This window comes from Streptomyces sp. PT12, assembly GCF_003311645.1.
In the GTDB taxonomy this organism is placed as follows: Bacteria; Actinomycetota; Actinomycetes; order Streptomycetales; family Streptomycetaceae; genus Streptomyces.
Window position 1 is genome coordinate 1 of sequence record NZ_QEST01000272.1, and the last position, 55,983, is coordinate 55,983.

At 73.1% G+C, this 55,983-nt stretch carries 56 protein-coding genes, 4 tRNA genes and 3 pseudogenes (1 of these 63 only partly in view); 51 read left to right on the top strand and 12 right to left on the bottom strand.

Features of this window, described 5'->3' with window-relative positions; translation table 11 throughout:
- From DEH69_RS28345 to DEH69_RS28375, 7 genes and pseudogenes are all read left to right on the top strand, one after another.
- Positions 1-150, top strand: a pseudogene (locus DEH69_RS28345) (ATP-binding protein); the annotation flags it as partial.
- 107 nt (positions 151-257) lie between these two features.
- Complete coding sequence (locus tag DEH69_RS28350; protein ID WP_113689965.1) at positions 258-1,040, top strand: fumarylacetoacetate hydrolase family protein; 783 nt, start codon at positions 258-260, stop codon at positions 1,038-1,040.
- Positions 1,033-2,517 carry a glutamate--tRNA ligase gene (gene gltX, locus DEH69_RS28355; protein WP_113689848.1) on the top strand — a complete coding sequence of 495 codons (1,485 nt, stop codon included), beginning with the start codon at positions 1,033-1,035 and terminating at the stop codon, positions 2,515-2,517. The genes DEH69_RS28350 and gltX overlap by 8 nt, the downstream gene beginning before the upstream one ends.
- A gap of 151 nt (positions 2,518-2,668) precedes the next feature.
- Positions 2,669-2,740: transfer RNA gene (locus tag DEH69_RS28360), tRNA-Gln, on the top strand.
- A 21-nt stretch (positions 2,741-2,761) separates the two neighbouring features.
- Positions 2,762-2,834 (top strand) — tRNA-Glu (locus tag DEH69_RS28365).
- 25 nt (positions 2,835-2,859) lie between these two features.
- Positions 2,860-2,932 (top strand) — tRNA-Glu (locus tag DEH69_RS28370).
- A 25-nt stretch (positions 2,933-2,957) separates the two neighbouring features.
- A tRNA-Glu gene (locus DEH69_RS28375) sits at positions 2,958-3,030 on the top strand.
- A gap of 121 nt (positions 3,031-3,151) precedes the next feature.
- On the opposite strand, the gene DEH69_RS28380 is transcribed toward DEH69_RS28375, so the two are convergent.
- Entirely contained in the window at positions 3,152-3,796 is a 645-nt protein-coding gene (locus DEH69_RS28380; protein WP_113689849.1) for a MerR family transcriptional regulator, read from the bottom strand.
- A gap of 104 nt (positions 3,797-3,900) precedes the next feature.
- On the opposite strand from DEH69_RS28380, the gene DEH69_RS28385 reads away from it, so the two are divergent.
- Positions 3,901-4,404 (top strand): DUF4188 domain-containing protein, encoded by a 504-nt coding sequence (locus DEH69_RS28385; RefSeq protein WP_181727647.1) that lies wholly within the window; start codon positions 3,901-3,903, stop codon positions 4,402-4,404.
- On the opposite strand, the gene DEH69_RS28390 is transcribed toward DEH69_RS28385, so the two are convergent.
- Positions 4,388-5,116, bottom strand: coding sequence for an IclR family transcriptional regulator (locus DEH69_RS28390; RefSeq protein WP_113689850.1), 729 nt, complete (start codon positions 5,114-5,116; stop codon positions 4,388-4,390). The two genes, DEH69_RS28385 and DEH69_RS28390, sit on opposite strands and share 17 nt — an antisense overlap.
- Positions 5,117-5,273: 157 nt before the next feature.
- Between DEH69_RS28390 and leuC the strand changes: the two genes are divergently transcribed.
- The 5 genes from leuC to DEH69_RS28415 all read left to right on the top strand — a co-directional run bounded on the left by leuC (position 5,274) and on the right by DEH69_RS28415 (position 8,686).
- Positions 5,274-6,698, top strand: coding sequence for a 3-isopropylmalate dehydratase large subunit (leuC, locus tag DEH69_RS28395; protein WP_113689851.1), 1,425 nt, complete (start codon positions 5,274-5,276; stop codon positions 6,696-6,698).
- Positions 6,699-6,701: 3 nt separating this feature from the next.
- Positions 6,702-7,298: a 3-isopropylmalate dehydratase small subunit gene (gene leuD, locus DEH69_RS28400; protein ID WP_113689852.1), complete on the top strand. Its 597-nt coding sequence runs from the start codon at positions 6,702-6,704 to the stop codon at positions 7,296-7,298.
- Positions 7,299-7,422: 124 nt separating this feature from the next.
- Positions 7,423-7,677 (top strand): hypothetical protein, encoded by a 255-nt coding sequence (locus tag DEH69_RS28405; RefSeq protein ID WP_113689853.1) that lies wholly within the window; start codon positions 7,423-7,425, stop codon positions 7,675-7,677.
- Positions 7,678-7,802: 125 nt separating this feature from the next.
- A complete protein-coding gene (locus DEH69_RS28410) occupies positions 7,803-8,384 on the top strand; it encodes an HU family DNA-binding protein (protein WP_113689854.1) in 582 nt (193 codons plus the stop codon).
- A gap of 98 nt (positions 8,385-8,482) precedes the next feature.
- Positions 8,483-8,686 carry a hypothetical protein gene (locus DEH69_RS28415; RefSeq protein WP_113689855.1) on the top strand — a complete coding sequence of 68 codons (204 nt, stop codon included), beginning with the start codon at positions 8,483-8,485 and terminating at the stop codon, positions 8,684-8,686.
- On the opposite strand, the gene cofC is transcribed toward DEH69_RS28415, so the two are convergent.
- Positions 8,658-9,314: a 2-phospho-L-lactate guanylyltransferase gene (gene cofC, locus DEH69_RS28420; protein ID WP_113689856.1), complete on the bottom strand. Its 657-nt coding sequence runs from the start codon at positions 9,312-9,314 to the stop codon at positions 8,658-8,660. The genes DEH69_RS28415 and cofC overlap by 29 nt on opposite strands.
- A 226-nt stretch (positions 9,315-9,540) precedes the next feature.
- Between cofC and DEH69_RS28425 the strand changes: the two genes are divergently transcribed.
- From DEH69_RS28425 to DEH69_RS28435, 3 genes are read left to right on the top strand one after another with little or no spacing between them, the layout of a single operon-like run.
- Entirely contained in the window at positions 9,541-10,305 is a 765-nt protein-coding gene (locus DEH69_RS28425) for a 1-acyl-sn-glycerol-3-phosphate acyltransferase (protein ID WP_113689857.1), read from the top strand.
- A complete protein-coding gene (locus tag DEH69_RS28430; RefSeq protein WP_113689858.1) occupies positions 10,302-11,303 on the top strand; it encodes an NAD(P)H-dependent glycerol-3-phosphate dehydrogenase in 1,002 nt (333 codons plus the stop codon). The genes DEH69_RS28425 and DEH69_RS28430 overlap by 4 nt, the downstream gene beginning before the upstream one ends.
- A gap of 34 nt (positions 11,304-11,337) precedes the next feature.
- Positions 11,338-12,480, top strand: coding sequence for a D-alanine--D-alanine ligase family protein (locus DEH69_RS28435; protein ID WP_113689859.1), 1,143 nt, complete (start codon positions 11,338-11,340; stop codon positions 12,478-12,480).
- Positions 12,481-12,492: 12 nt separating this feature from the next.
- Here the strand turns inward: DEH69_RS28435 and DEH69_RS28440 are convergent, their stop codons facing one another.
- The gene (locus tag DEH69_RS28440; protein WP_113689860.1) at positions 12,493-13,077 is read right to left on the bottom strand and encodes a DUF3515 domain-containing protein; all 585 of its coding nucleotides are present in this window, start codon (positions 13,075-13,077) and stop codon (positions 12,493-12,495) included.
- Positions 13,078-13,096: 19 nt separating this feature from the next.
- Positions 13,097-13,330 carry an Lrp/AsnC ligand binding domain-containing protein gene (locus tag DEH69_RS28445; protein WP_113689861.1) on the bottom strand — a complete coding sequence of 78 codons (234 nt, stop codon included), beginning with the start codon at positions 13,328-13,330 and terminating at the stop codon, positions 13,097-13,099.
- A gap of 134 nt (positions 13,331-13,464) precedes the next feature.
- Between DEH69_RS28445 and DEH69_RS28450 the strand changes: the two genes are divergently transcribed.
- Positions 13,465-14,439: a thiamine-phosphate kinase gene (locus DEH69_RS28450; RefSeq protein WP_113689862.1), complete on the top strand. Its 975-nt coding sequence runs from the start codon at positions 13,465-13,467 to the stop codon at positions 14,437-14,439.
- 61 nt (positions 14,440-14,500) lie between these two features.
- Positions 14,501-15,295, top strand: a complete 795-nt coding sequence (thiD, locus tag DEH69_RS28455) for a bifunctional hydroxymethylpyrimidine kinase/phosphomethylpyrimidine kinase (protein ID WP_113689863.1) — start codon at positions 14,501-14,503, stop codon at positions 15,293-15,295.
- A 134-nt stretch (positions 15,296-15,429) separates the two neighbouring features.
- Here the strand turns inward: thiD and rpmB are convergent, their stop codons facing one another.
- The gene (rpmB, locus tag DEH69_RS28460; RefSeq protein WP_113689864.1) at positions 15,430-15,615 is read right to left on the bottom strand and encodes a 50S ribosomal protein L28; all 186 of its coding nucleotides are present in this window, start codon (positions 15,613-15,615) and stop codon (positions 15,430-15,432) included.
- A gap of 255 nt (positions 15,616-15,870) precedes the next feature.
- Between rpmB and DEH69_RS28465 the strand changes: the two genes are divergently transcribed.
- The 10 genes from DEH69_RS28465 (at position 15,871) to mutM (ending at position 25,350) form a co-directional block, all read left to right on the top strand.
- Complete coding sequence (locus DEH69_RS28465; RefSeq protein ID WP_113689865.1) at positions 15,871-17,490, top strand: DAK2 domain-containing protein; 1,620 nt, start codon at positions 15,871-15,873, stop codon at positions 17,488-17,490.
- Positions 17,491-17,544: 54 nt separating this feature from the next.
- Positions 17,545-19,758 carry an ATP-dependent DNA helicase RecG gene (recG, locus tag DEH69_RS28470; protein ID WP_113689866.1) on the top strand — a complete coding sequence of 738 codons (2,214 nt, stop codon included), beginning with the start codon at positions 17,545-17,547 and terminating at the stop codon, positions 19,756-19,758.
- Between the two features lie 108 nt (positions 19,759-19,866).
- Positions 19,867-20,385 (top strand): hypothetical protein, encoded by a 519-nt coding sequence (locus DEH69_RS28475; protein ID WP_113689867.1) that lies wholly within the window; start codon positions 19,867-19,869, stop codon positions 20,383-20,385.
- 146 nt (positions 20,386-20,531) lie between these two features.
- Positions 20,532-21,119 (top strand): 16S rRNA (guanine(966)-N(2))-methyltransferase RsmD, encoded by a 588-nt coding sequence (gene rsmD / locus DEH69_RS28480; RefSeq protein WP_113689868.1) that lies wholly within the window; start codon positions 20,532-20,534, stop codon positions 21,117-21,119.
- Positions 21,120-21,145: 26 nt separating this feature from the next.
- Positions 21,146-21,625 carry a pantetheine-phosphate adenylyltransferase gene (gene coaD, locus DEH69_RS28485; RefSeq protein ID WP_220131356.1) on the top strand — a complete coding sequence of 160 codons (480 nt, stop codon included), beginning with the start codon at positions 21,146-21,148 and terminating at the stop codon, positions 21,623-21,625.
- A gap of 116 nt (positions 21,626-21,741) precedes the next feature.
- On the top strand, positions 21,742-22,785 hold the full coding sequence (locus DEH69_RS28490) for an ATP synthase F0 subunit B (protein ID WP_113689870.1): 1,044 nt from the start codon (positions 21,742-21,744) through the stop codon (positions 22,783-22,785).
- Positions 22,786-22,943: 158 nt separating this feature from the next.
- Positions 22,944-23,555, top strand: a complete 612-nt coding sequence (locus tag DEH69_RS28495; RefSeq protein WP_113689967.1) for a DUF177 domain-containing protein — start codon at positions 22,944-22,946, stop codon at positions 23,553-23,555.
- A gap of 2 nt (positions 23,556-23,557) precedes the next feature.
- The gene (rpmF, locus tag DEH69_RS28500; protein WP_049568059.1) at positions 23,558-23,731 is read left to right on the top strand and encodes a 50S ribosomal protein L32; all 174 of its coding nucleotides are present in this window, start codon (positions 23,558-23,560) and stop codon (positions 23,729-23,731) included.
- A gap of 19 nt (positions 23,732-23,750) precedes the next feature.
- Complete coding sequence (rnc, locus tag DEH69_RS28505) at positions 23,751-24,509, top strand: ribonuclease III (RefSeq protein ID WP_113689871.1); 759 nt, start codon at positions 23,751-23,753, stop codon at positions 24,507-24,509.
- Positions 24,502-25,350: a bifunctional DNA-formamidopyrimidine glycosylase/DNA-(apurinic or apyrimidinic site) lyase gene (mutM, locus tag DEH69_RS28510; protein ID WP_113689872.1), complete on the top strand. Its 849-nt coding sequence runs from the start codon at positions 24,502-24,504 to the stop codon at positions 25,348-25,350. The genes rnc and mutM overlap by 8 nt, the downstream gene beginning before the upstream one ends.
- 24 nt (positions 25,351-25,374) lie before the next feature.
- On the opposite strand, the gene DEH69_RS28515 is transcribed toward mutM, so the two are convergent.
- A complete protein-coding gene (locus DEH69_RS28515; protein ID WP_113689968.1) occupies positions 25,375-26,184 on the bottom strand; it encodes a CAP domain-containing protein in 810 nt (269 codons plus the stop codon).
- Positions 26,185-26,315: 131 nt separating this feature from the next.
- Here DEH69_RS28515 and DEH69_RS28520 point away from each other — a divergent pair, with 131 nt between their 5' ends.
- The 5 genes and pseudogenes from DEH69_RS28520 (at position 26,316) to ftsY (ending at position 33,557) form a co-directional block, all read left to right on the top strand.
- Positions 26,316-26,627, top strand: a complete 312-nt coding sequence (locus tag DEH69_RS28520) for an acylphosphatase (RefSeq protein ID WP_113689873.1) — start codon at positions 26,316-26,318, stop codon at positions 26,625-26,627.
- Positions 26,628-26,949: 322 nt separating this feature from the next.
- Positions 26,950-27,156 carry a hypothetical protein gene (locus tag DEH69_RS28525; protein WP_113689874.1) on the top strand — a complete coding sequence of 69 codons (207 nt, stop codon included), beginning with the start codon at positions 26,950-26,952 and terminating at the stop codon, positions 27,154-27,156.
- Between the two features lie 195 nt (positions 27,157-27,351).
- On the top strand, positions 27,352-30,921 hold the full coding sequence (smc, locus tag DEH69_RS28530; protein ID WP_113689875.1) for a chromosome segregation protein SMC: 3,570 nt from the start codon (positions 27,352-27,354) through the stop codon (positions 30,919-30,921).
- Between the two features lie 98 nt (positions 30,922-31,019).
- A pseudogene (locus DEH69_RS28535) lies at positions 31,020-32,267 on the top strand (MFS transporter).
- A 105-nt stretch (positions 32,268-32,372) separates the two neighbouring features.
- Positions 32,373-33,557 carry a signal recognition particle-docking protein FtsY gene (ftsY, locus tag DEH69_RS28540; RefSeq protein ID WP_113689876.1) on the top strand — a complete coding sequence of 395 codons (1,185 nt, stop codon included), beginning with the start codon at positions 32,373-32,375 and terminating at the stop codon, positions 33,555-33,557.
- Here ftsY and DEH69_RS28545 read toward each other — a convergent pair.
- Entirely contained in the window at positions 33,550-34,218 is a 669-nt protein-coding gene (locus tag DEH69_RS28545) for a bifunctional DNA primase/polymerase (RefSeq protein ID WP_113689877.1), read from the bottom strand. The genes ftsY and DEH69_RS28545 overlap by 8 nt on opposite strands.
- A gap of 301 nt (positions 34,219-34,519) precedes the next feature.
- Between DEH69_RS28545 and DEH69_RS28550 the strand changes: the two genes are divergently transcribed.
- The 18 genes and pseudogenes from DEH69_RS28550 to DEH69_RS28635 all read left to right on the top strand — a co-directional run.
- Positions 34,520-36,025: a hypothetical protein gene (locus DEH69_RS28550; RefSeq protein WP_113689969.1), complete on the top strand. Its 1,506-nt coding sequence runs from the start codon at positions 34,520-34,522 to the stop codon at positions 36,023-36,025.
- A 331-nt stretch (positions 36,026-36,356) separates the two neighbouring features.
- Positions 36,357-37,625, top strand: coding sequence for an ammonium transporter (locus DEH69_RS28555; protein ID WP_113689878.1), 1,269 nt, complete (start codon positions 36,357-36,359; stop codon positions 37,623-37,625).
- Positions 37,622-37,960: a P-II family nitrogen regulator gene (locus DEH69_RS28560; RefSeq protein WP_113689879.1), complete on the top strand. Its 339-nt coding sequence runs from the start codon at positions 37,622-37,624 to the stop codon at positions 37,958-37,960. The genes DEH69_RS28555 and DEH69_RS28560 overlap by 4 nt, the downstream gene beginning before the upstream one ends.
- A 61-nt stretch (positions 37,961-38,021) precedes the next feature.
- Positions 38,022-40,556: a [protein-PII] uridylyltransferase gene (locus DEH69_RS28565; RefSeq protein WP_113689880.1), complete on the top strand. Its 2,535-nt coding sequence runs from the start codon at positions 38,022-38,024 to the stop codon at positions 40,554-40,556.
- 75 nt (positions 40,557-40,631) lie between these two features.
- Complete coding sequence (ffh, locus tag DEH69_RS28570; protein WP_113689881.1) at positions 40,632-42,173, top strand: signal recognition particle protein; 1,542 nt, start codon at positions 40,632-40,634, stop codon at positions 42,171-42,173.
- A gap of 78 nt (positions 42,174-42,251) precedes the next feature.
- The gene (gene proS, locus DEH69_RS28575; protein WP_113689882.1) at positions 42,252-43,667 is read left to right on the top strand and encodes a proline--tRNA ligase; all 1,416 of its coding nucleotides are present in this window, start codon (positions 42,252-42,254) and stop codon (positions 43,665-43,667) included.
- A gap of 154 nt (positions 43,668-43,821) precedes the next feature.
- Positions 43,822-44,427, top strand: a complete 606-nt coding sequence (locus DEH69_RS28580; RefSeq protein WP_113689883.1) for a hypothetical protein — start codon at positions 43,822-43,824, stop codon at positions 44,425-44,427.
- A 150-nt stretch (positions 44,428-44,577) separates the two neighbouring features.
- Positions 44,578-45,006 carry a 30S ribosomal protein S16 gene (gene rpsP / locus DEH69_RS28585; RefSeq protein ID WP_113689884.1) on the top strand — a complete coding sequence of 143 codons (429 nt, stop codon included), beginning with the start codon at positions 44,578-44,580 and terminating at the stop codon, positions 45,004-45,006.
- A gap of 2 nt (positions 45,007-45,008) precedes the next feature.
- Entirely contained in the window at positions 45,009-45,248 is a 240-nt protein-coding gene (locus DEH69_RS28590; protein ID WP_113689885.1) for an RNA-binding protein, read from the top strand.
- Between the two features lie 131 nt (positions 45,249-45,379).
- Positions 45,380-45,898, top strand: coding sequence for a ribosome maturation factor RimM (gene rimM, locus DEH69_RS28595; protein WP_113689886.1), 519 nt, complete (start codon positions 45,380-45,382; stop codon positions 45,896-45,898).
- Complete coding sequence (trmD, locus tag DEH69_RS28600) at positions 45,895-46,707, top strand: tRNA (guanosine(37)-N1)-methyltransferase TrmD (protein WP_113689887.1); 813 nt, start codon at positions 45,895-45,897, stop codon at positions 46,705-46,707. The genes rimM and trmD overlap by 4 nt, the downstream gene beginning before the upstream one ends.
- 141 nt (positions 46,708-46,848) lie before the next feature.
- Positions 46,849-47,196 carry a 50S ribosomal protein L19 gene (rplS, locus tag DEH69_RS28605; protein ID WP_113689888.1) on the top strand — a complete coding sequence of 116 codons (348 nt, stop codon included), beginning with the start codon at positions 46,849-46,851 and terminating at the stop codon, positions 47,194-47,196.
- Positions 47,197-47,226: 30 nt separating this feature from the next.
- Entirely contained in the window at positions 47,227-47,928 is a 702-nt protein-coding gene (gene lepB / locus DEH69_RS28610) for a signal peptidase I (protein WP_113689889.1), read from the top strand.
- On the top strand, positions 47,921-49,093 hold the full coding sequence (gene lepB / locus DEH69_RS28615) for a signal peptidase I (protein WP_258535029.1): 1,173 nt from the start codon (positions 47,921-47,923) through the stop codon (positions 49,091-49,093). The genes lepB (DEH69_RS28610) and lepB (DEH69_RS28615) overlap by 8 nt, the downstream gene beginning before the upstream one ends.
- Positions 49,094-49,220: 127 nt before the next feature.
- Positions 49,221-50,141: a signal peptidase I gene (gene lepB / locus DEH69_RS28620; protein ID WP_258535036.1), complete on the top strand. Its 921-nt coding sequence runs from the start codon at positions 49,221-49,223 to the stop codon at positions 50,139-50,141.
- A gap of 57 nt (positions 50,142-50,198) precedes the next feature.
- Positions 50,199-50,948, top strand: a complete 750-nt coding sequence (gene lepB, locus DEH69_RS28625; protein WP_113689891.1) for a signal peptidase I — start codon at positions 50,199-50,201, stop codon at positions 50,946-50,948.
- Positions 50,949-50,976: 28 nt separating this feature from the next.
- Positions 50,977-51,312, top strand: coding sequence for a DUF2469 domain-containing protein (locus tag DEH69_RS28630; RefSeq protein WP_113689892.1), 336 nt, complete (start codon positions 50,977-50,979; stop codon positions 51,310-51,312).
- A 108-nt stretch (positions 51,313-51,420) separates the two neighbouring features.
- A pseudogene (locus tag DEH69_RS28635) lies at positions 51,421-51,852 on the top strand (peptidoglycan DD-metalloendopeptidase family protein); the annotation flags it as partial.
- A 36-nt stretch (positions 51,853-51,888) separates the two neighbouring features.
- Here DEH69_RS28635 and DEH69_RS28640 read toward each other — a convergent pair.
- The 4 genes from DEH69_RS28640 to DEH69_RS28655 form a co-directional block, all read right to left on the bottom strand.
- Positions 51,889-52,524, bottom strand: coding sequence for a TetR/AcrR family transcriptional regulator (locus tag DEH69_RS28640; RefSeq protein WP_258535030.1), 636 nt, complete (start codon positions 52,522-52,524; stop codon positions 51,889-51,891).
- 115 nt (positions 52,525-52,639) lie between these two features.
- Positions 52,640-53,482 (bottom strand): RNA polymerase sigma factor WhiG, encoded by an 843-nt coding sequence (gene whiG, locus DEH69_RS28645; RefSeq protein WP_113689893.1) that lies wholly within the window; start codon positions 53,480-53,482, stop codon positions 52,640-52,642.
- Positions 53,483-53,632: 150 nt separating this feature from the next.
- Positions 53,633-54,811, bottom strand: a complete 1,179-nt coding sequence (gene dprA / locus DEH69_RS28650; RefSeq protein WP_113689894.1) for a DNA-processing protein DprA — start codon at positions 54,809-54,811, stop codon at positions 53,633-53,635.
- Positions 54,808-55,983: the 3' portion of a YifB family Mg chelatase-like AAA ATPase gene (locus DEH69_RS28655; RefSeq protein ID WP_113689895.1), read on the bottom strand. The gene runs 435 nt beyond the window's last position; 1,176 of the gene's 1,611 nt are visible here — the last part of the coding sequence; the start codon falls outside the window, past its right edge; it ends in the stop codon at positions 54,808-54,810. Before DEH69_RS28655 ends, dprA begins: the two co-directional genes overlap by 4 nt.

A 55,983-nucleotide genomic window follows, 5' to 3' on the forward strand; every position in this document is an offset into this window, starting at 1 on the left:
CACCAGCCGTACTCTCCCGAGGAGGTGCGCGAGGCGTTGCAGATCGGGCCCGACGCCCCGATCATCACGACCGACGCGCGCCAGCGGCAGGAGGCCAAGAGCACCCTGATCACCCTGGTCGAGCACGCCCTGATGGCCCGCCTGCGCTGAGCCCTCCGCGCCCCCTCGCCCTCTTGCGCGCCCCTCGCGTTTCGGCCTTCCGGACCCGGCACCGCCCGGATTCCGGGAGGCCGCGCTCATGCGCCTAGGCTGTGGCCGTGCGCATCGCCAGATTCTCCATCGACGGGACCGTCGGCTTCGGCGTGCTCGAAGCCGCGCCGTCCGAGGGCGAGGAGCCCGTCCTCGACATCATCAGGGGCCACCCCTTCGCCGAGTTCGAGCGCTCGGGCCGCCGCGTCCCGCTGAGCAAGGTGCGGCTGCTGCCGCCCGTGCTGCCGAGCAAGGTCGTGGCCATCGGCCGGAACTACACCGAGCACGCAAGGGAGCTGGGCAACGAAGTCCCCGACGTCCCCGTGACGTTCTTCAAGCCGTCCACCTCCGTGATCGGTCCGGGCGACGACATCGTCTACCCCCGGATCTCGTCCGACGTCCACCACGAGGCCGAGCTGGCCGTCGTCATCGGCCGCCTGTGCCGCGACGTGCCACGCGAGCGGGCGCGCGAGGTCATCCTCGGCTACACGTGCGCCAACGACGTCACCGCGCGCGACGTCCAGCGCCGCGAGGGCCAGTGGGCGCGCGCCAAGGGGTTCGACACCTCCTGCCCGCTCGGCCCCTGGATCGAGACCGACATCGACCCATCGGACCTCGCCATCATGTGCACGGTCAACGGCGAGCAGCGGCAGCTCGGCCGCACCGGCGAGATGGTGCGCTCCGTGGAGGACCTGATCGTGCACATCACCGAGTCGATGACGCTGCTGCCCCAGGACGTCATCCTCACGGGCACCCCGGCGGGCGTCGGCCCGCTGCACGTCGGCGACCGGGTCGCCGTCACCATCGAAGGCATCGGCACTCTCACCAACAAGGTAGTCAAGCGTGACTAGCCCCTCTCCCGTCCGCGTCCGTTTCTGCCCATCGCCGACCGGCAACCCCCATGTCGGCCTGGTGCGCACCGCCCTGTTCAACTGGGCGTACGCCCGCCACCACGGCGGCACCATGGTCTTCCGCATCGAGGACACCGATGCGGCCCGCGACTCCGAGGAGTCGTACCAGGCGCTGCTCGACTCCATGCGCTGGCTCGGCCTGAGCTGGGACGAGGGCCCCGAGGTCGGGGGGCCGTTCGAGCCGTACCGGCAGTCGCAACGGACGGACATCTACGCCGATGTCGCCGCGAAGCTGCTCGCGGCGGGCCACGCCTACCGGTGCTACTGCACCCAGGAGGAGCTCGAGGCCGCCAGGGAGGCCGCCAGGCGGTCAGGGCGCCCCTCGGGGTACGCGGGCACCTGCCGCACGCTGTCGGAGGCGCAGATCGCCGCGCACGAGGCGGAGGGGCGGACGTTCGTCGTCCGCTTCCGGATGCCGGACGAGCCGATCACGTTCACCGATCTGGTGCGCGGCGAGCTGACGTTCGCGCCGGAGAACGTCCCCGACTACGGCATCGTCCGCTCCACGGGGGCGCCGCTCTACACCCTGGTGAACCCGGTCGATGACGCGCTGATGGGCATCACGCACGTGCTGCGCGGCGAGGACCTGCTGTCGTCGACGCCCCGCCAGATCGCCCTCTACCGCGCGCTGGCCGACATCGGGGTCGGCGACGGCGCGGTGCCCGCGTTCGGTCATCTGCCCTATGTGCTGGGCGAGGGCACCAAGAAGCTCTCCAAGCGCGACCCCGAGTCCTCGCTCAACCTCTACCGCGAGCGCGGCTTCCTGCCCCAGGGCCTGCTCAACTACCTGGCGCTGCTCGGCTGGTCGATCGCCGAGGACCGGGACGTCTTCTCGCTCGACGAGATGGTCGAGGCGTTCGACATCGCCGCGGTCAACGCCAACCCCGCGCGCTTCGACCTCAAGAAGGCCGAGGCGATCAACGCCACCCACATCAGGGAGCGGCTGTCCGTCGACGCGTTCGTCGAGGCGTGCCAGCCCTGGCTGCGCGCCCCGCACGCGCCCTGGAAGCCGGAGGCGTACGACCCGGCGGCCTTCGCGGCGCTCGCGCCGCTGGCCCAGACGCGGGTCACGGTGCTCTCGGACATCACCGACAACGTCGACTTCCTCTTCCTCGACGAGCCTGCCGTCGACGAGGCGTCCTGGAACAAGGCGATGAAGCCGGGCGCCGATGCGCTGCTCGCCACCGCGCGGGCCGGGCTCGCGGATGTGGCGGAGTGGGCCGCGGAGCCGCTGAAGGCCGCGGTGCTCGCGGCGGGCGAGGCCCACGGCCTGAAGCTCGGCAAGGCCCAGGCCCCCGTCCGGGTCGCCGTGACGGGCCGCACGGTCGGCCTGCCGCTCTTCGAGTCCCTGGAAGTCCTGGGCCGGGAGCGCACCTTGTCCCGCGTCGACGCGGCGCTTGCGCGGCTGAGGGCCTGAGGGCGGCTCGGCGGCCCGGAGCGGATCTCGTTTTGGGGGACCGTTCTCGATCGGGTATTGTTTGGCCCGTCGCCGAGGCGGAGCACCGGAAAGCCACTCCGAGCCGCCGAGTGATCACCTGAGCGATACCCCTCCTGGGGTTGCGTTTTGGTGGGGTATGGTGTAATTGGCAGCACGACTGATTCTGGTTCAGTTAGTCTAGGTTCGAGTCCTGGTACCCCAGCACGGTCTTTCAGTAGATCGAGCCCCCGTTGTGTAGCGGCCTAGCACGCTGCCCTCTCAAGGCAGTAGCGCCGGTTCGAATCCGGTCGGGGGTACGGATCCACAAGTGGATCTTGGTGAGCCCCCGTTGTGTAGCGGCCTAGCACGCTGCCCTCTCAAGGCAGTAGCGCCGGTTCGAATCCGGTCGGGGGTACGGATCCACAAGTGGATCTTGGTGAGCCCCCGTTGTGTAGCGGCCTAGCACGCTGCCCTCTCAAGGCAGTAGCGCCGGTTCGAATCCGGTCGGGGGTACACGATCGGACACAGGGGCGTCGGCAGGACGTCCTCCAGGGCCCCCGCATCGGCGAGGGCCCTTCGCCATGAGGGCGCCGGGCGCCTCCGCCCTCAGCCCCCACCTCAGTCCCCGTCATCCTCAGTCCCCGTCCTCCGCCTCGATCTTGAAGACGCGGACCGCCTCGTCGGCCTGGGCCAGCCGCCTGAGGTTCAGCAGGACCGGCTCGTACAGCACGGTGAGCGCCACGGCCGCCTCCAGCTGCGTCGTGGACGCCTCGAACCGGTCGATCACCGTGAGCTCGTGCCCGGCGATGTCCGCCGCGACCCGGCCGTAGGGCATTACGTCGTCCACCGAGGCCGGGTAGCCGAGCCGCGCGAGCGCCGCGAGCGCGGCCACCAGCGCCTGGTGCGCGGGATTCTCCGGAACGACCCGCCACCCCAGGCGGCGCTGCACCGCGGCGGCCGTCTCCCGCGCCCGGGCGGTGGCGCGGTCGTCGTCGGGCGCGGCGCCGTGCGGCAGCGCGGTGATCACCTCGGCGAGCCGGTCGAACTGGTCGGCCGACTCGGCGTCGACGGCCGCGAGCACGCGCCGCGCCGTGGCCACGGGGACGCGGCCGACCTGCACCAGCGCCCGCACCAGGCGCAGTCTCCTCAGGTGCTCCTCGTCGTACTCGGCCTGGGTGGCGCTCACGCGCGCGCCCGCGGGCAGCAGCCCTTCTCGCAGGTAGTACTTGATCGTCGCGGGCGAGACGCCGCTTCGCCTGCTCAGCTCCGCCAGCCGCATGGTCGGCCGACCCCCTTGCGCTTATCGTTGGAGAGTGCCACTATCCAACCATGGATAGTGGCGCTATCCAAGGTGAAGTGCCCATGGACGCGGGGAGGTCGGCGATGGCGGCGAAGGTCATCGAGGGGCGGATGACGGCGGCGGAGGGTGAGGTGACCGTCTTCCACATCGGCATGCGGATCAACGGCTTCCTGAGGGTCGGGCAGTGGTGGCCCGCCTTCGTGGCGATGCCGCGGATGCTGCGCGAGCTGTCGCGGGACAAGGGCGGCGGCCTGCTGGGGTATCGGCTGCTGTGGGGCGGCCCGCGGCTGATCTACCTCGTGCAGTACTGGTCGTCCCCCGAGGCGTTGCAGGCGTACGCGTCGGCGTCGGGCCGGGAGCACAGACCCGCGTGGGCCGACTTCAACCGCCGGGTGCGGGAGGGCGGCACGGCGGTGGGGATCTGGCACGAGACATATGTGGTCCCCGCGGGGGCGCACGAGGAGGTCTATGTGAACATGCCGGTGTTCGGCCTGGCCGCGGCCACCGAGGCGGTGCCCGTGGGGCGCAGGGGCGAGCGCGCCGCCGACCGGCTCGGCGAGCGCCCCGGGGTCAGCCGTTCCGCCTGAGGGCCTCGGTGAGGCGCGCCGCGGCGTCGAGCAGCGCCTGGGCGTGCGTCCGGCCCGGGTGGCGCGTGAGCCGCTCGATCGGGCCCGAGACGGAGACGGCGGCCACCACGCGGTTGGAAGGGCCGCGCACGGGGGCCGAGACGGAGGCCACGCCCGGCTCGCGCTCGCCGATCGACTGGGCCCAGCCGCGCCGCCTGACGCCCGAGAGCGCGGTGGCGGTGAAGCGGGCGCCCTGGAGGCCGTGGTGCAGCCGCTCGGGCTCCTCCCAGGCCAGCAGGATCTGGGCGGCCGACCCGGCCTTCATCGGCAGCGTCGAGCCCACCGGCACGGTGTCCCGCAGCCCCGACAGCCGCTCGGCGGCGGCCACGCAGATCCTCATGTCCCCCTGGCGTCGGTAGAGCTGGGCGCTCTCGCCCGTCACGTCGCGTAGCTGGGTGAGCACGGGCCCCGCCGCGGCCAGCAGGCGGTCCTCGCCCGCCGCGGCGGCCAGCTCGGCCAGGCGCGGCCCCAGCACGAACCTCCCCTGCATGTCACGGGCCAGCAGCCGGTGGTATTCGAGCGCCACCGCCATGCGGTGCGCCGTGGGCCGCGCCAGCCCTGTCGCCCCGACCAGCCCGGCCAGCGTGGCCGGTCCTGACTCCAGGGCCCCCAGTACCAGGGCCGCCTTGTCGAGTACCCCCACGCCACTGGAGTCGCCGCTAGAGTTGTCCATGCAACGATATTCGCGTCTCACACTGTGAAACGCAAGTTCAATGTGGCGGGGAAGCCGTCAGGCTGGGTCACGGGTCCGCGCGAGGCCCGGCCACCGTCCGGTGCGAGGGGAGCGGATGGCGGTCACATCACCAGCGGCGAAGCCGGAAGGAAGTGCGATGGGACGGACACTGGCGGAGAAAGTCTGGGACGATCATGTCGTCAGGCGGGCCGAGGGCGAGCCCGATCTGCTGTACATCGATCTCCACCTGGTGCACGAGGTGACGAGTCCGCAGGCGTTCGACGGGCTGCGCAAGAGCGGGCGCACCGTGCGCCGCACGGACCTCACCATCGCCACCGAGGACCACAACACCCCGACGCTCGACATCGACAAGCCGATCGCCGACCCGGTCTCGCGCACGCAGTTGGAGACCCTCAGGAAGAACTGCGCGGAGTTCGGCGTCCGGCTGCACTCCCTCGGCGACGACGAGCAGGGCGTGGTGCACGTGGTGGGCCCGCAGCTCGGCCTGACCCAGCCGGGCACCACCGTGGTCTGCGGGGACAGCCACACCTCGACCCACGGGGCGTTCGGGGCGCTGGCGTTCGGCATTGGCACCAGCCAGGTCGAGCACGTGCTCGCCACCCAGACGCTGCCCATGGCGCCGTTCCGCACGATGGCGGTCACGGTGCTCGGCGAGCTGCCCGACGGCGTCACGGCCAAGGACCTGATCCTGGCGATCATCGCGCGGATCGGCACGGGCGGCGGCCAGGGCTATGTGATCGAATACCGCGGCGAGGCCGTCGAGAAGCTCTCGATGGAGGCCCGGATGACCATGTGCAACATGTCGATCGAGGCCGGTGCCCGCGCCGGGATGGTAGCCCCCGACGAGACGACGTTCGCGTATCTGAAGGGCCGCCCGCACGCCCCTGAGGGCGCGGAGTGGGACGAGGCCGTGGCGTACTGGAAGACGCTGCGCACCGACGACGACGCCGTCTTCGACCACGAGGTGGTCATCGACGCCGCCGAGCTCGCGCCGTTCGTCACCTGGGGCACCAACCCAGGCCAGGGCGCGCCGCTGTCCGCCTCGGTGCCCGACCCGGCGTCGTTCACCGACCCGAGCGAGCGGCTGTCCGCCGAGAAGGCCCTGGAGTACATGGGCCTGGAGCCGGGCCGCAGGCTGCGCGACATCGCGATCGACACCGTCTTCGTCGGCTCGTGCACCAACGGCCGGATCGAGGACCTGCGCTCGGCCGCCGCCGTGCTCGACGGCCGCCGCGTCGCCGACGGCGTGCGGATGCTGGTGGTGCCGGGCTCGGTCCGGGTCGCGCTCCAGGCGGTGGCGGAGGGCCTGGACAAGGTGTTCACCGCCGCGGGCGCCGAGTGGCGCCACGCGGGCTGCTCGATGTGTCTGGGGATGAACCCCGACCAGCTCTCCCCCGGCGAGCGCTGCGCTTCCACGTCCAACCGCAACTTCGAGGGCAGGCAGGGCAAGGGCGGTCGCACGCACCTGGTCTCGCCGCAGGTCGCCGCCGCGAGCGCGGTCACCGGCCGCCTCGCGTCCCCGGCCGACCTGGCCGCCGTCCCGACCCCCGCGGAGGTCTGAGTCATGGAAGCCTTCACCACGCACACGGGGCGGGCCGTTCCGCTGCGCCGCTCCAACGTCGACACCGACCAGATCATCCCGGCCCACTGGCTCAAGAAGGTCACCAGGGACGGCTTCGAGGACGGCCTGTTCGAGGCGTGGCGCAAGGACCCGGAGTTCGCGCTCAACCGCCCCGAGCACCGCGGTGCCACCGTGCTGATCGCGGGCCCCGACTTCGGCACGGGCTCATCGCGCGAGCACGCCGTGTGGGCCCTCCAGAACTACGGCTTCAAGGCCGTCATCTCCTCGCGCTTCGCCGACATCTTCCGGGGCAACTCCCTGAAGAACGGCCTCCTGACCGTCATGCTCCCCCAAGAGACGGTCGATGAGCTGTTCACGCGCGTCGAGGCCGACCCCGACGCCGAGATCACGGTCGACCTCGTCGCGCGCGAAGTCCGCGCCGAGGGCGTCACGGCGTCCTTCGAGCTCGACGAGAACGCCCGCTGGCGACTGCTCGAAGGACTCGACGACATCAGCATCACCCTCAAGAACGAGGACGCGATCGCGGAGTTCGAGACGCGCCGCCCGTCCCACAAACCCCTTACAACACAAGGCAGCTGACCCTTTGTCACCAGATGCCCCCACCGGTTCGCCGGTGGGGGCATCTGTGCTGACACCCCATCACGACACGGGCGTTGGGGGGCTTAGGGGGCGATAACAGTCCCAAGGTGGCACAATCGGCCGCATGGAACGCGACGGTCAACTCGAACTCTACGACCGCGTGGCCGCTCGACTGAGGGACGCGCACCGGACGGTGCGAGCCCTGCAAGTGCCTGAGGACGTACGGCAGGCCCTCACCCGGAAGCTGCTGATCATCACCGCGGCCACCAAGCACGACCTGCCTGGCGCCGCCCGCCGTCTGGACCGGCTGATGGAGGACGTTGACGCGGGGCGGCTGCCGGTCGGGGGCCAGAGCGGCGACCGTGACGGATCTCCGTGATGGTCGAGTTCGTTGCGACACAAGGGTGATTCGCCCGTTTCGCGTTTGATTTGCGGAATATATCTGCCTAACGTGCGAAAAAGCTTGAACACATTCGTTCCAGCAAGGTCTGCGAAGGGGAAGACGTGAACAAGGCGCAACTCGTAGAAGCGATTGCCGACAAGGTCGGCGGCCGCCAGCAGGCGGCGGACGCCGTCGATATCGTGCTCGACGCCATCATCCGCGCGGTGGTCGCGGGGGAGCGGGTCTCGGTGACCGGCTTCGGCTCGTTCGAGAAGGTGGACCGGCCGGCTCGCTATGCGCGAAACCCCCAGACCGGCGAGCGGGTGCGGGTCAGGAAGACCTCCGTGCCCCGCTTCCGCGCCGGTCAGGGCTTCAAGGACCTGGTCGCGGGCACCAAGAAGCTGCCGAAGAACGACGTGGCGGTGAAGAAGGCCCCCAAGGGCAGCCTTTCGGGCGGCACGACCACCAAGAAGGCCACCACCAAGAAGGCGGCGGCGAAGAAGACGACCGCCAAGAAGGCCACGGCGAAGAAGGCGACCGCGAAGAAGGCGCCGGCGAAGAAGGCCACGGCCAAGAAGTCGTCGGCCAAGAAGGCCACCGCGAAGAAGGCCCCGGCCAAGAAGGCCACCACCAAGAAGGCCCCGGCCAAGCGGGCGCCGTCCCGCACGACCACGGCCAAGAAGGCCACGTCTCGCCGCAGGTGACCAGGTCATCGAGCGGGCCGGACTCCTCACCAGGAGCCCGGCCCGCGGTCGTTCCCGCTCCCGTCCCGCCGTTGCCCGTCGGCCGCTAGGCTCGCCGCATGCAGGCCACCGCGTTCACCTTCGACCCCCGCACCCGCTCCGGCAGCGTTCTGCTGGACGACGGAACGCCCCTCGACTTCGGCGCCGACGCGTTCGACGCCGGCGGCCTGCGGCTGCTGCGCCCAGGGCAGCGCGTCCGCATCGAGGTCACGGGCGAGGGCGACTCCCGCCGCGTCACCTTCCTGACGCTGCAAACGCTGTGAGCGGCCTGGCGCTCACGGCCGTTCGCGGCCCCACCCCGAGCGCCAGCGCCTCCCGCAGATCGTCCCCCGTGTCCACGTCGCGCCGCACGCTGTCCACGTCGCGCGGCGCCAGCTCCGCCGCCCCCGACGCGAGATGCCGCGCGCGCGACGCCCCGCCGAACGCCGGGGCGAGCGCCACCCGGGGCGCCGCCGCGAGCAGCGTGGTCCCGACGCCCGCCGCGTCCGCGAGGAACGAGCGCGCGTGCGCCTCCGCATCCCCGAGCACCCGGGCGAGTTCGGCGGCGCGCAGCGCGGGCAGGTCGGCGTTGAGCGCCGCCACCGCGGCCCCCGCGGCGCGCTCCCGCACCGTTTCGGCCCCGTGCGCGAGTGCGGCGTTCAGGCCCTGCCCCGGGGAGTCAGGCACGATCCGCGCGCCGAGCAGCGCCAGTCGGTCGGCCGCGAGCGCGTCGTCGGTCACCACGACCACCTCACGCACCGCCGCGCACGCGAGCGCGGCGGCCACGGTGTCCTGGGCGAAGGCCAGCGCGAGAGAGGGCCGCAGGGCGTCCCCCGCCACCGCGGCGAGCCGGCTCTTGGCGCGCCCCAGCGGCTTCACGGGCACGATCAGCGACCATCCGGAGTCACGCATCGGGCCATTCTCCCGTCCTCGCTCGTCGGTTCCGCCGGGGGCCCGCGGCCGGTCCGCACGGCGTCCGGGGCCGTCCGGTGCCGCCACGGACGCCGCGCATTAGGGTGCAAAGGGACCACACAGGCGGTGAGACCCTCCGCTGGACAGCCCCGCGCCCCACGGCAACACTTGTGCGGCTGTCGGCAGCACACCGCGCCGGAGCAGTGCAAGAGGAGATGGTGTCCGAGTGGCTCGCCGCAGAATCGGCTTCTGGTACCGATTGGCCGCAATTCTGGTAAAACCGCCGCTGCTGGTGTTCTTCCGGCGAGACTGGCGGGGAATGGAGCATATTCCCGCCGAGGGGGGATTCATCACCGCGGTGAATCACAACTCGTATCTCGACCCGCTGTCGTACGCGCACTTCCAGTACAACACCGGACGCGTCCCGAGATTCCTCGCCAAGGTCAGCCTGTTCAACGAGGGGGCCGTGGGCCGCTTCATGCGCGGCACCGGCCAGATCCCCGTCTACCGCAACACCGTGGACGCCGCCGACGCCTTCCGCGCCGCCGTGGCCGCCGTGCACCGCGGCGAGTGTGTGGCGTTCTACCCCGAGGGCACCCTCACCCGCGACCCGGCGCTGTGGCCCATGGAGGGCAAGACCGGCGCCGCCAGGGTGGCGCTTCTCACGCGCGCCCCGGTGATCCCGGTGGCCCAGTGGGGCGCGCACGAGGCGATGCCGCCCTACGCCCGCCGGAAGAAGATCCGGCTGCTGCCCCGCAAGACGCTGACCGTGGTCGCCGGACCGCCCGTCGACCTCGGTGAGTTCTACGACAGGGAGCCCACCCCCGAGCTGTTGCGCGACGTCACGGACGTGATCATGGGCGCCATCACCGAGCTGCTGGCCGAGGTGCGGCGCGAACGCCCGCCGCTCGAGCGCTATGTTCACCGGAGCGCGTCGCCCGAGCGGCGCGGACAGGACAGCAGCGCGCCCGAGGAGGAGAGAGCGGAGTGACACGTGTCGCCGTCTACGGAACCGGCTCATGGGGGACCACCTTCGCGATGGTCCTCGCCGACGCAGGCTGCGATGTGACGCTCTGGGCCCGGCGCCCCGAGATCGCCGAGGCCGTCAACACCACGCACGTCAACCCCGACTACCTGCCAGGCATCACGCTCCCGCCCGCCGTCCGGGCGACCACCGACCCCGCCGAGGCGGCGCGCGGCGCGGAGTTCACCGTGCTCGCCGTGCCCTCCCAGACGCTCAGGGGCAATCTGGCCGGCTGGGTGCCGCTGCTGCCGGACGACACCGTGCTGGTCTCCCTGATGAAGGGCATCGAACTGGGCACGGCCAAGCGCATGAGCGAGGTCGTCGGGGAGGTCGCGGGCGCGGGACCCGACCGCGTCGCGGTCCTCTCGGGACCCAACCTCGCCCGCGAGGTCGCCGAACGCCAGCCCGCCGCCTCCGTGGTGGCGTGTGCCGACGAGTCGGTGGCCCAGCGACTCCAGGCGGCCTGCCACACCGCGTACTTCCGCCCGTACACCAACACCGACGTGGTGGGCTGCGAGCTCGGCGGCGCGGTGAAGAACGTCATCGCGCTCGCCGTCGGCATCGCCGACGGGATGGGGCTCGGCGACAACACCAAGGCGTCCCTCATCACCCGCGGCCTGGCCGAGACCACGCGCCTCGGGCTCGCGATGGGCGCCGACGCGAAGACGTTCGCGGGCCTTGCGGGGATGGGCGACCTGGTCGCCACGTGCAGCTCCCCGCTGTCCCGCAACAACACGTTCGGCACCAACCTCGGCCGCGGCATGACCCTGGAGGAGACCATCGCGGTCACGCGCCAGACCGCCGAGGGCGTCAAGTCCTGCCGCTCCGTGCTCGATCTGGCGCGCCGTCACGACGTCGACATGCCGCTGACGGAGACCGTGGTCGGCATCGTGCACGGCGGACTGCCGCCCCGTGTCGCGGTCAAGGAGCTGATGTCGCGAACCGCCAAGGCGGAGCACCGCTGACTGCGGCCACTACGTTAGGTAGCCTTCGGGGGTTATGAGCACCGAGCCCACTTCTCAGCGCCCCAAGCCCCGTGTCGCCGTCGTCTTCGGCGGACGCAGCTCCGAGCACGCCGTCTCCGTGGTCACCGCCGGAGCCGTGCTGCGCGCCATCGACAGGACCCGTTACGACGTGCTCCCGATCGGCATCACCGCCGACGGCCGTTGGGCGCTGACGGCGGACGACCCGGAGCGCATGGTGTTCACGGAACGTCAGCTCCCCAGCGTCGCGCAGATCGCCGAGCCCGGCACCGGCGCGGTGGTGCTCCCGGTCGAGCCGGGGCGCAGCGACGTCGTCTACGCCGAGGTGGGCTCCGTTCCCAAGGACCTGGGCGAGGTGGACGTCGTCCTGCCGCTGCTGCACGGCCCGTACGGCGAGGACGGCACCCTCCAGGGGCTGCTCGAGCTGTCGGGGGTGCCCTATGTGGGCTCCGGCGTGCTGTCGTCCGCGATCGGCATGGACAAGGAGTACATGAAGCGGGTCTTCAGCTCCTTCGACCTCCCGGTGGGCCCCTATCTCGCGATCCGCCCCCGCGAGTGGGAGCGGGACGCGGCGGCCGCGCGCGAGCGCGTCCTGGACTTCGCGCGCGAACAGGGCTGGCCGCTCTTCGTGAAGCCCGCGAGGGCAGGCTCCTCCATGGGCATCTCCCGCGTCACGGGCCCCGAAGGGCTGGACGCCGCGATCGAGGAGGCCAGAAGCCACGACCCCAAGGTCATCGTGGAGGCGCAGCTCAGCGGGCGCGAGATCGAGTGCGGCGTCCTGGAGTTCGACGACGGGCCGCGCGCCAGCGTTCCGGCCGAGATCCCCCCGGTCTCCTCCCACGACTTCTACGACTTCGAGGCCAAGTACATCGACTCGGCCGAGGGCGTCGTCCCCGCGCCGCTCACCGAGGAGCAGACCGAACGCGTCAGGGCGCTGGCGGTCCTGGCGTTCGAGGCCGCGTCGTGCGAGGGCCTGGTGCGCGCGGACTTCTTCCTCCAGGACGACGGCGAGTTCGTCATCAACGAGATCAACACCATGCCGGGCTTCACGCCCATCTCGATGTTCCCGCGCATGTGGGAGGCGAGCGGCGTGAGCTACCCGGAGCTGGTGGACCGCCTCCTCCAGGCCGCCCTGCGCCGCTCGACCGGGCTGCGCTGACCCGCTGGCGCGTCAGCCGCCGTGCCCGGCGTGCCCGCCGTGCGGGTCGCCGCCCTCGGCGTCCCCCGTGCCCTCCGTGCCCTCCGCTTCCCCCGTTTCCTCCGAGTACAGCGGGTCGAGCGGTATGTGCGCGTCGATCGCGGCGGCGACGTCGAGCAGGGGGTTGACCTCGGGCGCGTAGGCGTCCGGGACGGTCATCTCGACGAACACGGCGCGTTCCGTCGTCGTGAACCGCACCCCGCCGTCCTGCCGCTCCAGCAGCCACGAGACCTCGTTGACGCCGACGATCTCGGCGCTCACCGGGTCGTAGGCGTCGCTGCCGGGGGTCAGCGGGCCCGGGCTCTCGACGCCGCACCGCAGCACGATGGCCGGATCGCCCCACACCATGGCGAACGGCGTGCTCTCCGGCAGCTCCCCGCGCTCCGCGCCGTCCACCCGCTCGGGGAGGTCGGCGTGGAGCGCCCGGCACGCCTCCGCGGCGTCCCCGGTCGGCGCGGGCACCGCGACATCCGGCGCGTCCGCGCCCGCCGAGGTGCAGGCGGCCAGGGCCAGCAGGGCGGAGACGGCCGGGAGGGCACGGCGTACGGTGGGAGTCACCCGGCGAGCATACGAGTTGTCACAGATGGACGACCGGGCAGGTCAGGGTGCGGGTGATCCCCGCCACGCGCTGCACCTCCGCCACCACCAGGCGGCCGAGTTCGTCCACGGTCCCCGCCTCGGCGCGCACGATCACGTCGTAGGGGCCCGTGACATCCTCGGCGGTGAGGACGCCGGGGATCTTCGAGATGACATCGGCCACAGTGGACGCCTTGCCCACCTCGGTCTGGATCAGGATGTACGCCTGTACCACGGGTCCTCCGGAGCGGCTATGAGGAGCGGGGGCGCTACCGTAGCGCGTCACGACCTGCACCGGGGAGACGTCGGGCCAGCGCTGGACACGGCGGGTCCGCGGGGGAGCCGGTGAACGAACACGAGGAGAGCGCAGTGAAGGGCAGCGTGGGGGAGCTCGGGGAGTTCGGGCTGATCCGGGAGTTGACCGCCCGGATCACCGGCACACCCGCGGTGCGGCTCGGCCCGGGGGACGACGCTGCGGTGATCGCGGCCCCCGACCGGCGGGTGGTCGCGAGCACCGACATCCTGCTGGAGGGACGGCACTTCCGCCGCGACTGGTCCACGGCCTACGACGTCGGCCGCAAGGCCGCCGCCCAGAACCTCGCCGATGTCGCGGCCATGGGCGCCGTTCCGACCGCCGTGCTCGTCGGCCTGGTCGTCCCCGCCGAACTGCCCGCCACCTGGCCCCTGGAGCTGATGGACGGCATCCGCGACGAGTGCCGGGTCGCGGGCGCGGGCGTGGCAGGTGGCGACGTGGTGCGCGGCGACCCCATCACCGTCTCCATCACGGCGCTCGGCGACCTCGGTGGCCGCGACGCGGTCACCAGGAGCGGCGCCCGCCCAGGCGACACCGTCGCCGTCACAGGCTGGCTCGGCTGGTCGGCCGCGGGGCACGCCGTCCTCTCGCGCGGCTTCCGCTCCCCGCGCGCGTTCGTCGAGGCGCACCGCCGCCCCGAACCCCCGTATGTCGCGGGCCCGGCCGCCGCCGCGCTCGGCGCCACCGCCATGACCGACGTGAGCGACGGACTGGTCGCCGACCTGGGCCACATCGCCGACGCGAGCAACGTCCGCATCGACATCGCGTCCGCCGCGCTCGACGTCCCCGCCCAGATGTCCGACATCGGGCAGGCCGTGGGCGTTGACCCGCTGCACTGGGTGCTGACCGGGGGAGAGGACCACGCGCTGGTCGCGACGTTCCACCCGGAGACCAAGCTGCCCGCCCGCTGGCGCGTCATCGGCGAGGTCCTCCCGGCCCGCGGGCGCGCCACCCCGCCGGTGACCGTGGACGGCGCCGCGTGGGACAAGGCCGGTGGCTGGGACCACTTCGGCGGCCCGCACGGCCTCTGAAACGGCCTCCGAAACGGCCTCCGAAACGGGCACTGAACGCCGCCGCTGTACCGTCGTGCCCATGCAGGCACCTCCACGCGTGCTCACCGTCGCGGGCTCCGACTCGGGCGGCGGCGCGGGCATCCAGGCCGACCTCAAGACCATGCTGGCGCTCGGCACCCACGGCATGAGCGTCGTGACCGCCGTCACCGCGCAGAACTCCCTCGGCGTGCAGGGCGCGTGGGAGCTGCCGGGCGAGGCGGTCGTGGCGCAGTACCGCAGCGTCGTGGACGACATCGGCGTGCAGGCGGTCAAGACGGGCATGCTCGCGTCCGCCGCCCTGGTCGGAACGGTCGCCGACCTGCTGGCCACCACCGCGGCGCCCGTGGTGGTCGACCCGGTCGGGGTCTCCAAGCACGGCGACCCGCTGCTCGCCCCCGACGCGCTCGACGTGGTGCGCGCCCGGCTGCTCCCCGCCGCCACCGTCGTCACACCCAACGTCCCCGAGACCGCCCAGCTCACCGGCGTCGTCGTGGAGTCGGAAGCCGACCTGCCGCGCGCCGCGGAGGCGCTGCTGGCGTACGGCCCGCGCTGGGCCCTGGTCAAGGGCGGCCATCTCACGGGCGACGCCGTCGACCTGCTCACCGACGGCGCCGAACGCCACTGGCTGCGCGCCCCGCGCCACCCCAACCGCCATACGCACGGCACCGGCTGCACGCTCGCCTCGGCGATCGCCAGCCGCCTGGCCATCGGCGACACCGTGCCCGAGGCGGTGGCGGCGGCCAAGGAGTACGTCACGGCCGCGATCGCCACGGGCTTCCCGCTCGGCAAGGGCATAGGCCCCGTCGACCACGGCCACCGCACGCGCACGGCGTGAACGACCGAGGCGTTGAGCGACCCACGGCGTGAACGACGGGGCGCGCGGGCGCACATGCGCGCGCGGGCGCACATGCAGAAAGCCGGTCCACCGAGAGGGTGGACCGGCCGGAGCAGCCGAGAGGCGGGCGCGCCCTAGCGCGCGACCTTGCCCGCCTTGATGCACGAGGTGCAGACGTTCAAGCGCTTCGGCGTCCCGTTCACCACGGCACGCACCCGCTGGATGTTGGGGTTCCAACGGCGGGGGGTGCGGCGGTGCGAGTGGGAGATACGGTTGCCGAAGCCCGGCCCCTTGCCGCAGACATCGCAGTTGGCAGCCACGGGTCACTCCAAAGACGGGTCGCCCCGCACTTGATGGGGACGACGGATTCGTTACGTCGAGGTCCCCCAGGTCTCCGTGCCAGTCACAGGGGCCGGTCACAGGGCCGCGGGAGAGCGCCGGGCGCGTCGAGCGACGGCACCAGGCAACCGGGGCAGCATACCCCGCACCTTCCCGCCCGGGGAAATCGCTCCCCCCGTGCGATGAGGGCATAAGCTGCGAGGCGCCGCCACCACCCGCGCCCCGGAGGTCCGCCCGTGCCGCAGCCGCTCGACGCCGCAGCGGTCCGGCGTTGGTGCCGGATCGCCCTGGACGCCCTGGGCAGCGCCCGCGAGGACATCGACGCCATCAACGTCTACCCCGTGGCCGACGGCGACACCGGCACCAACCTCTACCTCACCGTCGAGTCCGCAGCCCAGGCCGTCGAGGCCGCCGACACCGCGCGCCCCACCCTGGCCCAGGCGGCGCGCGCCATGGCCCATGGCGCCCTCATCGGCGCCCGCGGCAACTCCGGCACGATCCTCGCCCAACTCCTGCGCGGCATGGCCGAGGTGCTGGCCGCCGAGCCTGAGCCCGCGGGGCCCCAGGCCCTGCGCCGCGCCCTGCGCCGCGCCGCGCGCTCCGCCCACGACGCCGTCGCCCACCCCGTCGATGGCACCATGCTCACCGTCGCGACCGCGGCGGCCGACGCGGCGGAACGGGCCGGGGACCGCGTCGACGAGGTGCTCGCCGGCGCGTGCGCGGGCGCGAGGGCCGCGCTGGCCGCGACCCCGGGCCAGCTGCCGGTGCTCGCGGAGGCCGGGGTGGTGGACGCGGGCGGCAGCGGACTCGTCGCCGTCCTCGACGCGCTGGACGCGGCCGTCTCGGGCCGCGCGCCCGACGCCTCCATACGCGACCGCCTGGCGCGTTCCCCCGCGGAGGGCGGCGCGGGCGAGCGGCGCCCCACCGCCGTCTGCCCCGTGCCCGCGGCCACCGAGCCACGGGGGTTCGAGGTCATCTACCTGCTCGACGCGGACGACGGCGCCGTGGCCGCGCTGCGGCGGCGGCTCGACGCGTTGGGCGACTCCCTCGTCGTGGTCGGCGGCGAGGGGCTGTGGCACATCCATATCCACACCGCGCAGCCGGGCGCCGCCGTCGAGGCGGGCATCGAGGCGGGGCGGCCGCACCGGATCGGGATCAGCGCGCTGGCCGCGGCCGCCGCGCCAAGGCCGCCGCGCGCCCCCCGCGCCGTCGTCGCGGTGCTGCCGGGCGACGGCCTCGCCGGGCTGTGCGCCGACGCGGGCGCCACCGCCCTCACCGTCGGGGCCGACGAGCCCCCGGGCGCGGGCGAGCTCGCCGGGGCGATCCTCGGCACCGGGGCGGGCGAGGTCGTCCTGCTGCCCAACGACCACGCGCTGTGGCACGCGGCCGCCGCCGCCGCGGAACGGGCCCGCTCCGAGGGGACGCGCGTCGCCGTCGTGCCCACCCGCTCGCCGATCCAGGGGATCGCCGCGCTCGCGGTGCACGCCCCCGAGCGCCGTTTCGACGAGGACGTGGTGGCCATGACGGCCGCCGCCGGCGCCACGCGGTTCGGCGAACTCGCCGTCGCCGAGCGCCAGTCCTGGACCACCGCGGGCATCTGCCAGGCCGGGGACGTGCTCGGCCTGATCGACGGCGACGTGGCCGTCATCGGCGACGACCTCGGCGATGTGGCGGGCCAGGTGCTCGAGCGGATGCTGGCCGCTGGCGGTGAGCTCGTCACCCTCGTCCTGGGTGCCGAGGCGCCGCACGGCCTCGCCGCCGCCCTGGAGGACCGGGTCCGCGGCGCGCACTACGGCGTGGACACCGTGGTCTACGAGGGCCGCCAGGACGCCCCCCTGCTGATCGGCGTCGAGTAGCGCGGGCCCGGACCGCGCGGGGGAACGCCGCGGCTGTCGGCGGCATGGTGTGCAATGGGCGACGTGACCGCGCTGCACGAGCCCCTCGCCAAGGTCGTCGGCGGCACCACCGCCAAGGTGATGGCCGCCCATCTCGACCTGCACACGGTCGGCGACCTCCTGCACCACTACCCCAGGCGCTACGCCGAGCGCGGAGAGCTGACCCGGCTGTCCGAGCTGCCGCTCGACGAGCATGTGACGGTCGTGGCCGAGATCGCCGACACCCGCGCCCTCACGTTCAACCGAGGCAAGGGCATGCGCCTCGAGGTCACCCTCACCGACGGCAGCGGCCGCCTCCAGCTGGTCTTCTTCGGCCGCCGCGCGGTCCACCACCACCAGCGGGAGCTGGTGCCGGGGCGGCGCGGGATGTTCGCGGGCAAGGTCTCCCTCTTCAACCGCAAGCTCCAGCTCTCCCACCCCGCCTACGAGCTGCTCGACGAGGACGCGGGCGACGACGCGGTCGTCGACTTCGCGGGCCGCCCCCTGCCGCTCTACCCCGCGTGCAAGCAGCTGGAGTCCTGGCGCATCGCCAAGTCGGTCGGCGTCGTCCTCGACTCGCTCGAGGCCGTCGGCTGGGAGGGCCTGGCCGACCCGCTGCCCGCCGCCCTGCGCGACCGGCGCGGGCTGCTCCCGCTGCCCGAGGCGTTCGAACAGGTCCACAGGCCACGCACCAAGCGGGACATCGCCCAGGCCAGGGCCCGGCTCAAGTGGGACGAGGCGTTCATCCTCCAGGTCGCGCTGGCCAGGCGCCGCGCGGCCGCCGCCCAGCTGCCCGCCGTGCCGCGCAGGCCCGCGGGCGACGGGCTGCTGACGGCGTTCGACGAGCGGCTGCCGTTCACGCTCACCGAGGGGCAGCGGCGGGTGAGCGAGGAGATCTTCGCCGACCTGGCCGCCGACCACCCCATGCACCGGCTGCTCCAGGGCGAGGTGGGCAGCGGCAAGACGCTGGTGGCGCTGCGCGCGATGCTGGCCGTCGCCGACTCGGGCGGGCAGTCGGCGCTGCTCGCGCCCACCGAGGTGCTCGCCCAGCAGCACCACCGCTCGATCACCGAGATGATGGGCGACCTCGCCGAGGCGGGGATGCTCGGCGGCGCGGACCGCGGCACCAAGGTCGCGCTGCTGACCGGCTCGATGGGCGCCAAGGCCCGGCGCCGGGCGCTGCTCGACGCGGCCACGGGGGAGGCGGGGATCGTCATCGGCACCCATGCGCTCATCGAGGACGTCGTCGGCTTCCACGACCTCGGCCTCGTCGTGGTGGACGAGCAGCACAGGTTCGGCGTGGAGCAGCGGGACGCGCTGCGCGCCAAGGGCGAACGGCCCCCGCACCTGCTGGTGATGACCGCGACGCCCATCCCGCGCACGGTCGCCATGACGGTCTTCGGCGACCTGGAGACGTCGGTGCTCGACGAGCTGCCGCGGGGGCGTTCGCCCATCGCCAGCCATGTCGTCCCGGCCCGCGACAAGCCGCACTTCCTGGCCCGCGCGTGGGAGCGGGTCAGGGAGGAGGTGCGCAACGGCCACCAGGCGTATGTCGTCTGCCCCCGCATCGGCGACGGCGACGCCCCCGAGGGCGCGGCCGAGCGGCGGGAAGGACCCGAGGGGGAGGAGGAGCGGCGCCCGCCGCTCGCCGTGCTCGACGTGGCCGCCGAGCTGGCATCGGGAGCGCTCGCCGGGCTGCGCACCGAGGTGCTGCACGGCCGCCTCGCGCCGGACGCCAAGGACGACGTGATGCGCCGCTTCGCCGCCGGGCGCGTGGACGTGCTGGTGGCCACGACCGTGATCGAGGTCGGCGTCAACGTCCCCAACGCCACGGTCATGGTGATCATGGACGCCGACCGCTTCGGCGTCTCCCAGCTCCACCAGCTGCGCGGCCGCGTCGGGCGCGGCGCGGCCCCCGGGCTCTGCCTGCTGGTCAGCGAGGCCGAGGAGACGAGCCCGGCCCGCGAGCGGCTCGCGGCGGTGGCCGCGACGACGGACGGGTTCGCGCTCTCCCGTATCGACCTGGAGCAGCGTCGCGAGGGCGACGTCCTGGGCCAGGCGCAGTCGGGCGGGCGCAGCAGCCTGCGGATGCTGGCCGTCATCGAGGACGAGGACGTCATCGTCGAGGCCCGCGCCGAGGCCGCCGCCCTGGTGGCCGCCGACCCCGGGCTGACCGGCTCGCCCGACCTGCGCACCGCGCTCGACGCGCTGCTCGACGCGGAGCGCGAGGAGTTCCTTGACAAGGGCTGACGGGCGGCTGACGGGCCGTCAATTGTCAGTGCTCCCTGGGAGAATAGAACCTGTCTGCGGCAATCCATCCGGGGTTGTTCGCAGTTGGACCCATGGGGGTTGCTTCGCATGGCATTCCGGCACACCAATGAACTGCCGCTCGGCGACAAGGTCTTCCGCGTCGAGTTGGCCAGCGACGACGACATCACCGTGACCCTGACGCTCACCGGCTGGCGCGAGGCGCTGCCGGGGGCACCCCTGGCCTCCGGCTCGCTGACCATGCCGCTCGCCGACGTCCCCACACTGCGCATCGCGCTCAACCGAGGCTTGCGCGCGCTCGCCCTGGCCGCCGACGTGGCGGAGCCGATCCCCGACCGGGACATCCTGCGGGAGCTGTTCCCCGGCCATGGCGCCCCCTGGATCCCGGCCCACGAGGAGGACCTGACGCGCCGTTTCCACTCCGGGGAGACCATCGCCCGGATAGCCGCCCGCTTTGGCCGCACCCCCGACTCGGTCCGCACCAAGCTCAGGGAGCTGGGCCACGACCCGCGCCGCCCCGAGCACTGCCCGCCCGACGGCTGCCTGTCCTGGTCGCGCTACGCCTCGCCCGCGCTGGTCGGCTCGGCCGAGGACGCGGCCGAAGGGTGAGCGCCGAAGGGTGAACGCCGAAGGGTGAGCGCCGAAGGGTGAGCCCGCCCGGTGCGCCTCCCCGCCGCCGCACCTCGGCGCGTCGGCGGGGAGGCGGCCCGTATAGCGTGGGCCACGACAGCTGACGGACGAGCGTGGTGAGGCCCATGACCCGCGTGATCGCCGGGACGGCGGGCGGCAGGCGGCTCGCCGTCCCCCCGGGCAGGGGCACCCGGCCCACCTCGGACCGGGCGCGGGAGGGGTTGTTCTCCACCTGGACGGCGCTTCGGGGCCCGCTCGACGGGGCGAGGGTCCTCGACCTCTACGGAGGCTCGGGCGCCGTCGGCCTCGAGGCGCTGTCCCGGGGTGCCGCGCACGCCCTGCTCGCCGAGTCCGACGCCAGGGCCGCCAGGACCATCAGGGAGAACATCCGCTCCCTCGGCCTGCCCGGCGCCGAGCTGCGCGCCGCGCGCGCCGAGCAGGTGGCGGGGGAGCCGCCCCAAGGCGCCCCGTATGACCTGGTCTTCCTCGATCCGCCCTACGCCGCGGGCGACGACGATCTTGGGGAGATCCTTCTCACACTCGGTCGCAAAGGGTGGCTCGCGGCCGACGCCCTCGTCACCGTGGAACGGAGCACCCGCGGGGGTGCCTTCCCCTGGCCGGTGGGTTTCGTGCCGCTGCGTTCACGCCGTTACGGCGAGGGAACGCTGTGGTACGCCCGATCCACCGTCCCCCCTGTCAACGAGCGGCCGTGACCGGCCGGATGAACGAGGAGAGAGCGTTGCGCCGCGCAGTCTGTCCGGGGTCGTTCGATCCCATCACCAATGGGCATCTGGACATCGTCGCCCGCGCCTCGAAGCTCTACGACACCGTCCATGTCGCGGTGATGATCAACAAGTCCAAGCGCGGCCTCTTCACGGTCGACGAGCGCATCGCCCTGATCGAGGAGTGCACGGCCGAGTACGGGAACGTCGTGGTGGAGGCGTTCCACGGCCTCCTGGTCGACTACTGCAAGGAGCGCGACATTCCGGCCATCGTCAAGGGCCTGCGCGCGGTCAGCGACTTCGACTACGAGCTCCAGATGGCCCAGATGAACAACGGCCTCTCCGGCGTCGAGACCCTCTTCATCCCGACCAACCCCGTCTACAGCTTCCTCTCGTCCAGCCTGGTCAAGGAGGTGGCCACCTGGGGCGGCGACGTCTCCCACCTGGTCCCAGGGCCGGTGCTGCGCGCCCTGGTCGACCGGCTGGCCAAGGACTGACGCGCCTGGGGCGCGCCGGACGCCCCGGGGCGGGCGCGGCGGCGAGCCGAGCGTCACACCGGCCATCGGCGTGAACGGGTCCCCTCCGGCGCCCGGTTGGCCGTACCCTTCGCCTCGTGGACGTACAGCAGAAACTCGACGAGATCGTCGCGGCGGTGCAGGGCGCCAAGGGCATGCCGATGTCGGCGTCGTGCGTCATCAACCGCTCCGACCTCCTCGCGCGGCTCGACGAGGTGCGTGAGGCGCTGCCCGGCTCCCTGGCCGAGGCCAGGGAGGTCCTGGGCGACCGCCAGCAGGTGGTGGCCGAGGCCCAGCGGGAGGCCCGCCGGATCGTCGAGGCGGCGCACGCCGAGCGGGGCACCCTGGTCGAGTCCACCGAGATCGTCCAGCGCGCGCAGGCGGAGGCGGCCCGGATCCTGGCCGAGGCGCGCGACGAGGCGGCCGAGGTGCGCGCCGAGGCCGAGGACTACGTCGACTCCAAGCTCGCCAACTTCGAGGTGGTGCTCGGCAAGACGATCGCCTCGGTCGACCGCGGCAGGACCAAGCTCCTGGGCCCCGACCGCGGCGCCCCCGCCGAGCTGCTCCAGCAGGCCGACGCGTATGTGGACGCCCAGTTCGGCGCGATCCAGGCCGTGCTCACCAAGACCCTCGAGGCGGTCGGTCGCGGCCGCCAGAAGCTCACGGGCCACCGGCCGGTGGACGAGCTGGCCGAGCACGTCGCCGCCCAGGAGGCGGCCGACGCCGCGGGCGGCCGGCGCCAGGGGGAGTTCTTCGACGGCGCCGAGCAGGACACGTACGACTACCTCGGCGTCTCCCAGCCCCAGGCCCCGCCCGCGGCCGATGGCTACGACACGGCGCGCGACGGCTACGGCCTCCAGCCCGCCGCGGCCACCGGCGGCTACGGCGGCCAGGACGGCTACGGGCAGCAGGACGCGTACGGCCAGGAGACCTACGCCGACTACGGCGGCGACGGCTACGCGGCCTCCTACCCCCAGCAGGACCCGTACGCCGCCGCCCAGCCCGCCTACGGCTACCAGGCCCAGGGCGGCCAGCCCCAGCAGCCGCAGGACGGCCCGGGGGCGCTGGACGAGACGAGCCTGTTCGACACGGGGATGATCGACGCGGAGCAGTTGCGCCGCTACCAGCAGGGCCAGCAGTGACCCCCGCCGATTGGGTGCCCCGGCGGCCCGTGAAGTATGCTGAACCTTCGGTCGCGGCATGACGCGTGCTCGCGGCTGCCCGCCCGGCTCCTCCCCGAGAGGGCCGCGGAGCGCGGCTCCGCGCAGCTAGCACATCGCCCGCCATCGCGAGAAAGCAGATCGCCCTGAACGCCCCGCTGGATCACCGAGCCCCTCTCGTGTTCGACACACGTGAGCTGGGGCGGCGTCCGGGCGCGCTCACTCGGGTCTCTCGCACGGTCAAGGCCCCCGAGGGCCTTGGCATCGCGGAGGTGGTCGGCGTGCCGGCCGGGGCGCCGTTGGAGGTGGCGCTGCGCCTCGAGTCGGTCATGGAGGGTGTGCTGGTCACCGGCACCGTCCGTGCGCCGGTCGAGGGGGAGTGCGTAAGGTGTCTTGAGCCGCTGGCCGACGAGGTGGCCGCGGACTTCCAGGAGATGTTCTCCTACCCGGACTCCGACGACCGGGGCCGCCGCCAGGCGGAGCCGGCCGACGAGGAGGGGGACGAGGAGTCGCTGTTCCTCCAGGGCGACTTGTTCGACCTTGAGCCCGTGCTGCGGGACGCGGTGGTGCTCTCACTGCCGTCGCAGCCGGTGTGCCGGGAGGACTGCCCGGGTCTGTGCCCCGATTGCGGGGCGCCGCTGGCGCAGGACCCCGACCACCACCACGACCAGGCCGTCGACATCCGTTGGGCGGCGCTGCAAGAGATGTACCAGGCACCCCGCGGGAGCGGGGACGATCCACAGGAGAAGTAGCCGTGGCTGTTCCGAAGCGGAAGATGTCGCGCAGCAACACGCGCCACCGCCGGTCGCAGTGGAAGGCTGCGGTCCCGACCCTTGTGCGCTGCGAGCGTTGCCAGGAGCCGAGGCTCCAGCACACCGCGTGCGGTAACTGCGGCACGTACAACCGCCGCCAGGTCCTCGAGGTCTGATCGGCGGGTGACAGGCTTCATGTCACACGCCAGGAGGTCGCAACCCCAGGCGTCGGCGGACACAGCCTCGTCCCTCCCGATTCTGGAAGGGCGGCTCGGCTACCAGCTTGAGCCCGCCCTTCTGGTACGTGCGCTCACCCACCGCAGCTACGCCTACGAGAACGGTGGGCTGCCCACCAACGAGCGGCTGGAGTTCCTGGGGGACTCGGTGCTCGGCCTGGTCGTCACCGACACCCTCTACCGCGCCAACCCGGATCTGCCCGAGGGGCAGCTGGCCAAGCTGCGCGCGGCCGTCGTCCAGGCGAGGACGCTCGCCGAGGTCGCCCGCGGCCTCGGTCTCGGCGCGTTCGTCAGGCTGGGGCGGGGGGAGGAGGGGACCGGCGGCAGGAACAAGGCGTCGATCCTCGCCGACACGCTGGAGGCGGTCATCGGTGCCGTCTACCTCGACCAGGGGCTCGACGCGGCGGACGAGCTGGTCCACCGCCTGTTCGACCCGGTGATCGAGCGCTCATCCAACCTGGGTGCGGGGCTCGACTGGAAGACCAGCCTTCAGGAGCTGAGCGCGGCCGAGAGCCTCGGCGTTCCCGAGTATGTGATCACCGAGGACGGCCCCGACCACGAGAAGACCTTCACCGCTGCGGCCCGTGTGGGTGGCGAGACCTACGGCACCGGCACCGGCCGCAGCAAGAAGGAGGCGGAGCAGCAGGCGGCGGAGAACGCCTGGCGCTCCATCAGGGCCGCGATCGACGGCGCGACCGGTGGGGAGACCGGTGCCTGAGCTGCCCGAGGTCGAGGTCGTCAGGCGCGGGCTCGACCGGTGGATCAGCGGACGGACCGTCGCGGGCGCCGAGGTGCTGCACCCGCGCGCCGTCCGCCGCCACACGGCGGGCGCCGAGGACTTCAGGGACCGGCTGCTCGGCGCCAGGATCGCGGCGCCGCGCCGCCGTGGGAAGTATCTGTGGCTGCCGCTCGGCCCCGAGCTCGCGCTGCTCGCGCACCTGGGGATGAGCGGTCAGCTCCTGGTCCAGCGGGACGGGGTGCCCGACGAGAGGCACCTGAGGGTCAGGATCACGTTCGACGACGTGGCCGCGGGCGAGCTGCGGTTTGTGGACCAGCGGACGTTCGGCGGCCTCTCGCTGCACCCGGTCGGCGCCGACGGGCTGCCCGACGTGATAGCGCACATCGCCCGCGATCCGCTGGACCCGGCGTTCGACGAGGACGCGTTCCACGCGGCGCTGCGCCGCAGGGTGACCACGATCAAGCGCGCGCTCCTCGACCAGTCGCTGATCAGCGGGGTCGGCAACATCTACGCCGACGAGGCGCTGTGGCGCAGCCGCCTGCACTACGAGCGCCCCACCGCCACGTTCACCCGCGCCAGGACCGCCGATCTCGTCGCCCACGTCCGCGAGGTGATGACGGCCGCGCTCGCCGTGGGCGGCACGAGCTTCGACAGCCTCTATGTCAATGTCAACGGCCAGTCCGGCTACTTCGAACGCTCGCTCGACGTCTATGGCCGGGAGGGCGAGCCGTGCCGTCGCTGCGGCACCCCGGTGCGCAGGCGCCCCTGGATGAACCGGTCGAGTTACTTCTGCCCGCGCTGCCAGCGCCCGCCGCGCTGAGGGGCGTTGCCGCCGCGGGGGCCCTCAGAACCCGAAGTTCTGCGTCCACCAGGGGCCGCCTTCGGCGAAGTGCGCGCCGACGCCCAGGGTGGTGTAGTCGCAGTTGAGGATGTTGGCGCGGTGGCCCTCGCTCGCCATCCAGGCGTCCATCACCGCGCGGGCGTCCGGCTGGCCTCGGGCTATGTTCTCGCCGCCGAGGTGGGAGACGCCCGCCGCCGCGGCCCGGTCCCACGGGGTGCGCCCGTCGGGGTCGGTGTGGTCGAAGTAGCCGCGTTCGGCCATGTCCCTGCTGTGCGCGGCGGCCAGGTTGGTGAGCGCGGCGTCCAGCGTGAGCGGGCGGCATCCGGCGCTCGCGCGCTCCTCGTTGACCAGCGCGAGCACCGCTTCGGCCGCCTGCTGCGCGGCGTCGCCGCCGGGCTCGGGGTCATCGGCGGGGGCCGTGGTCTCGGGGGGCGGCGGTGGCTCCTCGGTGGAGGGCTCGGGCGAGGGCGGCGGGCTGGAGGGGCGCTCCTGGGGCGCCTCGCTGCTCGGCTCCTCGGCCGGCTCGTCGGGCGTCGCCTCGGCCGTGGTCGCCTCGGCGGGCTCCGTGGTCTCCTCGGCGGGCGACCGGGTGCCGGGACCCGCGTCGGGCTTGAGGTCGGGGGCGGTCGTGCCGGGGAGGGTGGGACGGCCGCTGGGCGAGGGCGAGTCCTGCGAGAGGAACGCCCCGGTGATCCCGTCACCCGCCCCTGGGAGCAGGCCGGTTCCCATGGCGACGGCCCCCACGGTCAGGGCCGCGGAGGCGCCGATCAGCCCGGTGCGCGCACGCCTCCGGCGTCGACGATGGCGTCCCATCGGCAGCACCATCCTCGTCAGCTCGAAGATCACAAATCACCCGAACGGGTGATTCTTCAACGCGTGACTGTACGGCATCACGGCGTCGGCGCCAGTGCTCACGACAGGAATGAGGGGATAGCGTGCGTCACATGTGTGCCTTGCGACCCTCCGCCCCCGCCCCTTCGGAGACCGTCCGCCTGACCGCGTGGGTGCGCGGCCGGGTGCAGGGCGTCGGCTTCCGCTGGCACACAAGAGCCCGGGCGTTGGCCATCGGTGAGCTGTGCGGATTCGCTTCGAACCTCGGCGACGGGCGGGTCCAAGTGGTCGCCGAGGGCAGTAGGGAGCGCTGCGAACGGCTGCTGTCCTGGCTGCGGGACGGCGACACGCCCGGTCGGGTCTCCGGCGTCACCGAGATATGGGACACACCGCGCGGCGGCTACGACGACTTCGCCATCCGCTGACGGGCCCGCAATCCGGTCGCGGAAAGTCCCGGATTCTTCTTGCCATCCCCGCTCCCACGTGCCAGGCTCCCCCCACAGCCACTGTCGCGGGGCCTGTGCGCGCCCCGCTGAAGTCCCGCCAAAGCCGATCTTCGGCAGGCGTGGCGCTCGGGCGATACGCGGTGTGATCGTGTTGACCGTCCCACTTTTTGGTGAGACGCTGAAAGTCCCGCGCATCTCAGCTATGTGGCCCGCAAACACAGCAGAGCAGACGTCGCGGGATCAATCCCTCACGACCCACCAACGGCTTCGGTCGGTCACTCAGTGTGGAGGACCATCCATCATGGCAAAGGCGCTTCTCGGTCACATCGGCGGCTCCGACCCCCGAGTCCTCGCCGAGATGCGACGGCTTCAGCAGCGCGTTCAGGACCTGGAGACCCAGCTGCTCCGGGTCCAGGCGGAGAACGACGCGCTGGCCGCCGCCACTCGGCACGGCGACTCGGTGCTCGACGGCATCGACGTGCCCAAGGCGGAGCCCGCCCTAACCTGACCTCAATGGCGAGGGTCCAGGCCACGTAGGCACCGCTTGCGTATTTCATGCGAGGGACGCTTCGGCGTCCCTCCGTCATGTCTGGGCTCCCTGGCACCGGGCGGTGCCGTCCGTGTGGCTCACTGACTGATGTGCCCTGCATTCCAGGCGTCGAAACGGCGAATCGCGGAAGTGCGGCGGGTAAAGTCGCACGGCGTGCACCTCAAGAGCCTGACCCTGCGCGGGTTCAAGTCCTTCGCCTCGGCCACGACGCTGCGCTTCGAGCCCGGCATCACGTGTGTGGTCGGGCCCAATGGCTCGGGCAAGTCCAATGTGGTGGACGCGCTTTCCTGGGTCATGGGTGAACAGGGTGCCAAGTCGTTGCGCGGCGGCAAGATGGAGGACGTCATCTTCGCAGGCACCACGGGCCGCCCGCCGCTCGGCCGCGCCGAGGTCTCCCTGACGATCGACAACGCCGACGGCGCCCTGCCCATCGAGTACGCCGAGGTCACCATCACGCGGACGATGTTCCGCAACGGCGGCAGCGAGTACCAGATCAACGGTGACACCTGCCGCCTGCTCGACGTCCAAGAACTGCTCTCCGACTCCGGCATCGGCCGCGAGATGCACGTCATTGTGGGCCAGGGCCAGCTCGACTCCGTGCTGCACGCCGACCCCGCGGGGCGCAGGGCGTTCATCGAGGAGGCGGCCGGCGTTCTCAAGCACCGCAAGCGCAAGGAGAAGGCGCTGCGGAAGCTGGACGCGATGCAGACCAACCTCGCCCGTGTCCAGGACCTCACCGACGAGCTGCGCCGCCAGCTCAAGCCGCTGGGCCGCCAGGCCGCCGTCGCCCGTCGCGCCGCGGTGATCCAGGCCGACCTGAGGGACGCCCGGCTGCGGCTGCTGGCCGACGACCTGGTCACGCAGCGTGCCGCCCTGCGCGCCGAAGTCGCCGACGAGGCCGCCCTGAAGGAGCGCAAGGAAGCGGCGGAGGCGCGTTTGAGGGACGTCCTGCGCCGGGAGTCGGAGCTCGAGCAGGAGGTGCGGATGCTCACTCCGCGCGTTCGGCACACCCAGGCGACCTGGTATGAGCTCTCACAACTGGCCGAACGCGTCCGAGGCACCGTCAGCCTCGCCGACGCCCGCGTCACCAGCGCCCGCGCCCAGGCGCCCGAGGAGCGGCGCGGCCGCGACCCCGAGGACATGGAGCGCGAGGCCGCGCGGATCAGGGAGCAGGAGGCCGAGCTGACGGCGGCTCTTGAGGCGGCGAGCCGCGCCCTCGACGACACCGTCGAGCACCGCGCGGAGCTGGAGCGGCGGCTGGCCGATGAGGAGCGCCGCCTCAAGGACGTCGCGCGCGCCCTGGCCGACCGGCGCGAGGGGCTGGCCAGGCTGCACGGCCAGGCCAACGCGGCCCGCAGCAGGGCCGCTTCCGCCCAGAGCCAGATCGACCGGCTGTCCGACACCCGCGACGAGGCCCGCGAGCGCGCCGCCGCGGCCCAGGCGGAGTACGAGGAGTTGCGCGCCGAGGTCGAGGGACTCGACGCGGGCGACAGCGAGTTGGGCGAGGAGCACGAGGCGGCCAAGGCGGCGCTCGCCGCCGCCGCAGCGGCGCACTCCGCCGCCCGCGAGGCCGCCACGGCCGCCGAACGTGAGCGGGCCGCCGTCTCGGCGCGGCACGACGCGCTCGCCCTCGGGCTGCGGCGCAAGGACGGCACGGGCGCGCTGCTCGCGGCCACCGACCGGCTCTCGGGCGTGCTCGGCCCCGCCGCCGAGCTGCTCGCCGTCACCCCGGGGTTCGAGGTGCCGGTGGCCGCGGCGCTCGGCGCGGCGGCGGACGCCGTCGCCGTGGAGGGGCCCGCGGCGGCCGCGGAGGCGCTGAGGCTGCTGCGCAAGGACGACGCGGGCCGCGCCGCGCTGCTCCTCGGGGGCGCGCCCGACGAGCCGGCGCCGCGCGGGGAGTTCGCCCCCGACGACGGGCCGCGCCCCGCCGCCGAGCTGCTGAGCGGCCCCGAGAGCCTGCTGCCCGCCGTGCGCCGCCTGCTGCGGAACGTCGTGGTCGTCCGCACGCTCGACGACGCCCAGGAGCTGCTGGCCACCCGGCCAGGGCTGACCGCCGTGACCGCCGAGGGCGACCTGCTCTCCGCCCACCTCGCGCAGGGCGGCTCGGCGGGCGCGCCCAGCCTGCTCGAGGTGCAGGCGTCGGTCGACGAGGCGGCGGCCGAGCTGGCCGAGCTCACCGAGCGGTGCGGCGCGCTCGCCGCCGCGCAGCGGGCCGCCGCCGAGGAGCGCGGGGCGCGCGCCGCCGAGGTGGAGGACCTCGCGCGCCGGCGCACCGCGGCCGAGCGCGCCAAGTCCCGCGTGGCGCAGGACCTCGGGCGCCTGGCGGGCCAGGCCCGCGCCGCCGCGGGAGAGGCCGAGCGCGCCGAGGCCGCCGTGGCCCGCGCCGCCGAGGAGCTGGAGCAGGCCCAGGCCAAGGCCGAGGAGCTGGCCGAGCGGCTCGCGGTCGCCGAGGAGGCGGCCGACGGCGAGGAGGAGCCCGACACCGCCGTCCGCGACCGGCTCGCCGCCGATGGGGCCAACGCCCGGCAGACCGAGATGGAGGCCAGGCTCCAGGTCCGCACCCACGAGGAGCGAGTCAAGGGCCTGACGGGGCGGGCGGACGGCCTCGACCGGGCGGCGCGCGCGGAGCGCGAGACGCGGGCGCGCGCCGAGCGCAGGCGCGCCCGGATGCGCCACGAGGCGGAGGTTGCCTCCGCCGTGGCCTCGGGCGCCCGGCAGCTGCTCGCCCATGTGGAGGAGTCGCTGGCCCGCGCCGTGGCCGAGCGGGAGGCGGCCGAACGCGCCAAGGCCGATCGCGAACAGGCCCTGACCGCCGAGCGGAACGTCGGGCGCGCGCTCAAGGACGAGCTGGACAAGCTCACCGACTCGGTGCACAGGGGCGAGGTGCTCGGCGCGGAGAAGCGGCTGCGGATCGAGCAGTTGGAGGGCCGCGCCCTGGAGGAGCTCGGCGTCGAGCCCGAGGTCCTGGTCGCCGAGTACGGGCCCGACCAGCCCGTGCCGCCCTCGCCGCCCGCCGAGGGCGAGGAGCTTCCCGAGGACCCCGACCACCCGCGCAACCAGCCCCGGCGCTTCGTCAGGTCCGAGCAGGAGAAGCGGCTCCGGGCGGCGGAGCGCGCGTACAAGCAGCTCGGCAAGGTGAACCCGCTGGCGCTCGAGGAGTTCGCGGCCCTGGAGGAGCGGCACCAGTTCCTCAGCGAGCAGTTGGACGACCTCAAGAAGACCAGGGCCGACCTGCTCCAGGTGATCAAGGAGGTGGACGTCCGCGTCGAGGAGGTCTTCACCGCCGCTTATCACGACACCGCGCGCGAGTTCGAGGGCGTCTTCTCGCGCCTCTTCCCCGGTGGTGAGGGGCGCCTGATGCTGACCGACCCCGACGACATGCTCACCACGGGCGTGGATGTGGAGGCCAGGCCACCGGGCAAGAAGGTGAAGCGGCTCTCGCTCCTGTCCGGTGGCGAGCGGTCGCTGACGGCCGTGGCGCTGCTGGTGTCGATCTTCAAGGCCAGACCGAGCCCGTTCTATGTGATGGACGAGGTCGAGGCCGCGCTCGACGACACCAACCTCCAGCGGCTGATCCGGATCATGGAGGAGCTGAAGGACAGCTCCCAGCTGATCGTGATCACCCACCAGAAGCGGACCATGGAGGTCGCCGACGCGCTCTACGGCGTGTCCATGCAGGGCGACGGCGTCTCCAAGGTGATCAGCCAGCGCCTCTCCGCCTGAGGCCCGCGCGCCCCGGGCCCGCGCGCCCGAGGTGTACGAACGGCGCGGTGGGAGCACTCGTACGGCCGGCAGTGCAGCCGGATCCGCAGGAGAGCGCCATGATCACCACCGCGAAGGCCGGGCCAGCGCACCACTCGGTGGGCGCGCCCCACCTCCGCCATGTGACCTTCATCGCCGCCACCGCCGCGCTGGGCGGCTTCCTCTTCGGCTACGACAGCGCCGTCATCAACGGCGCGGTCGAGGGGATCAGGGGCAGGTTCGACGTCTCGTCGGGAACGTTGGGCACCGTCGTCGCCATCGCGTTGCTCGGCGCCGCGCTCGGTGCCGTCGTGGCGGGTCGGCTGGCCGACCGGCTGGGCCGGATCCGCGTGATGCCAATCGCCGCGGTCCTCTTCGTGGTCAGCGGCCTGGGCTCCGCCCTGCCGTTCGCCCTGTGGGACTTGGCGTTCTGACGGACCCTCGGCGGCGTGGCCATCGGCATGGCCTCGGTGATCGCCCCCGCCTACATCGCCGAGGTGTCCCCGCCGGAGCACCGCGGGCGGCTCGCGTCGTTCCAGCAGGCCGCGATCGTGCTGGGTATCGCGGTGTCCCAGCTGGTCAACTGGGGCCTGGTCAACCTCACCGACGGCGATCAGCGCGGGCCGCTGCTCGGCCTCGAGGCGTGGCAGGTCTTGCTCGGGGCCGGGGCAGTCCCCGCGCTGGTCCACGGGGCCATGACCCTCGCCATCCCCGAGTCGCCGCGGCACCTCATCGCCACGGGCCGCCCCGAGGAGGCGCGGCGCGTCCTCGCCGGGGTCGAGGCGCCCGGCACCGACCTCGACGCGCGGATCGCCGACATCGATGCCCGGATCCACGGCGAGCACCGGTCCACATGGCGCGACCTGGACGGCGGACGGGGCGGGCCGCTGCCTATCGTCTGGATCGGGCGCAGGCCGCTCGCGCTGAGCGGCTCGGCGGGGATGGCCGCCTCGCTCGCCGTGACGGCGTGGGCGTTCTCGTTCAAGGAGGGCGGCGGCGAGGACATCGCGCTGCCCGACACCCAGGGCGCCGTCGCGCTGGTCGGGGCCCATGGCTTCGTGCTGTTCTTCGCGCTCTCGTGGGGCGTGGTGGTGTGGGTGCTGCTCGGCGAGATGTTCCCCGGGCGGATCCGCGCCGCGGCCCTCGGCGTCGCGGCGTCCGCGCAGTGGGTCGCGGACTGGGCGGTCAGCCAGAGCTTCCCGAGCCTGTCCGACTGGAACCTCTCGGGCGCCTATGTGCTGTACACGCGCTTCGCCCTGCTGTCGATCCCGTTCGTGCTGGCCTTCGTGCCCGAGACCAGGGGCAGGCCGCTCGAAGAGATGGGATGACGGGGCCGGGGAGCGCGGCCCCGTCGCCCACGGGGCCCCCTTCCCCCAGGGGGCGGCGGTACGTTAGGACCCGTTGCCCCACCACCAGGCCCACCAAGGGAACCGATGGACATCCTCATCCTCGTCGTCATCATCGCCGTGGTCGCCATCGTCGCGATCGCCGCGTTCGTCGTCACCGGCCGCCGCACGCAGGCGCCGCCCCCCGGCCGGGAGACCACGCGCGCCGCGCCCCCCGCCGAGCCGCGGGTCGGCGAGGAGGCGGAGACCACGGCCCCGCCCGAGGGCGAACGCCGGGTCGTCGAGGACGTCGCCCTGCCCACGGCGGAGCCCGAGGCGCCCGAGCTCGAGGTCCCCGAGCCCGCCGCGGGGCGGATGGTCAGGCTCCGCGCGCGGCTCGCCCGTTCCCAGACCTCGCTCGGCCGGGGCCTGCTCACCCTGCTCGCCAGGGAACGGCTCGACGAGGAGACATGGGAGGAGGTCGAGAGCACGCTGCTGACCGCCGACATCGGCCCCCGCCCCACCGCCGAGCTGGTCGAGCGGCTGCGCGAGCGGGTCCAGGTGCTCGGCACGCGCGACGCCGACGGGCTGAGGGAGCTGCTGCGCGAGGAGCTGCTGGCGCAGGTCGGCACCGGCATGGACCGCGCGCTGCGCACCGAGGGCGGCGTCTCGGCCGACGGCGAAGAGCGCCCGGCCGTCGTGATGGTCGTCGGCGTCAACGGCACGGGGAAGACCACCACGACCGGCAAGCTGGCCCGCGTCCTGGTCGCCGAGGGCCACTCCGTGGTGCTCGGCGCCGCCGACACCTTCCGTGCCGCCGCCGCCGACCAGCTCCAGACCTGGGGCCAGCGGGTCGGCGCGCGCACCGTGCGGGGCCCGGAGGGCGGCGACCCCGCGTCGGTCGCGTTCGACGCCGTCAAGGAGGGCATCACCGCGGGCGCCGACGTGGTCCTGATCGACACCGCGGGCCGGCTGCACACCAAGACCGGGCTCATGGACGAGCTCGGCAAGGTCAAGCGCGTGGTCGAGAAGCACGGCCCGGTCAACGAGGTGCTGCTCGTCCTCGACGCCACCACAGGGCAGAACGGGCTGGTGCAGGCACGGGTGTTCGCCGAGGTCGTGGACATCACCGGCATCGCGCTCACCAAGCTGGACGGCACCGCCAAGGGCGGCATCGTCGTCGCGGTCCAGCGCGAGCTCGGCGTTCCCGTCAAGCTGGTGGGCCTGGGCGAGGGCGCGGACGACCTCGCGCCGTTCGAGCCCGAGACGTTCGTGGACGCGCTGCTCAGCTGAGCCAGGCGCGGTGGCACGCGTACGCCAGCGTGCCGAGGAGCAGCCGGGCGCGCGGGGGCGCCGCGGCCGTCTCCAGGCTCGGCGCGCGCAGCCAGCGCACCGCGCCCCTGCCGCCGTGGTCGCACGGGGGCGCGGTGATGTGGTGCCCGGCGCCCAGCGCGCGCAGGTCGAGCACGGCGCCGTCCCAGCCCGTGCGGTAGAGCAGCTCAGGCAGCTCGGCTGCGGCCCCCGGCGCCACCAGGAACCACGCCCGCCCGTGCGGCGCCAGGGCGACCGGGCCCACGGGGACGCCGAGGCGCTCCAGCCTGAGCAGCGCCCCGCGCCCGGCCGGGGCCGGGACGTCGAGGACGTCGAAGCTGCCCCCGGTGGGCAGCAGCACGGTGGCGTCGGGCGTGCGGTCCCAGCGGTGCAGCACCTGCTTCCACGCGGTGCCCCCGGGGATGGGGCGGCCCGGCGCCAGCGGGTGCGCTCCGGGCGTTGGGCAGCGGGCGCTGCCGCACGAACAGGCGGTCCGCCCGTCGGCCGCGCGCCCCGCCCGAGCCCCCGGCAGAACGTCCCAGCCCCACAGCCCCGTGTACTCCGCCAGGGCGGTGGGGAGGAGGGCCCGCCCCGTGCGGCCGGGCCGCCGGAGCTCTCGCATCCCCGCGATTCCGAAGCCCATACCACTCCAACGGGTGCGCTCGGCCGATGGTTACGTGGCGCCCCTCGTACGCCGGGGGAGTGCGTTGATCACCGTGCGCCCCTCTTGTGCTTCTGGCCTACCGGTTGTGTGCCACGCGCGTACAAGTCAAGCCGGTGGGACGGGCATGAGTGGGCAGTCAGGGGGTGGCGAATGGTGGCGATTGCGAGCCCCCTCTCGCCACCCCGGTGATCGTAGGATTACTTTCGGTGCATTCGTAGACGTCGTGTCAGCAGCCGCTCGCCGGCCGCCGCGCGCGGATACCGTGATTGGGGGCGTCAACGTGGGCGGCAGCGCAACCTCCGCCAGGGAGCCGAACGAGCGGCTCGGGTCGTGGTTCCGGCGCAGCGGCTGGTCCAAGGGCGAGCTGGCCCGGCAGGTCAACCGGCGGGCCCGCCAACTCGGGGCGCACCACATCAGCACCGACACCTCGCGGGTGCGGCGCTGGCTCGACGGGGAGCAGCCGCGCGAGCCCATCCCGCGCATCCTGTCCGAGCTGTTCTCCGAGCGCTTCGGCTGCGTCGTCAGCATCGAGGACCTCGGCCTGCGCTCGCTGCCGCACTCCGCCGCCGTCTCCGGGGTCGACCTGCCCTGGGCCGGGCCGCAGACCGTCTCGCTGATCAGCGAGTTCTCCCGCAGCGACCTGATGCTCGGCCGCCGCGGCTTCCTCGGCACCTCGTTGACCATGTCCGCGGGGCCCGCCCTGATAGAGCCCATGCAGCGCTGGCTCGTCCCCACCCCGGCGAGCGAGGCGGCCACCGGCGCCAGGCTCTCCACCCTGCCGCCGCGGGGGCGCGAGGGCCGAAGGCTCACCGGCCTCTCGGAGCCCGAGCTCGCCCAGCTCGCCGAGACCACCGCGCAGTTCCGCGGCTGGGACGCCCAGTGCGGGGGCGGGCTGCGCCGCAAGGCGGTGGTCGGCCAGCTGCACGAGGTGACGGACCTGCTCCAGGAGAGCCAGCCCGAGCCCGTGCGCAGGCGGCTGTTCGGGATCACCGCCGAGCTGTCGGAGCTGGCGGGCTGGATGAGCTACGACATCGGCCTCCAGCCCACCGCGCAGAAGTACTTCGTGCTCGCCCTGCACGCCGCCAAGGAGGCCGAGGACCGGGCGCTCGGCGCGTATGTGCTCTCCCAGATGAGCCGCCAGATGATCCACCTCGGCCGCGGCGAGGACGCCCTGGAGCTGATCCACCTGGCGCAGTACGGCAGCAGGGAGCGCGCCACCGCCCGCACCCAGGCCATGCTGTACGCGCTCGAGGCCAGGGCCTACGCCACGCTGGGCCAGCCGCCCAAGTGCCACCGCGCGGTGCGGATGGCGGAGGACACGTTCGCCGAGGTCGGCCATGGGGAGCAGGAGCCGGACTGGATCCGCTTCTTCTCCGAGGCCGAGCTGCACGCGGAGAACGCCCACTCCTACCGCGACCTCGCCTATGTGGCGGGCCGCAGCCCTACGTACCTGTCAAGGGCCAGGCCGCTGATGGAGCGCGCGGTGGGCCTCTTCGCCGAGGAGTGCGCGGCCGACCCCTTCGGCGGGCACCAGCGTTCGTATGCACTGAACCTCATCGGCATGGCCACCGTTCACCTCCTCGGGCGCGACGCCGAGGCGTGCGCCGCGAGCGCGGGCGAGGCGATGGACCTCGCCAACAGGCTCCGCTCCGAACGGGTGAACAACCGCCTGCGGAAGACCTGGAGCGCCGCAAGGCGCGACTTCGCCCGGGTGCCCGAGGTGGTCGACCTCAGTCACCGGCTCAGCGCGGAACTCCCGGAAAGTGAGGCGAGGAGGGCCGTCTGAGGCCTCGCCCCCGCCTCGTCGCACCCCAGACGCCGACCGCGTCGGCCGCCCCGGACAGCCCGACTCGGCTCCCCCCGCCAGGTCACCCCGGGCGGCCGCCGCGGCCGGTTCCGCGGCGGCGCGCGAGCGTGTGCGACGGTGCCGGACACGGTAACGCCGATGCGTGCGGTACGTGATCGATTTCATGGCGGCGTAACACTCCGTGCGCCATCGTCACCCCCGCGAAACAATTGACTCCATCGACCGAAACGGCCCTCGGAGAGCCTGTGGCGCATCCTGACCCGCCCAAGATCCTGCCCGCACGGGTCGTAATACCGAGGAGACGTTCACGTTGGAAGCAGCTGATATCGCTTTTGTGCTGATCAGTGCCGCAATGGTCATGTTGATGACACCCGGGCTCGCCTTCTTCTACGGCGGCATGGTCCGGGTCAAGAGCGCGCTCAACATGTTGATGATGTCCTTCATCTCCCTGGGCATCATCAGCGTGCTCTGGGTGCTCTACGGGTTCACCCTCGCCTTTGGCAGCAACTTCAGCGACGCCGATGACGGCGGCATCATCGGCAACCTCGACTTCGCCGGGTTCCAGGACATCACCGCGGAGAACGGGGACATCCTTGCCTTCGCCGTGTTCCAGCTGATGTTCGCCGTGCTGACGCCCGCCCTGATGAGCGGCGCGCTCGCCGATCGCGTCAAGTTCACCAGCTGGGCGCTGTTCATCACGCTGTGGGTGACCGTCGTCTACTTCCCGGTCGCGCACTGGGTGTGGGCCGCCGACGGCTGGCTCTTCGGCCAGGAGGTCATCGACTTCGCGGGCGGCACCGCGGTGCACATCAACGCCGGAGCGGGAGCGCTGGCCGCCGTCCTGGTGATCGGCAAGCGCGTGGGCTTCAAGAAGGAGCCGATGCGCCCGCACAACCTCCCGATGGTGCTGCTCGGCGCCGCCCTGCTGTGGTTCGGCTGGTTCGGCTTCAACGCCGGGTCCGCGCTGTCCCCCAACGGCACCGCCGCCCTGATGGCCCTCAACACCCAGGTCGCCACGGCCGCGGCCGTCCTCGGCTGGCTCGCCTACGAGCGCGTCCGCCACGGCACGTTCACCACCCTGGGCGCCGCGTCGGGCGCCATCGCCGGCCTTGTCGCCATCACGCCCTCCGGCGCGCACGTGACCCCGCTCGGCGCCGTGCTCATCGGCGTTGTCGCCGGTGTCCTGTGCGCCTGGGCCGTCAGCCTCAAGTACAAGCTGGGCTACGACGACTCCCTCGACGTCGTCGGCGTCCACCTCGTCGGCGGCCTCGTCGGCACGCTGCTCGTCGGCTTCCTGGCCACCGACGGCATCGGCGGCGTGGAGCAGTTCGGCAAGCAGGCGCTCGGCGCGTTCTCCGTGCTCGCCTACTCCTTCGTGGTCACCTACATCCTCGCCCAGCTGCTCCAGCGCACCATCGGCTTCCGCGCCTCCGAGGAGGAGGAAGTCGCCGGGCTCGACCTGGCTTACCACGCGGAGACCGGGTACGACTTCACCCAGACCGGCACCGGTTCCGTGCCCGTCAACAGTGTGTCGGCGCCCGCTGGTGCGGCGGCCGGCGAGAAGAAGGTGGACGCATGAAGCTCATCACCGCGGTGATCAAGCCACACCGGCTGGACGAGGTGAAGGACGCCCTCCAGGCGTTCGGGGTGAATGGCCTGACCGTCACGGAGGCCAGTGGCTACGGCCGCCAGCGCGGCCACACCGAGGTCTACCGGGGCGCGGAGTACACCGTGGACCTGGTCCCGAAGATCCGCATCGAGCTCCTGGTGGAGGACTCGGACGCCGAGCAGCTCATCGAGGTCGTCGTTAAGGCGGCCAGGACGGGCAAGATCGGCGACGGAAAGGTCTGGAGCCTGCCCGTCGAGACGGCCGTCCGCGTCCGTACCGGCGAGCGCGGCCCCGACGCCCTGTAAGGGGCGGAGGCGAACGAAGGGCCTGTCCGATCCCCTGGTCAACCACAGGAGTTGGGGCCGCATGACGGCGGAGACCACACCGACCACCGGCGACACGACGGGCCCCAGCGGTGGCTACGCCGCGGCCCGGCTGCACCTCCTCACGCGGGGGGAGCAGACCGGGCCGCCGCGGCGTGCGCAGCTCGCGCGGCTGACCGACGCCTGGCTCGCCGAGCTGCTGGACAGCGGCCCGCGGCCCGCCAGGCCCGCCCGGGTGGCGCTGGTCGCGGTCGGCGGCTACGGCCGTGGCGAGCTCTCGCCCCGCAGCGACCTCGACCTGCTGCTCCTGCACGACGGGGGCGCGCCGCGCGCCGAGATCGCCGCCGTCGCCGACCGGCTCTGGTACCCGGTCTGGGACCTCGGCATCGCCCTCGACCACTCCGTGCGCACCCTCGCCGAGGCGCACGAGACCGCGGCCGACGACCTCAAGGTCCACCTCGGCCTCCTCGACGCCCGCCACCTCGCCGGCGACGCGGCCCTCACCGCCGAGCTGCGCACCGGGCTGCTCGCCCGCTGGCGCTCCCGCGCCGCCACCCGCCTCCCCGAGCTGCGCGCGCTCGGCCAGGAACGCGCCCACCGCCACGGCGAGCTGCCGTTCCTCCTCGAACCCGACCTCAAGGAGGCCCGCGGCGGCCTGCGCGACGCCACCGCGCTGCGCGCCGTCGCCGCCTCCTGGGTCGCCGACGCACCGCGCCAGGGCCTCGACGCCGCGCGCAACGTCCTCCTCGACGTGCGTGACGCCCTGCACCTGGTCACGGGGCGCGCCACCGACCGGCTCGCCCTCGAGGACCAGGACCAGGTCGCCCGCGCCCTCGGACTGCTCGACGCCGACACCCTGCTGCGCCGCGTCTACGAGGCGGCCCGCACCATCTCCTACGCGTCCGACGTCACCTGGCGCGAGGTCGGACGCGTGCTGCGCGCCCGCTCCGCGCGCCGCGGGCTGCGCGGGCTCATCGGCGGCAGCCGCGGGATCAGGCGCCCGCCCGCGGAGGAGCGCGCCCCGCTCGCCGACGGCGTCGTCGAGCACGAGGGCGAGGTGGTGCTCGCCCGCTCCGCCAGGCCCGACCGCGATCCGGTGCTGCCGCTGCGCGCCGCCGCCGCGGCCGCCCAGCACGGGCTGCCCCTGGCGCTGCCCGCCGTGCACGCGATGGCCGCGGCCGACGTCCGGCTCCCCGTGCCGTGGCCCGCCGAGGCGCGCGAGCAGTTCATCACCCTGCTCGGCGCCGGGCCCGACACCGTCCCCGTCTGGGAGGCGCTGGAGGCCGCCGGGCTCATCACGCGGCTGCTGCCCGACTGGGAACGGGTCCGCTGCCGGCCCCAGCGCAACGCCGTTCACCGCTGGACCGTCGACCGGCACCTGGTGGAGACCGCGGTGCGCGCCTCCGCACTCACCCGCCGCGTCGGCCGCCCCGACCTGCTGCTCGTCGCCGCGCTGCTGCACGACATCGGCAAGGGCTGGCCCGGCGACCACAGCGTCGCGGGGGAGACCATCGCCCGCGACATGGCCGCCCGGATCGGCTTCGGCCCCACGGACGTCGACGTGCTCGCCACCCTCGTCCGCCACCACCTGCTGCTGATCGAGACAGCCACCCGCCGCGACCTCGACGACCCCGCCACCGTCGCCCAGGTCAGCGAGGCGGTCGGCGGCGCCGGAACGCTCGAGCTGCTGCACGCGCTCACCGAGGCCGACGCCCTCGCCACCGGGCCCGCCGCCTGGTCGAGCTGGCGCGCCTCGCTCCTGGCCGACCTGGTCAAACGGGTCGCGGCCGGCCTCGGCGACGGCGCCGAGCCGGTCAGGCCAGCCCCGCGAGGCCGCTCCGCCGCCACCGCGGAACGCCTCGCCCTCGACGCCCTGCGCACCGGCGCTCCCGTGGTCACCCTGCGCCCGGGCCCCGATGGGGGCGCCGCGGACGACGAGGCGCTTGACGCCGAGGCCGCCGACGCCCCGGACGAGCCGCGCCCGGTCGGCGTCGAGCTGTTCGTCGCCATCCCCGAGCGCCCCGGCGTGCTGCCCGCCGTCGCGGGCGTGCTCGCCCTGCACCGCCTCACCGTGCGCTCCGCCGAGCTGCGCAGCGCAGACCCCGCGGGCCAGGGCCCGGTGCTGCTGCTCCAGTGGCGGGTCGCGGCCGAGTACGGCTCGCTCCCGCAGGCCGAGCGCCTGCGCGCCGACCTCGTCCGCGCCCTCGACGGCTCCCTCGACATCGCCACCAGGCTCGCCGAGCGCGAGGCCGCCTACCGGCGCCCCCGCCGCAGGCTCAACGCCCCGCCGCCCCGCGTCACCGTCGCCGCCGGCGGCTCGCGGCGGGCCACCGTCATCGAGGTGCGCGCCCAGGACGCCCCTGGGCTGCTGCACCGCATCGGCAGGGCCCTTGACGCGGCGGGCGTCCTCGTGCGCAGCGCGCACGTCAGCACCCTGGGCGCCAACGCCGTCGACGCGTTCTATGTCACCGGCACCGACGACGCCCCGCTCCCGCCCGAGGAGGCGGCCGGGCTCGTGCGCGACATCGAGGCGGCCCTCGCGCCCGGTGCCCCACAGGGCCCCGCCACCGCGGGCTGACCGCAACGGCGCGGGGCGGATACGCTGGAGGGCACCGCCGACCCGACCCCCGATGTGTAAGGAACCGCCAGCGCCGTGTTCGACACTCTCTCCGACCGCCTTGCGGCGACGTTCAAGAACCTCAGGGGCAAGGGCCGTCTCAGCGAGGCGGACATCGACGCCACGGCGCGTGAGATCCGCATCGCCCTGCTCGAGGCCGACGTCGCGCTGCCCGTGGTCCGCGCGTTCATCGCCCGTGTGAAGGAACGGGCCGCCGGCGCCGAGGTGTCGAAGGCCCTCAACCCCTCGCAGCAGGTCATCAAGATCGTCAACGAGGAGCTCGTCGCGATCCTCGGCGGCGAGACCAGGCGGCTGCGCTTCGCCAAGACGCCGCCGACCGTCGTGATGCTCGCCGGCCTCCAGGGCGCGGGCAAGACGACCCTGGCGGGCAAGCTCGGCCGCTGGCTGGGGCAGCAGGGGCACACGCCGCTGCTCGTCGCCTGTGACCTTCAGCGCCCCAACGCGGTCAACCAGCTCCAGGTCGTCGGCGAGCGCGCCGGGGTCAGCGTCTTCGCCCCCGAGCCCGGGAACGGCGTGGGCGACCCGGTCAAGGTCGCGGAGGACTCCCTGGTCCACGCCAGGGACAAGCAGTACGACGTGGTCATCGTCGACACCGCGGGACGCCTGGGCATCGACGAGGAGATGATGCGCCAGGCCGCCGACATCAGGGACGCGGTCAGCCCCGACGAGGTCCTCTTCGTCGTCGACGCCATGATCGGCCAGGACGCGGTCACCACGGCCGAGGCGTTCCGCGACGGCGTCGGCTTCGACGGCGTGGTGCTCTCCAAGCTCGACGGCGACGCCCGCGGCGGCGCGGCGCTCTCGATCGCGCAGGTCACTGGGCGCCAGATCATGTTCGCCTCCAACGGCGAGAAGCTCGACGACTTCGACGCGTTCCACCCCGACCGCATGGCCTCCCGCATCCTCGGCATGGGCGACGTGCTCACGCTGATCGAGCAGGCGGAGCGGACGTTCAGCCAGCAGGAGGCGGAGAAGCTCGCCAGCAAGCTGGCCAAGGGGCCCAAGGAGTTCACGCTCGACGACTTCCTGGCCCAGATGGAGCAGGTCCGCAAGATGGGCTCCATCTCCAAGCTGCTCGGGATGATGCCCGGCATGGGGCAGATGCGCGAGCAGATCAACAACCTGGACGAGCGCGAGGTGGACCGCACCGCGGCCATCATCAAGTCCATGACGCCGGGCGAGCGCGCCGACCCCAAGATCATCAACGGCTCGCGGCGGGCCCGCATCGCGCGCGGCTCCGGCGTGGACGTCAGCGCGGTCAAGGGCCTGGTGGAGCGCTTCTTCGAGGCCCGCAAGATGATGTCCCGCATGGCCCAGGGCGGCGGCATGCCAGGGATGCCCGGCATGCCGGGGATGCCGGGCATGGGTGGCGGCCCCCGGCGCAAGGGCAAGCAGCAGAAGAAGGCCAAGGGCGCCCGCCGTTCGGGGAACCCGATGAAGCGCCAGGCCGAGGAGCGCGCCGCGGCCCAGCGGCAGGGCGAGGGCGGCGCGCTGGGCCAGGGCCCGGCGGACTTCGAGCTGCCGAAGGAGTTCAAGGACATGCTGCCCCCGAAGTGACGGCGCGCACCGGGGCCCAAGTGCCCCGGTGCGGTATCGATTCACGCTCAGGGGCCCGCGCCCCGTACCATTCCCGCCATGGCCAAGACTCCCGTACTCACCTCCCAGGCGGAGGACTTCCCGCGCTGGTACCAGGACGTGATCAGCAAGGCCGAGCTGGCCGACAACGGCCCGGTGCGCGGCACCATGGTCATCCGACCGTACGGGTACGGGCTGTGGGAGCGGATGCAGGAGGAGATGGACGCCCGCATCAAGGCCGCGGGGGCGCGGAACGCCTACTTCCCGCTGCTCATTCCCCAGTCCTACCTGGCCAAGGAGGCCGAGCACGTCGAGGGGTTCGCCCCCGAGCTCGCGGTGGTCACCCACGGCGGTGGCAAGCAGCTCGAGGAGCCCGCCGTGGTGCGGCCCACCTCGGAGATGATCATCAACGCCTCGTTCGCGAAGTGGATCCAGAGCTACCGCGACCTGCCGCTGCTGATCAACCAGTGGGCGAACGTGGTCCGCTGGGAGATGCGCCCCCGCGTCTTCCTTCGCACCACCGAGTTCCTGTGGCAGGAGGGCCACACCGCGCACGCCACCTACGAACAGGCGCGGGACTACGCCGCCCGCATCCACCGCGACGTGTACGCCGACTTCATGGTCAACACCCTGGCCATCGACGTGGTGCTCGGCCGCAAGTCCCCCGCCGAGCGGTTCGCCGGCGCCATCAACACCCTCACGCTCGAGGGGATGATGCGCGACGGCAAGGCGCTCCAGATGGGCACGAGCCATGAGCTCGGCCAAAACTTCGCCAAGGCCTTCGACACCCGCTACCTGTCCAAGGACGGCAGCAGGGAGCTGGTCTGGCAGACCTCGTGGGGCTCGTCGACGCGGATGGTCGGCGGGCTGATCATGTCGCACGGCGACGACAACGGCCTGCGCGTCCCGCCGAGGCTCGCCCCGACGCAGGTCGTCGTGCTGGCCATCAAGGAGGACGAGGCGGTCCTCGCCAAGGTCCACGAGATCGGCGCCGCGCTGCGCGACGCCGGGATCAGGGTCGAGGTGGACGACCGCACGGACACGCCGTTCGGGCGCAGGGCGGTGGACTGGGAGCTCAAGGGCGTCCCGGTCCGCGTCGAGGTCGGCCCCCGCGATCTCGCCGATGGCACCGCGATGCTGGCGCGTCGCATCCCCGGCGGCAAGGAGCCGGTTGCGATCGACGCGCTCCCCGCGCGCCTGCCCGCGCTGCTCGAGGAGGACCAGGCGCTGCTGCTGCGCCAGTCCCGCGAGCGCCGCGAGGAGCGGACCTCGGACGTGCGGACCATCGATGAGGCCGTCGAGGCCGCGTCGGCGGGCGGCTGGGCGCGGCTGCCGTGGGCGGAGCTCGGCGCCGAGGGCGAGGCGAAGCTGGCGCAGGACGCGGTCTCGGTGCGCTGTCTGGTCGCCGAGGACGGCTCGGTGCCGGAGTCGGACGACGCCCCCGGCACGATCGCCATCGTGGGGCGCGCCTACTGATCGAGGGGGTTCCCGGCCGGATTCTGACCGGTTTCGGTCCGATTCGGCCGGGTCTCCGCCCGGGGGGAATGGCCGCGAACTGACGGGTAGGTGCAAATTCACGGACTTGCCCCGGAATCGGAACACCCGCGGGGCCTCGCTCGTTAGCTACGACGTGAGCACGACACAACCAGTTCCAGTTCTCGCCGCCGAGCTGGCACACGCGTGGGCCGACATTCAACGGCACCACCCGGAGTTGCCGGACTTGGCCACGCCAGAGTCCCTGATCGGGGAGTCATCGTCCGCCTGCGGCTCCGAGCTCTCCTTTGAACGGCTGCTGCACGAGGCCGTCCACGGTATCGCCGCCGCCCGGGGTGTCCGCGACACCTCCCGCGCCGGGCGCTACCACAACAGACGCTTTCTCGCGATCGCCGAGGAGTTGGGCCTCGATCACGCCGAGGACCCGCACCCGAGCAGCGGCTTCTCGCTGGTCACGATGAGCCCGGAGACCCGGAGGCGGTACCGGCCCACGGCCGAGCGGCTTCAGCGGGCGCTCAAGGCCCACCTCGCGGCCGCGGCGACGGACACCAAGCGGAGCTTCCGCGGTCCGGCGGCCCGGCACGGCTCATCCGGTGGCGGGGTCCGGGTGAAGGCGGTCTGCGAGTGCGGGCGGAATGTCCGGGTGGTCCCATCTGTCCTTGCGCAGGCGCCGATTGTCTGCGGCGCGTGCAAGAAGCCGTTCGAGATCGCCGAGACGTTGACCGTGGCGGCGTCCTCCTGACGGCCTATGGCAGAATAACCACTTGAACTCGACAGTCGCACAGGATCCCTCTCTCCTCCGACTGACGCGTCCACCGGGCCCCCGGGACCGCAGCCCCACGCGGATCCCCGCCGTGGCCCACCACGTCAACACGCAGGAGACACCACACCCGTGGCAGTCAAGATCAAGCTGAAGCGACTGGGCAAGATCCGTTCGCCGCACTACCGCATCGTCGTCGCCGACTCCCGCACCCGCAGGGACGGCAGGGCCATCGAGGAGCTGGGGCTGTACCACCCGGTGCAGAACCCCTCGCGTATCGAGGTCGACTCCGAGCGCGTGCAGTACTGGCTGGGCGTCGGCGCGCAGCCGACGGAGCCCGTCATGGCCATCCTCAAGGTGACCGGTGACTGGCAGAAGTTCAAGGGGCTGCCCGCGCCGCCGCCCATGAAGGTGGCCGAGCCCAAGCCGGACAAGCGCGCGCTCTTCGAGGCCGCGGCCAAGGAGTCCGGTGGCGAGCCTCGGGGTGAGGCCATCACCCCGAAGAAGAAGGCCGAGAAGAAGACCGACGCTGAGCCGCAGGCCGCGTCGGCCGAGGGCTGAGAATGCTCGAAGAGGCCCTGGAGCACCTGGTCAAGGGCATCGTCGATCATCCCGACGACGTGCAGGTCGCCCAGCGCACCCTGCGTCGTGGTCGGGTGCTCGAGGTCCGGGTCCACCCCGATGACCTCGGCAAGGTCATCGGCCGCAATGGCCGCACCGCGCGCTCGCTGCGCACGGTCGTGGGCGCGCTCGGCGGCAAGGGCGTCCGCGTCGACCTGGTCGACGCGGACGAGGTTCGCTGAGGGCGACACCGGCATTCGGTCGAGGGCCGGGGGCGCGTATCGCCCCCGGCCCTCGACGCGTCGGCCCGTCCGAGAATTTCGAGAGCTCAATTCCCCGAGCTGAATTCCCAGAGCGGTAGGACCCCATCACAGTGGAACTCGTCGTCGCCCGCATCGGCCGCGCCCATGGGATCAAGGGCGAGGTCAGCGTCGAACTCCGGACCGACGAGCCGGAGACGCGCCTCGCGCCGGGCGCCGTCCTGGCCACGGACCCGGCCGCGGTGGGCCCGTTGACCATCGAGAGCGGCCGTGTGCACAGCGGTCGGCTGCTGCTGCGCTTCGCCGGGGTGGGCGACCGCACCGCCGCGGAGGCGCTGCGCAACACCCTGCTGATCGCCGAGGTGGACCCCGAGGAACTGCCCGACGACCCCGAGGAGTTCTACGACCACCAGCTGATCGGGCTCGACGCGGTCACCGGGGACGGCGCGGCCGTCGGCACCGTCACGGAGGTCGCGCACCTGCCGGGTCAGGATCTCCTGGTCGTCGAACGGCCCGACGGCGAGGAGGCGCTCATCCCGTTTGTCGGGGAGATCGTCCCCGAGGTCGATCTCGCGGGCGGCCGCCTCGTGGTCACCCCCCCGCCGGGGCTGCTCGACGGCGGCGCGGCATGAGGCTCGACATCGTCACGATCTTCCCCGAGTATCTAGAGCCGCTCGACGTCTCGCTGGTCGGCAAGGCGCGCGCGGCCGGGCTGCTCGATGTGCGCGTGCACGACCTGCGGCGCTTCACCCACGACCGGCACCACACGGTGGACGACACCCCCTATGGCGGCGGCCCCGGCATGGTCATGAAGCCCGAGCCCTGGGGCGAGGCGCTGGACGCGGTGCTGGCCTCGGGCGCCCCCGCGAAGCCGGTGATCGTCGTGCCCACCCCCAGCGGTCGGCCGTTCACCCAGGATCTCGCGCACCGGCTCGCCGGGGAGGAGTGGCTGATCTTCACCCCGGCCCGCTACGAGGGCATCGACCGGCGCGTGATCGAGGAGTACGGCGCCACGTTCGACGTGCGCGAGGTCTCCATCGGCGACTATGTGCTGGCCGGGGGCGAGGCCCCGGTGCTGGTGATGGTCGAGGCCGTGGCGCGGCTGCTGCCCGGCGTGCTGGGCAACGCCGACTCGCACCGCGACGACTCGTTCGCGCCGGGCGCCATGGCGGGGCTGCTCGAGGGCCCCGTCTACACCAAGCCGCCGCAGTGGCGCGGGCGGGCCGTTCCCGAGGTGCTGATCAGCGGCCACCACGGGCGGATCGCCCGCTGGCGCCGGGACGAGGCGCTGCGCCGGACCAGCGAGAACCGCCCCGATCTGATCGAGCGCTGCGACCCCGCGTCCCTCGACAAGCACGACCGCGCGGCCCTCGTGGAGCTGGGCTGGGAGCCGGGAGACGACGGGCGATTTGGGCGCGCGTCGGGCCGCGTGGAAGAATAGGGCGCTGGCCCTTGTCCGGCGCGTGACCCTGCCACAGGGGGATCGCCGCCCGCCGGTGCGACCGGGCCGCTTCCGTCCCATTCACGTATCACGATCGTTTCCGTCGATGTCCTGTGGCATCGGCGAGGAGAGCAGCAGGCCATGAACCTCCTGGACAGTGTCGACTCCGCCTCCCTGCGGGACAACATCCCCGCCTTCAGGCCCGGGGACACGGTCAACGTCCACGTCCGCGTCATCGAGGGCACCCGCTCCCGTGTGCAGCAGTTCAAGGGCGTGGTGATCCGCCGCCAGGGCTCGGGGATCCGCGAGACCTTCACCGTGCGCAAGGTGAGCTTCGGCGTCGGCGTGGAGCGCACCTTCCCCGTGCACACCCCGGTGGTGGAGAAGATCGAGGTCGTGACCCGCGGTGCCGTCCGCCGCGCGAAGCTGTACTACCTGCGGAACCTCCGTGGCAAGGCCGCCAAGATCAAGGAGAAGCGGGAGAACTGAGCGGTCCCGCCTCCCGGTTACCATCACGGCGTGACCGAATCCGACGCACAACCTCCGGAGCGCGATCGCCCCGCAAGACCCCAGAAGGGGTGGCGGCGGTGGTCGCGCTCGGTGCGTCTGTGGGGGGTGGTGGCGCTGAGCACGGCGGTGCTCACCATGCTCACCAACGCCTTTGTGATGCAGCCCTTCCTGATCCCCAGCGGGTCGATGGAGGGCACCCTCCAGGTCGGCGACCGCGTGGTCGTCAACAAGCTGGCGTACCGCTTCGGCGGTGAGGTCAAGCGGGGGGATGTCATCGTCTTCGACGGAGCCGGATCATTCACCGCGGAGGAGTCGGATCCGGGGCTGCTCGCCGGGCTGCTGCGCACGGCAGGCGCCGCGGTGGGGCTGTCCCCGTCCTCGGACACCGACTATGTGAAGCGCGTCATCGGCATCGGCGGGGACCGCGTGCGCTGCTGCGACAGCCAGGGGCGGATCGAGGTCAACGGCGAGCCGCTGGACGAACCGTATCTCTATCCAGGGGACAAGCCTTCGAATGTCACGTTTGATATCCGAGTGCCCGAGGGACGGTTGTGGGTGATGGGTGACCACCGTTCCGACTCGGCGGACTCCAGGGAGTACCTCGGCTCCCCGGGGGGCGGCACCGTCCCCGTGGACCGGGTGATCGGCCGGGTCGAGCTGATCGGGTGGCCCGTGGGCCGCTGGGGCTGGCTGCGGTCGGCCCATGGGTGAGCGCGGCAAGCCGCGGGCGTCGCGCCGCCGCGCGCCGGAGCCCTCGCCGCCCGACGACCTCGTCGGGGAGCCTTCGGATCCCGGCGAGCAGCGCCCGACGCTGCGCGGCCCGGGGGAGGGGCGCGCCGACCGGCGGCGGGCGGCCAAGCGGATCAAGCGCCGCAGACGCCTGAGGGCCACCAGGGAGATACCGATCCTCATAGGCACCGCGCTGCTGATCGCGCTGGTGCTCAAGACGTTTCTGGTCCAGGCGTTCGTCATCCCCTCCGGGTCGATGGAGGAAACGATTCGCGTGGACGACCGCGTGCTCGTGGACAAGCTGACGCCGTGGTTCGGCTGGGAGCCGTCGCGCGGCGAGGTGGTGGTCTTCAAGGACCCGGGCGGCTGGCTCGAGACCTCGGGCACGGAGGAGAGCACCGATCAAGGCCCCTTTGGAATCCGGCACATCCGATCGGCACTGACCTGGATCGGTCTGCTGCCGAGCGCGGACGATCAGGATCTGATCAAGCGGGTCATCGGCGTCGGCGGGGACACGGTGGTCTGCTGCGACCCCGAGGGCCGCGTCATGGTGAACGGCGTCCCGCTGGACGAGCCGTATCTCTACCCCGACAATCCGCCGTCCCAGATCGAGTTCGACGTGACGGTCCCCGAGGGGAGCCTCTTCGTCATGGGCGATCACCGGTCGAACTCGGCCGATTCCCGCTATCACCTGGACGAGGATGGACATGGAACCGTCCCCGAGAACCTGGTCGTCGGGCGCGCGATGGTGATCGCCTGGCCGTTCGGGCACTGGAAAGGGCTGGACGGCACGGACGCGTTCTCCTCCGTGCCCGACGCCCCGTCGGCGGAGGGCGCCGTCGACGCCCGAGCGTACCCGGGGGAGAATGGCCCCCGCAAAGAGAACGAATTGGCGCAACTCCCGATCCCTGCGGAACTCCCGCTCGTTATGGGAGTGGTGGGCCTGTTGCGACGTCGGGACAGGCTCGACGGCCCGGAGCGGAGCGTGAGGAGCGAATGTGGGGGACGTAGCGGTGGGTGCCCGGTCCGGCGCGGAAGGCCCGGAGGACCGTCCGGTGAATCCCGGCCCTGGAGGCGCACCCGGCGAAGAACCCCGCGGCGCCGACCCGGGGCGCGTGCCCCGGGAGGGCGGCCCGATCCCGGGTGACGCCGCCGCCCGCGCGGCGGGGGGCGACCCGGGCCCCGGCCCCGGGGACCCCGAGAACCCTGGGGACCGCGCGGGCTCGGGCTCCGAGCCATCCGACGCCGGGCCCGACGACGGGGCGGAGTCCGCCGTGGACGCCCCGGGCGGGCGCCGTGGCAGGCGCCGCGGGCGCGAAGCGAAGCAGCGCTCCTTCTGGAAGGAGCTGCCCATCCTGATCGGCATCGCCATCGTGCTCGCGCTGGTGATCAAGACGTTCCTGGTGCAGGCGTTCTCCATCCCCTCCAACTCCATGCAGAACACCCTCCAGGAGGGTGATCGCGTGCTCGTGGACAAGCTCACGCCCTGGTTCGGTGGCGAGCCCGAGCGTGGCGAAGTGGTGGTCTTCCACGACCCGGGCGGCTGGCTCGGGGAGGCGCCGGGCGGGAGCGGCGGGCTCGGCGGCGCGGTGCAGAGCGCGTTGAGCTTCATCGGGCTGATGCCGTCCGCCGAGGATCAGGACCTGATCAAGCGCGTGATCGCCGTCGGCGGGGACACCGTCGAGTGCGAAGAGGGCGGCGAGGTCCACGTCAACGGCGAGCCGCTCGACGAGAGCGAGTACCTCTTCCCTGGGAACACCCCCTGTGGCGACCGGCCGTTCGGCCCCATCGAGGTCCCAGAGGGGCGGCTGTGGGTGATGGGCGACCACCGGCAGGATTCGCTCGACTCCCGGTACCACCAGAACCTCGAGGGCGGCGGCACCGTCTCCGAGGACGACGTGGTCGGGCGCGCCATCGTCATCGCGTGGCCGATCGACCGCTGGGGAACGCTCCCCGTCCCCGACAGCTACGGCTCGGTCGGCGCCGCGGCGATGGCCGCCACCCCCGCGGCGCTCGGCTTGGCCGGGGCGGTGCCGCTCGTGCTGATGCGCCGCAGGAGGCTGCTGAGGAAGGCCGAGGAGAGCGCGTCCGCGGCCGGACGGTCCGCGTCCGTGACCGCGGGGCTAGGACCTGCGGCGGGGCCTGCGGCGGGCTCCGCGGCGAGGCCCGCGGTGGGGGAGACCCCGCAGCGCTGACCCCGTCACCCGGGGTGGATAGGGTCGCCTTCCGAGCAACGATCGGAGGGGGGCGTGATGAGCGGAGCCATACGCGGGCGGGGGCGGGTGGGCCGCGTGCTGTCCGGAGCCGCGGTGGGGGTCGGCTGTGTCCTGCTGCTCGGCGGCTTTGTGCTGGCCGCGATCCTGTACCAGCCCTATGCCGTGCCCACGGACTCGATGGCCCCCTCCGTGGTCGCGGGGGACCGGGTGCTGGCGCAGCGCATCGACGGCGGCGAGGTCCGCAGGGGCGATGTGGTCGTTTTCAGGGACGCCACATGGGGCGAGTCGCTGATGATCAAGCGTGTGGTGGGGATCGGGGGGGACGTCGTCGCCTGCTGCGACGAGAACGGTCGCCTCACGGTGAACGGCGAGCCGGTGGACGAGCCCTATCTGGCGGACACCGAGAACCCCGCGTCGAGCACCGGCTTCGACGCCGAGGTGCCCGAGGGGGAGCTGTTCCTGCTGGGGGACGACCGGGCGGACTCGCTCGACTCCCGCAGCCTGCTGACCGAGGCGGGCGGGGGCACGGTGCCCGCCGACGCGGTCTCGGGGCGGGTCGAGGCGGTGGTGTGGCCAGTGGACCGGTTCGGCCAGCTGGGGCGGGCCACGGGCTTCGCGGAACAGCCAGGCGGGATCTCGGGCGCGGGGCCGCTGCGGCCGTTGTTCCAGGTGATCTGCGCGGGCGCCGTGCTGATCGTCGTCGGGGCCGTCTACCCCGCGCTGGCCCGCTTGAGGTCCCGGTCAGGACCGCCACGGCGTGCGGATGTCTCAGGTGACGCACAATGAGGGGACGCACGGCTGAAGGGGTAACGCCATGAGTGCCGAGGATCTCGAAAAGTACGAGACCGAGATGGAGCTCAAGCTCTACCGGGAGTACCGGGATGTGGTCGGCCTCTTCACATATGTGATCGAGACTGAGCGGCGCTTCTACCTCACCAATGACTACGAGATGCAGGTGCACTCAGTCCAAGGAGAGGTGTTCTTCGAGGTCTCGATGGCGGACGCCTGGGTCTGGGACATGTACAGGCCGGCGAGGTTCGTCAAGCAGGTGCGGGTGTTGACGTTCAAGGACGTGAACATTGAGGAGCTCAACCGCAGCGAACTGGACCTTCCCGAGGACTCGGGCTTCGGGGGCGGCCGGAACGCCTGATCGATCAGCACCACTCGATCGGGGGACGGGGTTTTCCACAGATCCCGCCGTGTCCACAGATTCGCGAGCAAGTCGTCACAGAGGGTCACCGTTGGGCACCCTGGGGTCATGACGCTCGTCGCCACACTGCTCAGCACGTTCCTGTTCGCCGTCACCCCCGAGGCCGCCGCCTGGCCGGTCCCCGGCGCCTCGGGCGCCTCACGCCCCCTGGTCGCCCGGGGCTTCGATCCGCCACCCCAGCGCTGGGCTGCGGGCCACCGCGGGGTCGATCTGATCACCCACGCCGGAGCCGAGGTCCGCGCGGCCGTCGCGGGGCGCGTCGTCTTCGCCGGGCCGGTGGCCGGGCGGGGAGTGATCAGCATCGAGCTGCCCGCGGGGCAGGAGGGGGGACCCGCGCCCCGCATCACCTACGAGCCGGTGGAGGCGTCGGTCGCCGTGGGCGACGAGGTCGCGGCGGGGGATGTCGTCGGCCGACTGGCCGAGGGCCCGTTCCACTGCGCCGAGCCTTGTCTGCACTGGGGGCTGCGGGTGGGCGAGACCTACCGGGACCCGCTCTCGCTCCTTCCGGAGCGGCTGCTACGCCGGGGCCCCTCCCGGCTGCTGCCGACCACCGGCGTGCCCGTCCCCGGGGAGGCAGGAGACCCCATCGAGGGCGACCCTGGCGGCGAGGTCGGCGATCGCCTCGGGGGGCGGCGACCCGGGGTGGCCGAGGTGGCGCACCGCCGCGTCGACCACGCCCTGGAGGAGCCCCGCGACCAGGCGCGGCTCCTCGTGGCCGAGCCGCCCGAGCACGTCGACGAGCATGTCGAGCAGCCCACCCAGCGCCGCATGGGCGCGCTCCGCGGCCGCCTCGTTCAGCTCGTGCGCGGCGCAGGCCAGCACGGCCCGGTGCCGCTCGTCCGCCGTGAGGGCGAGCTGCGCCCGCACGTAGGACTCCGCCTTGGCCCGGGGCGTGGGGGCCGCGTCCATCGCGGCCGCCACCCGGGTGGTCCCCAGGAGAAGGACACGCGCGCACAGCTCCTCGACCAGGGCCGCGCGGGACGGGAAGTGCTCATGGACCGCGGAGGTGGCCAGCCCGGTCCGCTCGGCGAGTGCCGGGAAGGTCAGCGCCGGGGGTCCGCCCTCCGTCAGCAGCGATCCGGCCGCGTCCAGCAGGGCGGTGCGCCGCCTCCTGCGGCGCTCGGCTGCCTCGGCCGTCGGAATCCTGGACACGCCCTCACTGTAGGGCGCGGGGGGCGAGCCGCCAGCTGGTTCACCCGGATGTGCGCCCCGCCGTCCACGGAGGATGACCCGCGCGGTGACCCGACCGGGGGCCGCGGCCGCCGCGTCAGCCGGTCACATCGGCGAGCTTGGCCCTCAGCTGGAGCACCGACTTGGTGTGGATCTGGCTCACCCGGCTCTCCGTGACGCCCAGCACCTCGCCGATCTCCGCGAGCGTCAGCCCCTCGTAGTAGTAGAGGGTCACCACGGTCTTCTCGCGCTCCGGCAGGGTGTTGACCGCGCGGGCCAGCAGGCGGCGCAGCTCGCGGTCCTCGGCCACCTCCACGGGGTTGTCCGCGGCGGTGTCCTCCAGGGTGTCCATCAGGCTGAGCCGGTCGCCGCCCTCGCCTCCGGTGTGCAGCAGCTCCTCGAGGGCCACGACGTTCGCCAGCGACAACTGACTGAAGACCGCGTGCAGTTCGTCCAGGGACACCCCCATCTCCGCAGCCACCTCCGGCTCGGAGGGCGTGCGGCGCAGGGACGCCTCGAGGGTGGCGTAGGCCCGCTCGATCGCCCGCGCCTTCTGCCGCACCGAGCGCGGGATCCAGTCCAGCGCCCGCAGCTCGTCGATCATCGCGCCCCTGATGCGCGTGATGGCGTACGTCTCGAACTTGATGGAACGATCAGGGTCGAACTTCTCGATGGCGTCGATCAGTCCGAACACCCCGGAGGACACGAAGTCGGCCTGCTCCACATTGGGCGGCAGCCCCACGCTCACCCGGCCCGCCACATACTTCACCAGCGGCGAGTAGTGGAGGATCAGCTGCTCCCGCAGCCGCTCGTCGCCGGTGGCCTTGTAGGCGTGCCACAGCTCGTCGAGCGCGGTGGACGGGGCGGAGGGGGTGGCGCCCTCCGCCGCGGCCGGCGCTGCCGGAGCCGCGTGCCGAGGCCCCAAGGAGTGCTGTGGCATGCGTTGTGTTGAGCCGATCTGCGGGATTACGGGTGGGGGTGGGGGTAACGCGACGGGGACTCTGCGAGCGTAGCGTGAGCACGGCGTAGCATTGCGCACGTCGAGGTCGGCGGCTATGCGCAGATACGTTCCGCTGCGCGCACCGTGGGGTTACGCCCGGGCCCTGTCCCGGCGCCTCGGCCGCTTCGCCTCCCTGGGCCGTCTCCTGCGCAACTGCCAGCGCTCGCCCGCCCGTTCGACGAAGCCAAGGGTGCTCAGCTCCCGAAGCCGCGCCTCCACGGCGGCCACTCCCATCCCCGCCTCCCCGGCCACCGCCGCCGCGCCGACCGCGCTCGTCGCGGGCAGCGCGTCGAGCACCCGCGCCGTCTGCGGGGCCAGCAGGTCCCGCGGCACCGCGGGGCCGTTCTCCTCGGTGGCCAGCTCCCCCATCTCCCCGACCAGCTCGATGATTTCGCCCGCGTCGCCGACCGGCGTCGCCTCCCCACGGATCAGCCGGTGCGTCCCCGCCGAGAGCCCTGAGGTCACCGGGCCCGGCACGGCCATCAGATGGCGCCCCAGCCGTCGGGCGTGCCGCGCGGTGATCAGCGCGCCGCTGCGCCGGGCCGCCTCGACCACCACGGTGCCCCGGGTGAGGGCGGCGATCACGCGATTCCGCTGGACGAAGCGGCCGCGGGTGGGGTGGTCGCCCGGCGGCAGCTCGGCCACCAGCAGCCCCTGCTCGGCGATCTCCCGCAACAGCCCGTGATGGAACGCCGGATAGCTCACATCCACCCCGCAGGCCAGCACCCCGACCGTCGTGCCCCCGCCGCGCAGGGCACCCTGGTGGGCCGCGGCGTCGACCCCATCGGCGCCGCCCGAGATCACCGTCCAGCCGCGATCCGCGAGGGTCAGGCCCAACTCGTGTGCCACGAGTGTGCCGTAGTGCGTGCACTTCCGCGCGCCCACGAGCGCCACCGACCGCACCGCCACGAGCCGCAGCGAGCATCCGCCGCGCACCCACAGGCCCAGGGGGCGCGCATGGCCCAGATCGTTCAGCTGGGACGGCCACTCGCGGTCCCCCGGGCACACGAAGCGCCCGCCGAGCCGGGCGATCCACGCCAGGTCCCGCTCCGGCGCCGCCCGCTCGGCGCGCACGAGCAGCCCGTCCCAGCGCGCGGGCGAGAGCTCCGGCGGCCGGGGCCCGCCCGCGCGCAGCGTCCGCCACACCTCCTCGGGGCCCGATCCGGCCAGCCAGCGCCCGGTCAGCCCGTCCCCTGGCTCGACGATCCGCGCCAGCGCCGCCCGCGCCAGGCGGCTCGCCTCGCTCTCCCGCCCCGGAGACGCCGTCATGGCAGGCTCCCCGCCACCCCGGCTCCGCGCCGCACCCCCGTGCGCAACTCCAGCGCGGCGTCGACGTCCTCGGCCGTGGGCCGGTCGTGCCCCGCCAGGTCCGCCACCGTCCAGGCCACCCTCAGCACCCGGTCGAGCCCTCGCGCGGTGAGCAGCCCGCGGTCCATGTCCTGCTCGGCGCGGGCCAGCGCGCTAGGCGGCGGCGACCAGCGGGTGCGCAACTCATGGCCCGCCACCTCGGCGTTGGTCGCCCAGGGAGTCCCGGCGAACCGCGCGGCGGCCCGCTGCCGCGCCTCGAGCACCCGGGCCGCCACCACCGCCGTCGGCTCCCCGCCCGCCGTCGAGATCAACTCCGCCCGGCTCACGGGATCCACCGGCACCCGCAGGTCCACCCGGTCGAGCAGCGGCCCTGAGAGCCGGGCGCGATACCGCCGGACCGTGCTGGGCAGGCAGTCGCAGTCCCCGTAGGGGGAGCCGTGGCGGCCGCACGGGCAGGGGTTCGTCGCGAGGACGAGCAGCACCCGGGCGGGCATCCGCACCACCCCCGCCGACCGGGCCACCACGACATGTCCCGACTCCAGCGGCTGGCGCAGCGCGTCGAGCGCCTGGCCGCTCATCTCGGCGGCCTCGTCGAGGAAGAGGACACCATGGTGCGCCAGCGACACCGCCCCCGGTCTTGGCAGCCCCGTGCCGCCACCCACCAACGCGGCCATCGACGCCGAGTGGTGGGGCGCGCAGTACGGCGGGCGGTCGATCAGCGGCCGCTCGTGCGTCAGCGAGCCGCCCACCGAGTGCACCGCGGTGACCTCCAGCGACTCCTGCCGCGTCAGCGGCGGCAGCAGCCCGGGCAGCCGCTCGGCCAGCATTGTCTTCCCCGCCCCCGGCGCCCCCTTGAGCAGCAGATGGTGGCGGCCCGCGGCGGCCACCTCGAGGGCGCGGCGGGGGAGCCGCTGCCCCGAGACCTCCGCGAGGTCGGGCGGCCGCTCCCCGCCAGGCGTCGTGCAGAGCCCGCCTGGCGGCGGGTGCCCCCAGCCCGCACCGAGGGGCGGGAGCCCTCCTGGCCCTTCGTCGGGCGCGGGCTCGTCGGGCACCGGCTCGTCGGCGAGCACGGCGATCAACTGCCGCAGGCTGCGCACCCCGAGGACCGCCACATCGGGAACGAGCGCCGCCTC

Excerpts from the sequence above, each read along its gene's own strand:
- rplS (WP_113689888.1), top strand. The coding sequence starts at position 46,849 with ATGAACCTCCTGGACAGTGTCGACTCCGCCTCCCTGCGGGACAACATC.
- DEH69_RS28390 (WP_113689850.1), bottom strand. The coding sequence starts at position 5,116 with ATGGACAACTCTAGCGGCGACTCCAGTGGCGTGGGGGTACTCGACAAG.
- rnc (WP_113689871.1), top strand. The coding sequence starts at position 23,751 with ATGTCACACGCCAGGAGGTCGCAACCCCAGGCGTCGGCGGACACAGCC.
- DEH69_RS28560 (WP_113689879.1), top strand. The coding sequence starts at position 37,622 with ATGAAGCTCATCACCGCGGTGATCAAGCCACACCGGCTGGACGAGGTG.
- dprA (WP_113689894.1), bottom strand. The coding sequence starts at position 54,811 with ATGACGGCGTCTCCGGGGCGGGAGAGCGAGGCGAGCCGCCTGGCGCGG.
- DEH69_RS28475 (WP_113689867.1), top strand. The coding sequence starts at position 19,867 with ATGGCATTCCGGCACACCAATGAACTGCCGCTCGGCGACAAGGTCTTC.
- leuD (WP_113689852.1), top strand. The coding sequence starts at position 6,702 with ATGGAAGCCTTCACCACGCACACGGGGCGGGCCGTTCCGCTGCGCCGC.
- DEH69_RS28520 (WP_113689873.1), top strand. The coding sequence starts at position 26,316 with ATGTGTGCCTTGCGACCCTCCGCCCCCGCCCCTTCGGAGACCGTCCGC.
- lepB (WP_258535029.1), top strand. The coding sequence starts at position 47,921 with ATGGGTGAGCGCGGCAAGCCGCGGGCGTCGCGCCGCCGCGCGCCGGAG.
- DEH69_RS28525 (WP_113689874.1), top strand. The coding sequence starts at position 26,950 with ATGGCAAAGGCGCTTCTCGGTCACATCGGCGGCTCCGACCCCCGAGTC.
- DEH69_RS28415 (WP_113689855.1), top strand. The coding sequence starts at position 8,483 with ATGCAGGCCACCGCGTTCACCTTCGACCCCCGCACCCGCTCCGGCAGC.
- leuC (WP_113689851.1), top strand. The coding sequence starts at position 5,274 with ATGGGACGGACACTGGCGGAGAAAGTCTGGGACGATCATGTCGTCAGG.
- cofC (WP_113689856.1), bottom strand. The coding sequence starts at position 9,314 with ATGCGTGACTCCGGATGGTCGCTGATCGTGCCCGTGAAGCCGCTGGGG.
- DEH69_RS28545 (WP_113689877.1), bottom strand. The coding sequence starts at position 34,218 with ATGGGCTTCGGAATCGCGGGGATGCGAGAGCTCCGGCGGCCCGGCCGC.
- DEH69_RS28380 (WP_113689849.1), bottom strand. The coding sequence starts at position 3,796 with ATGCGGCTGGCGGAGCTGAGCAGGCGAAGCGGCGTCTCGCCCGCGACG.
- DEH69_RS28385 (WP_181727647.1), top strand. The coding sequence starts at position 3,901 with ATGGCGGCGAAGGTCATCGAGGGGCGGATGACGGCGGCGGAGGGTGAG.
- lepB (WP_113689891.1), top strand. The coding sequence starts at position 50,199 with ATGAGCGGAGCCATACGCGGGCGGGGGCGGGTGGGCCGCGTGCTGTCC.
- DEH69_RS28565 (WP_113689880.1), top strand. The coding sequence starts at position 38,022 with ATGACGGCGGAGACCACACCGACCACCGGCGACACGACGGGCCCCAGC.
- trmD (WP_113689887.1), top strand. The coding sequence starts at position 45,895 with ATGAGGCTCGACATCGTCACGATCTTCCCCGAGTATCTAGAGCCGCTC.
- DEH69_RS28590 (WP_113689885.1), top strand. The coding sequence starts at position 45,009 with ATGCTCGAAGAGGCCCTGGAGCACCTGGTCAAGGGCATCGTCGATCAT.
- DEH69_RS28630 (WP_113689892.1), top strand. The coding sequence starts at position 50,977 with ATGAGTGCCGAGGATCTCGAAAAGTACGAGACCGAGATGGAGCTCAAG.
- DEH69_RS28405 (WP_113689853.1), top strand. The coding sequence starts at position 7,423 with ATGGAACGCGACGGTCAACTCGAACTCTACGACCGCGTGGCCGCTCGA.
- thiD (WP_113689863.1), top strand. The coding sequence starts at position 14,501 with ATGCAGGCACCTCCACGCGTGCTCACCGTCGCGGGCTCCGACTCGGGC.
- DEH69_RS28515 (WP_113689968.1), bottom strand. The coding sequence starts at position 26,184 with ATGGGACGCCATCGTCGACGCCGGAGGCGTGCGCGCACCGGGCTGATC.
- DEH69_RS28435 (WP_113689859.1), top strand. The coding sequence starts at position 11,338 with ATGAGCACCGAGCCCACTTCTCAGCGCCCCAAGCCCCGTGTCGCCGTC.
- whiG (WP_113689893.1), bottom strand. The coding sequence starts at position 53,482 with ATGCCACAGCACTCCTTGGGGCCTCGGCACGCGGCTCCGGCAGCGCCG.
- rsmD (WP_113689868.1), top strand. The coding sequence starts at position 20,532 with ATGACCCGCGTGATCGCCGGGACGGCGGGCGGCAGGCGGCTCGCCGTC.
- ftsY (WP_113689876.1), top strand. The coding sequence starts at position 32,373 with ATGGACATCCTCATCCTCGTCGTCATCATCGCCGTGGTCGCCATCGTC.
- recG (WP_113689866.1), top strand. The coding sequence starts at position 17,545 with ATGGGCGACGTGACCGCGCTGCACGAGCCCCTCGCCAAGGTCGTCGGC.
- proS (WP_113689882.1), top strand. The coding sequence starts at position 42,252 with ATGGCCAAGACTCCCGTACTCACCTCCCAGGCGGAGGACTTCCCGCGC.